Annotated in this window: 39 protein-coding genes and 1 riboswitch (1 of these 40 only partly in view); of the genes, 12 read left to right on the forward strand and 27 right to left on the reverse strand. The window is 72.1% G+C overall.

Features of this window, described 5'->3' with window-relative positions:
* Positions 1 to 10: the end of an IclR family transcriptional regulator gene (locus tag ACXJMZ_RS00925; protein ID WP_057239692.1), read on the forward strand. 785 nt of this gene lie to the left of the window's left edge; only the last 10 of its 795 coding nucleotides appear in the window; the start codon falls outside the window, past its left edge; its stop codon occupies positions 8 to 10.
* Positions 11 to 32: 22 nt separating this feature from the next.
* Here the strand turns inward: ACXJMZ_RS00925 and ACXJMZ_RS00930 are convergent, their stop codons facing one another.
* Positions 33 to 344: an antibiotic biosynthesis monooxygenase gene (locus tag ACXJMZ_RS00930; RefSeq protein WP_457028007.1), complete on the reverse strand. Its 312-nt coding sequence runs from the start codon at positions 342 to 344 to the stop codon at positions 33 to 35.
* An 82-nt stretch (positions 345 to 426) separates the two neighbouring features.
* Here ACXJMZ_RS00930 and ACXJMZ_RS00935 point away from each other — a divergent pair, with 82 nt between their 5' ends.
* On the forward strand, positions 427 to 885 hold the full coding sequence (locus ACXJMZ_RS00935) for a hypothetical protein (protein ID WP_457028008.1): 459 nt from the start codon (positions 427 to 429) through the stop codon (positions 883 to 885).
* A 9-nt stretch (positions 886 to 894) separates the two neighbouring features.
* Here the strand turns inward: ACXJMZ_RS00935 and ACXJMZ_RS00940 are convergent, their stop codons facing one another.
* Positions 895 to 2088, reverse strand: a complete 1194-nt coding sequence (locus ACXJMZ_RS00940) for a glycoside hydrolase family 16 protein (RefSeq protein ID WP_457028009.1) — start codon at positions 2086 to 2088, stop codon at positions 895 to 897.
* 2 nt (positions 2089 to 2090) lie between these two features.
* Positions 2091 to 2258, reverse strand: a riboswitch (cyclic di-AMP (ydaO/yuaA leader).
* A 138-nt stretch (positions 2259 to 2396) separates the two neighbouring features.
* Complete coding sequence (locus ACXJMZ_RS00945) at positions 2397 to 3635, reverse strand: esterase/lipase family protein (protein WP_457028010.1); 1239 nt, start codon at positions 3633 to 3635, stop codon at positions 2397 to 2399.
* Between the two features lie 193 nt (positions 3636 to 3828).
* Between ACXJMZ_RS00945 and ACXJMZ_RS00950 the strand changes: the two genes are divergently transcribed.
* The 3 genes from ACXJMZ_RS00950 to ACXJMZ_RS00960 all read left to right on the forward strand — a co-directional run bounded on the left by ACXJMZ_RS00950 (position 3829) and on the right by ACXJMZ_RS00960 (position 8111).
* The gene (locus ACXJMZ_RS00950) at positions 3829 to 4224 is read left to right on the forward strand and encodes a ribonuclease domain-containing protein (protein WP_457028011.1); all 396 of its coding nucleotides are present in this window, start codon (positions 3829 to 3831) and stop codon (positions 4222 to 4224) included.
* A gap of 139 nt (positions 4225 to 4363) precedes the next feature.
* On the forward strand, positions 4364 to 7687 hold the full coding sequence (locus ACXJMZ_RS00955) for a carbohydrate binding domain-containing protein (protein ID WP_457028012.1): 3324 nt from the start codon (positions 4364 to 4366) through the stop codon (positions 7685 to 7687).
* 94 nt (positions 7688 to 7781) lie between these two features.
* Positions 7782 to 8111, forward strand: a complete 330-nt coding sequence (locus ACXJMZ_RS00960; RefSeq protein ID WP_457028013.1) for a MoaF-related domain-containing protein — start codon at positions 7782 to 7784, stop codon at positions 8109 to 8111.
* Positions 8112 to 8127: 16 nt separating this feature from the next.
* On the opposite strand, the gene ACXJMZ_RS00965 is transcribed toward ACXJMZ_RS00960, so the two are convergent.
* From ACXJMZ_RS00965 to ACXJMZ_RS00985, 5 genes are read right to left on the reverse strand one after another with little or no spacing between them, the layout of a single operon-like run.
* Positions 8128 to 10449 (reverse strand): arylsulfatase, encoded by a 2322-nt coding sequence (locus ACXJMZ_RS00965; RefSeq protein WP_457028014.1) that lies wholly within the window; start codon positions 10447 to 10449, stop codon positions 8128 to 8130.
* The gene (locus ACXJMZ_RS00970) at positions 10446 to 12023 is read right to left on the reverse strand and encodes an ABC transporter ATP-binding protein (protein WP_457028015.1); all 1578 of its coding nucleotides are present in this window, start codon (positions 12021 to 12023) and stop codon (positions 10446 to 10448) included. The genes ACXJMZ_RS00965 and ACXJMZ_RS00970 overlap by 4 nt, the downstream gene beginning before the upstream one ends.
* Positions 12020 to 12859, reverse strand: a complete 840-nt coding sequence (locus tag ACXJMZ_RS00975; RefSeq protein ID WP_457028016.1) for an ABC transporter permease — start codon at positions 12857 to 12859, stop codon at positions 12020 to 12022. Before ACXJMZ_RS00975 ends, ACXJMZ_RS00970 begins: the two co-directional genes overlap by 4 nt.
* A 2-nt stretch (positions 12860 to 12861) precedes the next feature.
* Positions 12862 to 13806 carry an ABC transporter permease gene (locus ACXJMZ_RS00980; RefSeq protein WP_457028017.1) on the reverse strand — a complete coding sequence of 315 codons (945 nt, stop codon included), beginning with the start codon at positions 13804 to 13806 and terminating at the stop codon, positions 12862 to 12864.
* A gap of 3 nt (positions 13807 to 13809) precedes the next feature.
* Positions 13810 to 15369, reverse strand: a complete 1560-nt coding sequence (locus ACXJMZ_RS00985; RefSeq protein ID WP_457028018.1) for an ABC transporter substrate-binding protein — start codon at positions 15367 to 15369, stop codon at positions 13810 to 13812.
* A 437-nt stretch (positions 15370 to 15806) separates the two neighbouring features.
* Between ACXJMZ_RS00985 and ACXJMZ_RS00990 the strand changes: the two genes are divergently transcribed.
* From ACXJMZ_RS00990 to ACXJMZ_RS01005, 4 genes are read left to right on the forward strand one after another with little or no spacing between them, the layout of a single operon-like run.
* Positions 15807 to 17009 carry an ROK family protein gene (locus tag ACXJMZ_RS00990; RefSeq protein WP_457028019.1) on the forward strand — a complete coding sequence of 401 codons (1203 nt, stop codon included), beginning with the start codon at positions 15807 to 15809 and terminating at the stop codon, positions 17007 to 17009.
* Complete coding sequence (locus ACXJMZ_RS00995; protein WP_457028020.1) at positions 17006 to 18109, forward strand: enolase C-terminal domain-like protein; 1104 nt, start codon at positions 17006 to 17008, stop codon at positions 18107 to 18109. The genes ACXJMZ_RS00990 and ACXJMZ_RS00995 overlap by 4 nt, the downstream gene beginning before the upstream one ends.
* Positions 18106 to 18858, forward strand: coding sequence for an SDR family NAD(P)-dependent oxidoreductase (locus ACXJMZ_RS01000; protein WP_457028021.1), 753 nt, complete (start codon positions 18106 to 18108; stop codon positions 18856 to 18858). Before ACXJMZ_RS00995 ends, ACXJMZ_RS01000 begins: the two co-directional genes overlap by 4 nt.
* 49 nt (positions 18859 to 18907) lie before the next feature.
* Complete coding sequence (locus ACXJMZ_RS01005) at positions 18908 to 21019, forward strand: right-handed parallel beta-helix repeat-containing protein (RefSeq protein WP_457028022.1); 2112 nt, start codon at positions 18908 to 18910, stop codon at positions 21017 to 21019.
* Between the two features lie 35 nt (positions 21020 to 21054).
* Here the strand turns inward: ACXJMZ_RS01005 and ACXJMZ_RS01010 are convergent, their stop codons facing one another.
* Together ACXJMZ_RS01010 and ACXJMZ_RS01015 are read right to left on the reverse strand one after the other, a co-directional pair.
* Positions 21055 to 22239: an alpha/beta hydrolase gene (locus tag ACXJMZ_RS01010; RefSeq protein WP_457028023.1), complete on the reverse strand. Its 1185-nt coding sequence runs from the start codon at positions 22237 to 22239 to the stop codon at positions 21055 to 21057.
* Between the two features lie 106 nt (positions 22240 to 22345).
* A complete protein-coding gene (locus ACXJMZ_RS01015; protein ID WP_457028024.1) occupies positions 22346 to 23470 on the reverse strand; it encodes a baeRF3 domain-containing protein in 1125 nt (374 codons plus the stop codon).
* 154 nt (positions 23471 to 23624) lie between these two features.
* On the opposite strand from ACXJMZ_RS01015, the gene ACXJMZ_RS01020 reads away from it, so the two are divergent.
* Positions 23625 to 24725: a PP2C family protein-serine/threonine phosphatase gene (locus ACXJMZ_RS01020; protein ID WP_457028025.1), complete on the forward strand. Its 1101-nt coding sequence runs from the start codon at positions 23625 to 23627 to the stop codon at positions 24723 to 24725.
* On the opposite strand, the gene ACXJMZ_RS01025 is transcribed toward ACXJMZ_RS01020, so the two are convergent.
* The 4 genes from ACXJMZ_RS01025 to ACXJMZ_RS01040 all read right to left on the reverse strand — a co-directional run bounded on the left by ACXJMZ_RS01025 (position 24706) and on the right by ACXJMZ_RS01040 (position 27270).
* Positions 24706 to 25311: a hypothetical protein gene (locus ACXJMZ_RS01025; RefSeq protein ID WP_457028026.1), complete on the reverse strand. Its 606-nt coding sequence runs from the start codon at positions 25309 to 25311 to the stop codon at positions 24706 to 24708. The two genes, ACXJMZ_RS01020 and ACXJMZ_RS01025, sit on opposite strands and share 20 nt — an antisense overlap.
* Before the next feature lie 127 nt (positions 25312 to 25438).
* On the reverse strand, positions 25439 to 25747 hold the full coding sequence (locus ACXJMZ_RS01030; protein WP_457028027.1) for an alpha/beta-hydrolase N-terminal domain-containing protein: 309 nt from the start codon (positions 25745 to 25747) through the stop codon (positions 25439 to 25441).
* The gene (locus ACXJMZ_RS01035; RefSeq protein WP_457028028.1) at positions 25744 to 26379 is read right to left on the reverse strand and encodes a Pr6Pr family membrane protein; all 636 of its coding nucleotides are present in this window, start codon (positions 26377 to 26379) and stop codon (positions 25744 to 25746) included. The genes ACXJMZ_RS01030 and ACXJMZ_RS01035 overlap by 4 nt, the downstream gene beginning before the upstream one ends.
* An 87-nt stretch (positions 26380 to 26466) precedes the next feature.
* Complete coding sequence (locus ACXJMZ_RS01040; protein ID WP_457028029.1) at positions 26467 to 27270, reverse strand: SDR family NAD(P)-dependent oxidoreductase; 804 nt, start codon at positions 27268 to 27270, stop codon at positions 26467 to 26469.
* A gap of 108 nt (positions 27271 to 27378) precedes the next feature.
* Here ACXJMZ_RS01040 and ACXJMZ_RS01045 point away from each other — a divergent pair, with 108 nt between their 5' ends.
* Positions 27379 to 27996 carry a TetR family transcriptional regulator gene (locus tag ACXJMZ_RS01045; RefSeq protein ID WP_457028030.1) on the forward strand — a complete coding sequence of 206 codons (618 nt, stop codon included), beginning with the start codon at positions 27379 to 27381 and terminating at the stop codon, positions 27994 to 27996.
* A 22-nt stretch (positions 27997 to 28018) separates the two neighbouring features.
* On the opposite strand, the gene ACXJMZ_RS01050 is transcribed toward ACXJMZ_RS01045, so the two are convergent.
* From ACXJMZ_RS01050 to ACXJMZ_RS01085, 8 genes are all read right to left on the reverse strand, one after another.
* The gene (locus ACXJMZ_RS01050) at positions 28019 to 28882 is read right to left on the reverse strand and encodes a universal stress protein (protein WP_457028031.1); all 864 of its coding nucleotides are present in this window, start codon (positions 28880 to 28882) and stop codon (positions 28019 to 28021) included.
* A gap of 90 nt (positions 28883 to 28972) precedes the next feature.
* Positions 28973 to 30622 (reverse strand): bifunctional aspartate transaminase/aspartate 4-decarboxylase, encoded by a 1650-nt coding sequence (locus ACXJMZ_RS01055; protein WP_457028032.1) that lies wholly within the window; start codon positions 30620 to 30622, stop codon positions 28973 to 28975.
* Positions 30623 to 30644: 22 nt separating this feature from the next.
* A complete protein-coding gene (gene aspT, locus ACXJMZ_RS01060; RefSeq protein ID WP_457028033.1) occupies positions 30645 to 32345 on the reverse strand; it encodes an aspartate-alanine antiporter in 1701 nt (566 codons plus the stop codon).
* A gap of 33 nt (positions 32346 to 32378) precedes the next feature.
* Positions 32379 to 34055: an aspartate-alanine antiporter gene (aspT, locus tag ACXJMZ_RS01065; RefSeq protein WP_457028051.1), complete on the reverse strand. Its 1677-nt coding sequence runs from the start codon at positions 34053 to 34055 to the stop codon at positions 32379 to 32381.
* A 183-nt stretch (positions 34056 to 34238) separates the two neighbouring features.
* A complete protein-coding gene (locus ACXJMZ_RS01070) occupies positions 34239 to 36362 on the reverse strand; it encodes an MMPL family transporter (protein ID WP_457028034.1) in 2124 nt (707 codons plus the stop codon).
* 144 nt (positions 36363 to 36506) lie between these two features.
* The gene (locus ACXJMZ_RS01075; RefSeq protein ID WP_457028035.1) at positions 36507 to 39878 is read right to left on the reverse strand and encodes a BTAD domain-containing putative transcriptional regulator; all 3372 of its coding nucleotides are present in this window, start codon (positions 39876 to 39878) and stop codon (positions 36507 to 36509) included.
* A 112-nt stretch (positions 39879 to 39990) separates the two neighbouring features.
* Positions 39991 to 41055: a serine hydrolase domain-containing protein gene (locus tag ACXJMZ_RS01080; RefSeq protein ID WP_457028052.1), complete on the reverse strand. Its 1065-nt coding sequence runs from the start codon at positions 41053 to 41055 to the stop codon at positions 39991 to 39993.
* 238 nt (positions 41056 to 41293) lie between these two features.
* Entirely contained in the window at positions 41294 to 41725 is a 432-nt protein-coding gene (locus ACXJMZ_RS01085) for a group III truncated hemoglobin (protein WP_457028036.1), read from the reverse strand.
* Between the two features lie 106 nt (positions 41726 to 41831).
* Here ACXJMZ_RS01085 and ACXJMZ_RS01090 point away from each other — a divergent pair, with 106 nt between their 5' ends.
* Complete coding sequence (locus ACXJMZ_RS01090; protein WP_457028037.1) at positions 41832 to 42821, forward strand: aldo/keto reductase; 990 nt, start codon at positions 41832 to 41834, stop codon at positions 42819 to 42821.
* Between the two features lie 168 nt (positions 42822 to 42989).
* Here ACXJMZ_RS01090 and ACXJMZ_RS01095 read toward each other — a convergent pair whose 3' ends face one another.
* From ACXJMZ_RS01095 to ACXJMZ_RS01115, 5 genes are all read right to left on the reverse strand, one after another.
* On the reverse strand, positions 42990 to 43613 hold the full coding sequence (locus ACXJMZ_RS01095; protein WP_457028038.1) for a winged helix-turn-helix domain-containing protein: 624 nt from the start codon (positions 43611 to 43613) through the stop codon (positions 42990 to 42992).
* 247 nt (positions 43614 to 43860) lie between these two features.
* Positions 43861 to 43983 carry a hypothetical protein gene (locus tag ACXJMZ_RS01100; RefSeq protein ID WP_457028039.1) on the reverse strand — a complete coding sequence of 41 codons (123 nt, stop codon included), beginning with the start codon at positions 43981 to 43983 and terminating at the stop codon, positions 43861 to 43863.
* Between the two features lie 112 nt (positions 43984 to 44095).
* Positions 44096 to 44704: a GTP-binding protein gene (locus ACXJMZ_RS01105; RefSeq protein WP_457028040.1), complete on the reverse strand. Its 609-nt coding sequence runs from the start codon at positions 44702 to 44704 to the stop codon at positions 44096 to 44098.
* The gene (locus ACXJMZ_RS01110; protein WP_457028041.1) at positions 44685 to 45134 is read right to left on the reverse strand and encodes a DUF742 domain-containing protein; all 450 of its coding nucleotides are present in this window, start codon (positions 45132 to 45134) and stop codon (positions 44685 to 44687) included. Before ACXJMZ_RS01110 ends, ACXJMZ_RS01105 begins: the two co-directional genes overlap by 20 nt.
* 7 nt (positions 45135 to 45141) lie before the next feature.
* Positions 45142 to 45561, reverse strand: coding sequence for a roadblock/LC7 domain-containing protein (locus ACXJMZ_RS01115; protein ID WP_057239636.1), 420 nt, complete (start codon positions 45559 to 45561; stop codon positions 45142 to 45144).
* Positions 45562 to 45721: the final 160 nt, after the last annotated feature.

The raw sequence follows: 45721 nt of genomic DNA on the forward strand, positions 1-45721 counted from the left end.
GGCGCCCTGACTCCAGGTCAGTTGATGCTGGGTCAGTCCAGCATCAGCAGCCCGACCTGGGACGCCGTCAGCTGAAACACCGTGAGCTCCGGCTCGGCACCCACCTGGGTGAAGAGCCGGGGCGCGGCGACCAGCTTCGGATTGGCCCGGACCGCTTCCAGCGCGGCCCGGTCCCGCCACAGGCTCTGCACCCGCCAGCGCCCACCGGGACCGCGCAGCAGCTCGGTCCTGATCAGCCCGTCCGGCAGCGGACCGGCCACCAACTCGCGGTACGACGTCACCAACTCGGCCTCGCGGTCCGGGCCCACCACCGCGCTGACCTCACTCAAAACCTGTCCGGACACTGTCCTCACCTCCGTACGGATCCACGCTACGCCGAATACAGTGCGTACCGGTGCGACCACGTTCGGCAGACAGGTGATGACGGTGACCAGATGGGTGATGGCGGGACTGGCCGCTGCCACGGCGCTGATGCTCGGTGCCACGACGGCGAGCGCGGTGCCCTCGAACTCCGACCTCGAGGTGGTCCGGCTGGACCCGGATCCGGCCCCGCCGGGCGGGACCACCACCGTGCACGGCTTCGTCGCCAACCTCGGCCCGCAGCGCACGGCCTCCGCTTTCACGGTGCTGATCGACCTGCCGGCCGGGTTCAGCGCCGTGGGGCCGTACTTCCCGGCGAACTGCAGATCCCTGTTCGGACAGGTGGTGAGCTGCACCTTCCCCGCCGGGCTGCCCACCCTGCGGACCGCGACCGCGCTGGTGCCGGTCCGGGTGAACGCCGACGTGCCCCACGGCACGGTGGCCGAGGGGCACGTCAGGGTGGTGAGTGTGGACGATCACAGTCCCGCGAACGACAGCACGCCGTTCACGCTGACCGTCAGCTGAGCCGCTGCGTCAGCGGTACACGCGGACGTAGTCCGAGGCGAAGCTGATCGGCGCGGTACCGGAGGGTGCCGGGTGGTACTGCCCGGCACCCACCGAGAGGTTGAGGATCAGGTAGGCCGACCAGTCCGCACCGACACCGGTGCCGTCGGAGAAGACCTTGGTCCCGTTCACGTACCAGTCAACGGAGTTGGCGCCGTAGTAGGTGCCGACGGTGACCCACTTGTCGTGGCCGATCGCGTTCGCGTCGGTGTAGTACTTCAAGCCGGACTTGACGTGGTTGGTCAGCTCCAGCAGCCCGGCGTTGTCGGGGTGGTACTCGAAGCTGTCGATCTCGCCGTTGCCGTTCTTCCAGGTCCACAGCGCGGGCCAGGCCCCGGAGCCGGCCGGCAGCTTGACCCGGGTCTCGGCGTAGTCGCCGGTCTTCACCTGGAAGCCCTGCGAGGAGTACTCGGTGGTCAGCAGCCCGGTGTCCCAGGCCTGCTTGCCGCTCTCCAGGGTGTGGCTGGACGGCTTGGCGGTGAAGGTGGCCACCCCGCCGGAGACCGAGACGCCGCTGGTGGTCAGCCAGTCCAGCTTGTTGTCGTCCGGGTTGTGGTTGCCGTAGCGGTACGCGCTGCTACGGTCGCCGACCCACTTGGAGCCCCAGGCGATCGAGCTGTCGAACTCCTCCGACCAGGTCAACGCCTTGCCGGGGATCGGCGAGGTGCTCGGGGCCGGGCTGGGGGTCGGCGTGGGGGTGGGAGTCGGCGTGGGCGTGGGAGTCGGGGTCGGGGTGGGCGTGGGGGTCGGCGTGACCGTGCTGCCGACGGTCAGCTTCTGCGAGGGCAGGTTGTGCCAGCTCCCGCCCAGGTCCTGCCAGAAGCCGAACTGGGTGTACGTCCCGGCGGGCAGCGTCCGGGCCGCGCTGGTGAAGTTCACGCCGCTCGGGCAGATCTGGACGTTGCTCGCGTTACCGGGGAAGTCGAGGTTCCGGCCGGCCGCGTCACGGACGCCGACGCCGAGCGTCTTGGCCGTGAAGCAGGCGCTGGAGTGGACGGTCAGGCCGGCCTTGGTCGCGGTGTTCGCGGCCATCGAGGTGGGGGTCAGCCGGTCCTGGGTCACCGAGGTGGCGGCCTGGGCCTGACCGGCCAGGCCGGTGGCGATCAGCGGTACGGCGACCAGGGCGGCCGCGCCGAGGCGTGCGGGGGTAAGGGCGATGCGCATGGGCAGGTCCTCTGCGACGCCTACGAGGTGAGCTGTCGGGTTCGGGCGAGAGGAATCGCCCGGCCGCGGTGGGCGCGGCTTCACCCCGAGCGGCCCCCGCACCGGAGCAGGGGGGACCGCAGACTGACCTGGTTCCCCCGCTCCTGCCCATGTTTCGGTGATCGAGTTCCCGACACCGGGTGGGCAGGACTCGGCGTCCCGGCGGCGGGGTCCGCGCAGATGCGGACAGCTCCATGCAGGCTAGGCAGGTCGTCCGTCCATCGACAACGAGACCTCGCTCACACGACGTTTAACCGGCCTCGGACCGGTCAGGCCAGCCAGGCCGTGATCTGGGTGGCGGCGGCCGGGGTCCAGCCGAGTTCGAGGTGGTTGAGGCCGGTGACCAGCTTGGTGGCGGCGACGGTCCCGATGCCGGTGGTGTCGAGGGCGCTGGCGGTGAAGACCAGGCCGTCGCTGGGCCCGCGGTTCTCGTTCAGCAGGCCGGGAAGGTCCGCGGAGCCGCCCGCCAGCAGGTAGGTGGGGACGCTCGCCGGGATGCCCGCCTGCTGCAGCGGCCTGATCAGCGAGCCCGCGTCGATGGCGGCCTGGATGCCCTGGCCGGAGGTGTAGAAGCCCTGGCCACCGTAGTAGGTGGTCCACCAGTCCTGGGCGAGCTGGTCGACACCGTACAACCCGTCCCAGCGGGCCAGGAGTTGGCGCTGACCGGGGTAGCAGTCGTAGCCGCCGGTGGGCAGCACGCCGAGGCAGGGCTGTGCGGTGTAGCTGCCGTAGCAGGTCATGTACAGGTGCGGGGACGGTGCGTTGGCGGTGCCGCCGCAGGCGGGCCAGGTGGCCAGCGAGAAGCTCCAGCCGTGGGCGTAGACGTAGTCGAGACCGCCGTGCGGGCCGCCGAGGGTGACCAGGCGGCGGACGTCACCGGCGTAGCCGCGGCCCCAGGACGGGCGGATCGAGGAGACGTAACTGCGGGCCGCCACCTCGCCCTTGCTCCAGGCCACCACGTCCGCCTGGGCCACCCCGAGCCGGTCCCGGATCAACGCCAGTGCGTCGCCCACCACTTGGGCCTGCATCAGGTTGTCGCCGTGCTTGTGGGCGAAGTTGACCGCGAAGACCCGGTGCCCGGCGGCGGCCAGCTGCTGCGCCAACCCGGTCGAAGGGCAGTTGGACGCACCGCAGTTGCCGCTCTCGGCGGGGTTGGCCCAGGCCCGGTCGGCGTTGTCGTTGGCGCCGTGCACGAGCAGCACGGCGGAACCGGTGCCGCTGTTCCAGCCGGCCGCGGAGTAGAGCAGGAAGCGGGCCGAGGAAGGGCGCTTGACGCCGCCGAAGTACGTCAGCCGGGCGCCGTCCTGGTCACCCCGGCCGTCGGTCGGGTACTGCTCGGTGCGGAAGCCGGGGGTGGAGTCGTAGTAACGCTCCACCTTGGCCCAGCCGTTGCCGGGCTGGCCGAAAGTGGCCTCCAGTTGGAGGTACGAGGGCGGTGCGGCGACCGCCGGGCCGATCCCGAGAGCGAGCGCGGCAATGGTGATCAGGACGACCAGCAGGCGTTTCATGACGACTCCAGGGGTGCGGGTCCGGCCACCGTAGGAGCGGGGGCCCGATCCCCCCATGTCACGGACACACATCCGGCACTTCCGGCACATGGCGGTCGTCCACAAGTTACCTGGATGCCAAGGGAGTTACGCGCCGGTGAAGTGTTGCCGGGGCACTTCCGCAGGGACCTGACATGCCCTCACACTGACTGCCATGCGAATCAATCTACGCGCGTTGAAGACCCGCGCCGCCTCCGTCGCTGTCGTCGGCCTGGTCACCCTGGCCCCCACCGCCGTGTTCGCCACCGACGCCTCTGCCACGGTCAGCGGCAACATCTGTTACACCGCTCTGCCGAGCCAGGGCCGGGACACCATCCGCCTGATCGACGCGGGCGGCCCGTTCCCGTACAGCCAGGACGGCATCGTCTTCCAGAACCGGGAGAGCGTGCTGCCCGCCAAGTCGCTGGGCTACTACCACGAGTACACCGTCAAGACGCCGAACGTCTCGACCCGGGGCGCCCGACGGATCGTCACCGGTGCGGTCTACCACGAGGACTACTACACCGCAGACCACTACGCGACCTTCTACAAGGTCAACTTCGGCTGCTGACCACTCCCCCACGGCCGCCCGCCCCCTCTCCCCGGGGGTCAACTCCCGGTCGGTGGCGTGCGCCGCAGTGCCCTCCCCAGGCCCTGTGCTGTCGCCGGGTGCTCTCTCCCCCACCCACCAGGCCCCGAGGAGTCCATCCGTGGACCGTAAAGCCGCACGCCACCGCCCACACCCCCGGCACCGAAATCCGCTGCTCGCCGTCCTGGCGATCGTCGCCGGGCTGGTCGCCACCCTGCTGCCGGCGATCACCGCCCAGGCCGCCACCACCGCCACCGTCTACTACAAGCCCACCGCCACCTGGGCGGCCGTCAACCTGCACTGGGCTCCCACCGGCGGCAGTTGGACCACCTCGCCCGGCACCGCGATGGACGCGGCCTGCTCCGGCTGGTTCAGCCAGACCATCGACCTGGGCTCCGCCGCCACCTGGCAGGCGACCTTCAACAACGGCTCCGGCACCTGGGACAACAACGGCGGCGCCAACTACCAACTGGGCAGCGGGATCAGCGCCGTCACCGGCGGCCAGGTCAGCACCACCGACCCGTGCGCGGCCGCCACCCCCACCTCCGCCACGGTCTTCTACTGGACCGCGAGCAAGAACTGGTCGGCGTACTACCTGCACTGGGCTGCCACCGGCGGCAGTTGGACCACCGCGCCCGGCACCCGGCTCGCCGCCGCCTGCACCGGCTGGGTCAAGCTGACCGTCGACCTGGGCACCGCCGCCACCTGGCAGGCGACCTTCAACAACGGCTCCGGCACCTGGGACAACAACGGCGGTGCCAACTACCAGTTGGGCACCGGAGCGGTCACCGTCAAGGACGGCGTGGTGGCCCACAGCGACCCGTGCGGCAGCACCACCCCGGACCCCTCTCCGACCCCCACGCCAACGCCGACCCCAACTCCCCAGCCCACCACGGCCGCCACCGTCTGGTACGCCACCAGCACGGTCGGCTGGTCCACCGTCAACCTGCACTGGGCGCCCACCGGCGGCAGCTGGACCACCAGCCCCGGCGTCGGAATGGAGCCCGCCTGCACCGGCTGGGTGAAGAAGACCGTCAGCCTGGGCAGCGCCACCACCTGGCAGGCGACCTTCAACAACGGCAACGGCGTCTGGGACAACAACAACGGCACCAACTACCAACTGGGCGGCGGCAACAGCACCGTCAAGGACAAGACCGTGACGGCGGCCGCCACCGACCCGTGCGCCGCCGTCGTTCCGGACACCACCGCGCCGACCGCCCCGACCGGCCTGGTCGCCACCGCCTCCGGCACCGGCACCGTGCTGACCTGGAACCCGGCCACCGACAACACCGGAGTGACGGGCTACCAGATCACCCGTACCGGCGGCACCAAGGGCAGCTCGGTCGTCGACACCGGCTCCACGGTGTACTCGCAGAGCGGTCTGGAGGCGACCACCGCCTACTGCTGGACCGTCAGGGCCCGGGACGCGGCGGGCAACCTCTCCGCCGCCTCGGCCGAGTCCTGCGCCACCACCGGCACGGCCGAGCCCGCCCCGGCGGGCGGTACGCCGCTGGGCGGCGACCCGCGCAAGGACCCGATCTACTTCGTGCTCACCGCCCGTTTCAACGACGGTGACAGCAGCAACAACCGGGGCGGCAGCCAGGACGTGAAGTCCGGCAACGCGGCCAACAACGACCCGATGTTCCGGGGCGACTTCAAGGGCCTGGTGCAGAAGCTCGACTACGTCAAGGGCCTCGGCTTCTCGGCGATCTGGATCACCCCGGTGGTGCTCAACCGCTCCGACTACGACTTCCACGGCTACCACGGGTACGACTTCTACAAGGTCGACCCACGCCTCGAGTCGGCCGGCGCCTCGTACCAGGACCTGATCAACGCGGCGCACGCCAAGGGCATCAAGATCTACCAGGACGTGGTCTACAACCACAGCTCCCGCTGGGGCGCAAAGGGCCTGTTCACCCCGACCGTCTACGGCGTCCGGGACACCCAGTGGAGCTGGTACTACGACGCCCCGAACGCGGGCTTCGAGTACGACGGCCTCACCGTCGACCCGGTCTCCGGCAAGTCGTACTACAACGGCGACCTCTGGTCGACCGCCGAGCCGAGCGGCAACACCTGCCTCAACTGGGGGAAGCCGACCGGTGCGAAGAGCCCCGAGGGCTACACCATCTACAACTGCCAGTGGCCCGGTGCCACCACCGGTATGTTCCCCAAGGCGCTCTACCACCAGTGCTGGATCGGCAACTGGGAGGGCGAGGACTCCCGTTCCTGCTGGCTGCACGAGGACCTGGCCGACTTCAACACCGAGAGCCCGGTGGTCCAGCAGTACCTGATCGGCGCGTACAACAAGTACATCGACATGGGCGTGGACGGCTTCCGGATCGACACCGCCGTGCACATCCCCCGGGTCACCTGGAACCGCCGTTTCCTGCCCGCGATCTACGAGGAGGTCAGCCGGAAGTTCGGCACCGCGAAGGCGGCGGACTTCTTCGTCTTCGGTGAGGTCGGCGCCTTCGTCAACGACCGGTGGAACCGAGGGTCCGTCAACCACTCCGCCCAGTTCTTCACCTGGAAGGAGCGCCGGGAGTACACCTCCGACGACGTGCAGGCCGCACTCGACCAGTTCAATTACGAGAACACCATGGGCACCGGCAACCAGCCCGTCTCCAACAACGCCTTCCTGAACGGGAACGCCTACCACGCCCCGGACAAGAGCCAGTTCAGCGGCATGAACATCATCGACATGCGCATGCACATGAACTTCGGTGACGCCTCGAACGCCTTCAACAACGGCAAGGACTCCGACGACTCCACCAACGACCCGACGTACAACGTGGTCTACGTGGACAGCCACGACTTCGGCCCGAACAAGTCCAGCACCCGGTACGCCGGAGGCACCGACGCCTGGGCCGAGAACATGGCGCTGATGTGGACCTTCCGGGGCATCCCGACGCTGTACTACGGCTCGGAGATCGAGTTCCAGGCCGGAAAGCAGATCGACTGCGGCCCGACCTGCCCGCTGGCCGGCACCGGCCGCGCGTACTACGGCGACAAGGTGGCCGGTGAGGTGACGGCCGGTGACTTCTCGGTGGTCTCCTCGGCCTCCGGCGCGGTCGCGACCACGCTCCAGCAGCCGCTGGTCAAGCAGCTCCAGCGGCTGAACCAGATCCGCCGCGCCGTCCCGGCGCTCCAGCTCGGCCAGTACTCCACCCAGGGGGTGAGCGGCGACATGGCCTTCAAGCGCCGCTACACGGCGGGCGGCGTGGACAGCTTCGCGCTGGTCGCGGTCACCAACGCGGCCAGCTACACCGGGATTCCGAACGGCACCTACAAGGACGCCGTCACCGGTGACGTGAAGGTGGTATCCAACGGCACCCTCTCGGTGGCCGCCGCGGGCAAGGGCAACCTGCGGGTCTACGTCCTCGACCTCGGCGGCAGCAACGCCGCCCCGGGCAAGGTCGGCACGGACGGCCCGTACCTGAAGTAAGCCGGTCAACGGACGGACGGTCCGATAGGTTGGGTGGGTGCGGTCACGGCGACCGCACCCACCTGTCGCTCCGCCCAGACGAGGACTGCCCGAGATGACCGCGCCCCTGCCAGCCTTCGCCGGCCACACCTACCTGTTCCAGGTCGACAACGGCGCGGCCTTCCGCAACACCTACTCGGCGGACGGCCTCCGGCTGCGCTGGGACGGCCTCGGCGAATCGGCCGGGCAGTGGGAGGACGTCCCGCTGCACGTGGCCCAGGTCGCCCCGCACATCTACTTCGTCAGCTGGACGGAGAAGAGCGGAATCACCGTCAGCCATGTGATGGACCTGACCGCGATGACCGTCCGCGCCTTCTGGACGTACGAGGGCGAGGGCGGCCGGGTCGGCGAGCTGCACACCGGCACGCTGAAGGCGGAGGCCTGACCCGCCCCCGGCCGGATCACTCGAAGGCGGCCGCCGCCTCCCGCAGGGCCGCCGCCACCGTCTCCGGATCGTACGGAGCGGGCTCGCCCGGTACGTACGTCACCGCGCGCAGGCCGCCGGTGTAGCGGAAGCTCCGGTGCCGCTCGTACACCGGCCAGGAGACCGGGGACTTGCGGTCGACCCCGACGCTGATGCCCTGGAACGGTGCCATCCCGATCAGTTGGTGCACCGGGCCGAGCCGCCCGGTCACCGCGCCGTCGACCAGCAGCTCGAACTCCCACTTCAGGTCGGCCACCGCCGTGGCCCGCAGCCCGACCGCCCGGACGCCCGGTGCCAGCGGCCCGCCGTCCGCCTCGAACAGCTCGCCGTACTGGTTGTAGGCGAACCGGAGCCGCCCGTCCTCGACGTAGAGGCTGTAGCCGCCGCCCTGGTCGCCGTGCGAGACCAGCACACCCTGGTCCGCCGCGCCGTGCTCGGCCAGATCCACCAGGACGTCGAAGGAGCGGAACGAGATCAGCCGGGAGGAGCGGTAGCGCTCCAGCTCCGGCGTACCGGCGAGCAGGGTGAGCGGCGCGCGCAGCCGGGCGTCCTCGGGGTGGCGCAGGGCCAGCGCACCGGAGTGGTCGGCCAGCGGGAAGACCCCGTTCCGCCAGGCGGCGTCCTCCCAGGCCTCGGCCAACTCCTTGACCACCTCCGGGAATTCGGCCGCGACATCGTCGATCTCGGTCGGGTCGGTGCGCAGGTCGTACAGCGCCCACTCGCCATCGTCGTACGGGGTGCCGGGGCGGTGCAGGGTGACCAGCTTCCAGCCGTTGCGGTAGTAGCTGCGGTTGCCGGTCATCTCGCAGTACTGCTCGGCGTGCGTGGACTCCGCCTCCGGCGCCCGCAGCACCGAGGCGAAGCTGACGCCGTCCAGCTCCTGGACGGGCTGCCGCGCACGCTCCACCGGCCGTTCCAGGCCCGCCAGTTCGAGCAGGGTGGGCAGGATGTCGGTGACGTACTGGTACTGCCCGCGCACCCCGGAGTCGCCCTCGGCACGCGGCAGTCCGGCCGGCCAGGAGAGCACGAAGGGGACCCGCACCCCGCCCGCGTAGGTCTGGCCCTTGTAGAGCCGGAACGGGGTGTTCGAGGCCATCCCCCAGCCGCGCGGGTAGTGCACCAGGCTCTGCGGGCCGCCGATCAGGTCGATCTCGCGCTCGACGTCCGGATTCCAGTCGGCGGGGAGCCTGGGGTGGTGGACGAAGCGACTGAAGTAGCTGCGGGTGCCCTCCGCGCCGCCCTCGCCGGTGCCGCCGTTGTCGGAGGTGAACAGGATGATGGTGTTGTCGAGTTCGCCGAGCGCGGCCAGGGTGTCGGTGAGCCGCCCGAGGTTCTGGTCGACGTTGTCGACCATCGCCGCGTAGACCTCCATGTAGCGGGCGTACAACTTCCGTTCCACCTCGGAGAGTTCGGCCCAGGGGCGGACGTCGTGCCCGGCCTCGCCGTTGCGCTCGGGCAGCCGGGTGCCGGGCGGGAAGTGCCCGGCGGCCAGCTGGCGGGCGAAGCGGGCGGCGCGCAGCTCGTCCCAGCCCTGGTCGTAGCGGCCCCGGTGCCTGGCCAGGTCCTCGGGCTTGGCCTGGAGCGGGCCGTGCACGGCGTTGTGGGCCAGGTAGAGGAAGAACGGCTTCTCGGCGTCGTGCGCGCGCAGCGACTTGACCATCGCGATTGCCTGGTCGGTGATGTCGTCGGTGTAGTAGTAGTCGTCGGGCAGCTCGTCGATGTCCAGCGGGCTGTTGTCCCGGACCAGTTGGTGCGGGTGGAACAGGCTGGTCAGGCCCTCCAGCACGCCGTAGTACTGGTCGAAGCCCTTCTGCAGCGGCCAGTTGGCCCGGTTGTCGGCGGCGTTCGAGGCGGAGTCCCGGGTCAGGTGCCACTTGCCGACGGCGTAGGTGGCGTAGCCGCTGTCGTGCAGCAGCTCGGCCAGGGTCGGGATGTCCCCGGCCACCTCCATCCCGTAGCCGGGGAAGCCGGGGTCAGCGTTGGCCACGAAGGAGTAGCCCACCCGGTGCGGGTTGAGGCCGGTGAGCAGAGCGGCCCGGGCCGGGGAGCAGAGCGGCATGGTGTGGTAGTTGGCCAGCCGGACACCGTTGTCCGCCAGCCGGTCCAGGGTCGGGGTGGGGATCTCCGAGCCGAACGGGCCGATGTCGCTGTAGCCCATGTCGTCGATCAGCACCACCACGACGTTGGGCGCGCCGGTCCGGGCCCGGTCACGGGCGGGCCAGGCGGCCGCCGAGTCGCGGAAGGTGCGGCCGACGGTGCCGGGGAAGCCGGCGTAGGGGTCGCGGCGGGGGCTGGTCATACGGGGCTCCGGTGGTTCAGTTGCGGTACGGCGGCCAGCAGTTCGGCCGTGTAGGGGTCCTGCGGGTCGGTGACGACCTGGTCGGCGGGGCCGGTCTCGACGATCCGCCCCCGGTGCATGACGGCGATCCGGTGGCTGACCTGGCGCACCACGGCCAGGTCGTGGGCGATGAACAGGATCGCCAGCCCGAGCTCCCGTTGCAGGCCGGAGAGCAGGTCGAGCACCTGGGCCTGGACCGAGACGTCCAGGGCGGAGACCGGCTCGTCGCAGATCAGCACGCTCGGCCGGGGCGCCAACGCCCGGGCGATGCCGATCCGTTGGCGCTGACCACCGGAGAAGGCGCGCGGGTGCCGGGCGGCCGCATCCGGCTCCAGGCCGACCTGGGCGAGCAGTTCGCCCACCCGCTCGGCCCGCTCGGCGGCGTCGCCGAGGCGGTGCGCGATCAGCGGTTCGGCCAGGATCTGACCGACCGTCATCCGGGGGTTGAGTGAGGAGTACGGGTCCTGGAAGACCAGCTGGATCTCCCGCCGGGCGGCCCGGGACCGGGTCAGCGGCTCGCCCCGGTACCGGATCTCGCCCGCCGAGGGAGCGTGCGCCTGGACCAGCGCACGCGCCAGCGTGGACTTCCCGGAGCCGGACTCGCCGACCAGCCCGAGGGTCTCCCCCGGGTGCAGTACCAGGTCGACACCGCCCAGCGCGGTGACCGGGCGGCGGCGCGGGCCGTAGGCCTTGGCCAGGCCGGTGACGGTGAGCAGCGGTTCCGGGCCCGGGGTGGAGTTGGCGGCGGCCGTGGAGGGCTCGGCCAGTCGGGGCACGGCGGCCAGCAGCCGCTTGGTGTAGGGGTGTTCGGGCCGGTCCAGGACGTCCTCGGTGCGGCCGTGCTCGACCACCTGGCCCTGGTGCATCACCAGCACCCGGCGGCAGGTCCGGGCGATCACCCCGAGGTCGTGGCTGATCAACACCAGGGCGGTGCCGCGCTCGCGGTTGATCCGCTCCAGCAGCCGGAGGATCTGCTGCTGGACGGTCGGGTCGAGCGCGGTGGTGGGTTCGTCGGCGACCAGCACCTCCGGATCCCCGGCCAGTGCCAGCGCGATCATGATGCGCTGACGCTGGCCGCCGGAGAACTGGTGCGGGTGGTCGCGCAGCCGCCGGGCGGCATCAGGAATACCCACCAGATCGAGCAACTCGACGGCGCGGGAGCCACGTTCGGCCTTGTTCGCGGTGCCGTGCGCCCGCAGGGCCTCGTCCAGCTGACGCCCGACGGTGAGCACCGGGTTGAGCGAGGACATCGGGTCCTGGAAGATCATCGCGATCCGGCGGCCCCGGACCTGGCGCAGCGCCGGCTCCGGCAGTGCGGCCAGGTCCTGGCCGTCCAGCTCGACCGAGCCGCCGGAGATCCGGCCCCCGGCGGGCAGCATCCGCAGCAGCGCGAGCGCGGTGGTGGACTTGCCGGAGCCGGACTCACCGACGATCCCCAGCGTCTCCCCCGCCGCCAGCTCGAAGCCGACCCCGGCCACTGCCTCGACCCCGTCGAACTCGACCTTGAGGTCCCGTACTCGGAGCACCGCACTCATCGGCGGATCCCTTCGTTCAGTGCCTCGGCGATCAGCGTCAGGCCGAGCACCAGGGCGGTCACCACCAGCAGCGGGGCGGCGGCGTAGCCGGGATGGGTGGAGAGGTAGGCCATCGACTGGCTGAGGATGCCGCCGAGCGAGGGCTCCGGGGGGCGGACGCCGACGCCGAGGAAGCTCATCGCACCCTCGATGAAGACGGCCAGCGAGAAGGCGATCGCGCCCTGCACGATCAGCGGGTCGACGGCGTTCGGGAGCACGTGCCGCAGCAGCACCCGGGCTCGGGAGGCGCCGCCGACCCGGGCCGCCAGGGCGTACTCGCGCTCGCGCTGGACCAGGATGCCGGCCCGCAACTGGCGCCCGAAGCCGGGGATCTCGGCCAGCGCGATGACGATCACCACCGGCCAGCGGCCGGGGCCGAGCACCGCCGTGACGGCGAGCGCCAGGATCAGGCCGGGGAAGGCCAGCAGCAGGTCGAAGATCCGCTGTACGGCCACGTCGGCCCAGCGCGAGGTGGCCGCGAGCAGCGCCAGCGCGCAGCCCAGCACCGCACCCACCGGCACGGCGGTGACGCTGATCAGCAGGTCGGTACGGATGCCGTGCAGGACCCGGCTGAACAGGTCCCGGCCGAGGTCGTCGGTGCCGAACGGATGGGCACCGCTCGGCCCGGCCAGGGCCAGCCCGCTCTGGGCCAGCGGGTCGGCGTCGGTGAGCAGCGGGGCGAGCAGCCCGGCCAGCACCACCACGCCCACCAGCAGGAGCCCGGCGGTACCCCGGAGGGTGTGCAGACCGGCCGGGAGGAGACGGCGTCGGCGCAGGCCGACAGCGAGGGTGGTCATGGTCACTCCCACCTGATCCGGGGGTCCAGCCAGGTGTACACCAGGTCGGTGACCAGCTGGACCACGACGTAGACGGCGACGAGCAGCAGGAGCAGGTCCTGCACCACCGGGTAGTCCCGGCGCAGCACGCCCTGCTCGGCCAGTTGGCCGAGGCCGGGCCAGGCGAAGATGGCCTCCACCAGCACGGCCCCGCCGAGGAGTTGGCCGACCTGCAGGCCGAGCACGGTGACCGCGGGCGGCAGCGCGTTGGGCAGCGCGTGCCGCAGCACGATCCGGCGCCGGGAGACGCCGAGCGCGGTCGCGGTGCGGACGTAGTCCTCGGCCAGTGCGCGTTCCAGACCGTCCTTGAGGTAGCGGCCGAGGATCGCGGCGCTGGGCAGCGCCAGGCAGAGGGCGGGCAGCAACAGGTACTGCACGCCCAGGTCCGGCTGGTCGAGGATCGACTCGTGCCCGCCGGCGGGCAGCAGGCCGAGCGTCACCGCGAAGACAAGCACCAGCACCACGCCGGTGACGAACGGCGGGATCGCCAGCACCGTGGTGGTCAGCGCCCGGACGGCGACCGCCACCGGGCCGCGTCGCACGGTCGCGCCGAGCACCCCGAGCGGCAGGCCCAGCAGGATCACCAACAGCAGCGCGCCGACGGTGAGTTCGATGGTGGCGCCGAGGCTGTCGCCGATCAGGTCGGCCACCTCGCCGCCGATCGCGTAGCTCGGGCCGAGCCGGCCGGTGGCCAGGTCGCCGAGCCAGCCGAGGTACTGACCGAGCAGTGGCCGGTCCAGTCCGAGCCGGGCCCGGATGGCCGCGACCGCCTCGGGCCCGGCGTCCGGACCGGCCAGGCTGGTGGCCGGGTCGCCCGGTATCAGCCGGAGGATCAGGAAGATCAGGAAGGAGGCGGCCAATAGCACCAGCAGCCCGGAGGGCAGCCGCCTGAGCAGGAAGGTACGCATCCGTCAGACCGTCAGGTAGGCGTCGTCGAGGTTGAGGTAGTTGAACTTGTTGAGGGTCGCGCCGTGCACCTTGGTCCCGGCCACCTCGATCTGGCCGCCGATCGCGAGGTCGATCACGAACGCCTCGTCCAGCAGCGTGTCGGTGACCTGCTGGTAGAGCGCCTTGGCCTCGGCACTGTCGCTGTCCGGGCGCTTCCAGGCGCGCTGGACGATGTCGGTGTAGGCCGGCGAGGAGAAGTGCGAGCTGTTCTTCGCCTCGTTGAACGGGTAGGCGCTGACCGCCAGGGTGGCCGGGTGCAGTTGGGCGAAGCCGTGGCTGAGCGTCCAGAGCGCCGGCATGGTCTGCGAGATGAGCTGCTTCTGCATGGTCGGCGAGTCGGTCGGCTGCAGCTCGGTCTCGATCCCGACCTGCTTCAGGTCGTGCTGGAGGATCTGCGCGATCGCGGTGCCGTCCGGGGTGTTGGAGTGGGCGAACGGCAGGGTGAGACCGGAGACGCCGGCCTCCTTGAGCAACTCCCGTGCCTTGGCCGGGTCGTGGCGGTAGTGGGTGGCGTTGGCGTCGGTGTACGCGGGCGAGGACTTCGGCCACGGCGCGGCGGAGGGCAGGCCGTAGCCGCCGAGCGCCTGCTGCACCAGCCGCTCCCGGTCGACCGCCCAGGAGATCGCCTGCCGGACCCGCTTGTCCTTGACCTGCTCGGCGCTGACGTTGACGCCGATGTAGTAGGCGCCGGAGCCGGTGTCGTACGGGCGGAGCTGGAACTGCCCGCTTCCCTTCAGCCCGGCCAGGTCCTTGCCGGGCACGTGGTAGGAGAGGTGGCTCTGACCGGTCTTCAGCGAGGAGACCAGCGAGTCGGCCTGCGGGATCACCCGGATCTCCACGCCGTCCAGGTAGGGGCGGCCCGGGTTCCAGTACTTCTCGTTCCGGGTGAAGGTGATCGAGGAGCCCGGGGTGCGCTTGCCGTACCGGAACGGCCCGGTGCCGATCAGCTGCTTTCCCGCGACCGCGTCCTCGACGGTGGCCGAGTCCGTGATGATCATGAACTCGAAGAGGTCGAACAGGTTGCTGACCGGGTGCGCCAGCTCCAGCGTCAGCTCGTGGTCGCCGTTCTTCCGGAACTCCGTGACGGTGGCCGCGGTCGACCGCAACTGGGCGGACCGGACCGGGTTCTGGAGGTTCTTCACCGCGAAGATCACGTCGTCCGCGGTGAACCTGCGGCCGTCGTGGAACAGCACGTCGTCCCGGAGCTTGAAGGTGATGCTGCGGCCGTCGGCCGCCAACTGCCAGGAGGTGGCCAGCTCCGGCTGCGGGCGGAGCTGGTCGTCGTACCTGGTCAGGGTGTTGAAGACCAGCCGCTGGACCAAGGTGTTGGCACTCTGCGCGAACAGCAGGCTCGGCGTGTAGTCGATGGTGGTGGCCAGGCTGAGCGTGCCGCCCCGGCGCGGGCCCGCCGACGCGGCGGCACCGTCACCGCTCTCGGCCGCCGAGCGGCAGGCCGCCAGGCTGAGCAGGCCGGCCGCGGCGACGGAGCCGCGCAGGAGGGAGCGGCGGGAGAGCGAGGTCATGGTGCTTCCTTCGGAGGGGAGGTGCCCGGTTTGTTTCGGAGCGAAAGTAACGAGGGGATGCGACGGCCGGCCCGGCGGCGGGGAGAGCGGACGACGGAGCGTCAGGAGGAGGAGCAGCGGCAGCGACAGGAGGGGGACGCGGCACGGCACATGGCGGTCATCGCCCCTCCTTCGAATCGTCAGCTGCGGCTGGTGCCGTGCCCTGCCGGGCACGGCACCAGGTCCTGGGCACATCGTGGTGACCGGGAGCCGCCCTGTCAAACACCATCTCGCCTGCTGGGAGCGGGCATTGCAAGAATGTTGCGCGGCATTGCGGCCGATGACGATCCACCGCCCGGGGTTGTCCCGACCTGCCCTCGCTACTAACTTTCACCATGAAATTAACCAGCCCGGCGCCTGCCGCCGGACCCTGCGCCACCCGATCGGAGCGCCACCCGATGACGCCCTCCTCCACCCGCGCGGTGCCTGCGGAAGCCGCCCGTCGCAACGCCGCGACCGTGGTCAGGACCGTCCTCGCGCACGGCCCGCTCCCCCGGCTGCGGATCGCCGAACTCACCGGGATCTCCGCCGGCACCGTCTCCCGCCTGACCGCCCGGCTGGCCGCCGCCGGCCAGCTGGTCGAGCTGCCCGCCGTACCCGGACCGACCGAGACCGGCCGCCCCCGGGTGCCGCTCGACCTGCCGCTGGCCACCACCGCCGTGGCCGGGGTGCACATCGGCCTGCTGCGCACCACCCTCGGCCTGGTCGACCTGCGCGGCGAGGTGCTGGCTCAGCTGGTGCTCCCCCGCGGCTCGACCGAACCCGACCACGTGGTCGCCGAACTGACTGACGCGATCAGTACTTTGACGACTGCTCAGCCGACCCGCCGACTGCTCGGCGTCGGGGTCAGCACCGGTGGCTGGGTGGACACCGAGGCGGGCACCGTGGTCGAGCACGGCCCGCTCGGCTGGCGGGACGTACCGCTGCAGGCGCAGCTGGCTGCCCGGCTGGACCCACCGGTCCGGCTGGACGGCCTGGTCCGGGCCCTCGCCCTGGCGGAGGGCTGGTACGGGGCGGGGCAGCGGGCCGACAGCCTGCTGGAACTGTTCGTCGGCAACGTGGTCGGCGCCGCCTTCACGGTGGCCCGGCAGATCCACCACGGCCCGCGGTCCGCCGCCGGGGGCATCACCCACCTGCGGCTGTCCGGGCTGCGCGGGGCACCCTGCGACTGCGGCCACCACGACTGCCTGCAGGCCACGCTGACGGACCACTCGGTGCTCCGACTCGCCGTGCAGCAGGGCCTGCTGAGCCCCGACGACCCGTACGAGGAGCTGGTCCGGCGGGCCCAGAACGGCGAGCCCGGGGCTGTGCTGCTGCTCCGTACCCGGGCCCGCTGGATCGGACGCGCCGTGGCCACCCTGCTCGACCTGGTGAACCCCGAACTGGTGGTGCTGGCGGGCGGTCCGCTGCTCACTCCCGAATACCTGCCCGACACCCGCGCCGAGTTGGTGCGGCACAGCGCCCTCGGCCCGGCCGCCGCCGCCCGGCTGGTCCCGTCCGGGCTGGGCGAGCACTCCCTGGTGCTCTCCGCCGCCGCCGTCTTCCTGGACGCCTGGTTCTCGGACCCGCTGGCCCACTCCGGCGGCGGTGGTTCCCGGTGATCGCCGTCGAGTTGGCCACCGCCCGGGTCTCCGGGCGGACCCGGTGGGACGTGGTGCGGCTACGGGACTCGGACGGCGCGGTCGGTCTCGGCGAGTACTCCGACGCCGGGGCCGGGGCGGCCCGGCTCTGGCCCGGCGTGGCGGCCCGGCTCGCGGACGGGGTGGAAATCGGCGTGGTACTGGCCGAGTTGGACCTGCTGGCGACCGGAGCCGACCGGTTCACCGTGCTGACCGTCCGGGGCGGCCTCGAGCAGGCCGCCACCGATCTGGCCGCGCGCCGGGCCGGGCAGCCGCTCTGGCGGTGGCTGGGCGGCGCGGCGGCCCGGCCGGTGCACCGGTACGCCAACCTCAACCGGGCGCTGCGGCACCGTACGCCCGAGGAGTTCGGCGAGGTCGCGGCGGCCGCCATGACCGCCGGGTACACCGCGCTCAAGTGCGCACCGTTCGACGGGCTGGCGCCCGGGGAGCGGCTGCGCGGCGGCCTGGACCGGGCCAGGGCCGTCCGGTCGGCGGCGCCCGGGGCGGAGCTGATGGTGGACGCCCACGGGCTGCTGACGGTGGACCAGGTGCTCGCCGTCGCCGGTGAGCTGGCCGAGCTCGGGCTGCGCTGGCTGGAGGACGCCGTGCCGCTGGACGACCCGGTCGGGCTGGCCGCCGTGCACGCGGCGGGGATCGCGCCGCTGGCGGGCGGGGAGTTCGCCGCCGAGCCCGAGCAGGTGCGACCCGCCCTGCGCAGTGGCCGGCTCGGCTGGCTGCTCCCGGACGTCAAGCACGCCGGGGGCCCGGCCGCCGCGCGGCGGCTCGCCGAGGAGGCCCTCGCGGCGGGCGTCGGGGTGTCGCTGCACAGCCCCTCGGGGCCGGTGGCGACCGCGGCCGGACTGCACCTGGCCGCCGCCCTGGGCCCTTCGGTGGAGACCGAGTTCGCCTTCGGCGAGGCCGACTGGCGCCCACAGTCGGTGCGCCCCGCCGAGCGCCCGGACGGCCCCTGGCTCACTCCTCCCGAGGGCCCGGGTCTCGGTCTGGATCTCGATCCCGCCCACTGGACGATCACTTCACCGACTCCCGCCGCCAGCAGAGACCTCGACCGGAGCAGACGATGAACCAGCCGCACCCCCTCGCCGACCGGGTCGCGATCGTCACCGGCGCCGCCCAGGGCATCGGTGCCGCCGTCGCCGCCGAGCTCGCGGCCCGTGGCGCCCGCGTCGTCGCGGTGGACCTGGCGCCCGTCCGGGCGGCGGCCGCGATCACGCCGGTACGCGGCGACGTCACCGACCCGGCCACCGTCCGGGCCGCGTTGGCCGCCGCCGAAGGTCTCGGCGGGCCTGCCACCGTCCTGGTCCAGGCTGCCTTCGCGGGCACCCCCGTCCCGCTGGACGAACTGGCCGACGACGCCTGGGACGCCATGCTCGGCACCGTCCTGACCGCCGCGCGCCGCTTCGACACCGCCTTCGTCCACGCCCTGCCGGACGGCACCCCCGCCTCGATCGTGCACCTCGCCTCGCCGCACGCCCTGGGCGCGGTCCCCGGCTTCGCCGCGTACGCCGCCGCCAAGGCGGGCCTGCTCGCGCTGACCCGGGCGGCGGCGGTCGAGTGGGGGCGGCGCGGCGTCCGCTGCAACGCGGTGGCACCCGGCTTCGTCCCGGTCGAACGCAACCGCCACGTCTGGACCGACCCGGAACTGAGCGCGGCGATGCTGCGGGCCGCGCCGCTCGGCCGGTTCGGCACCGTCGCCGAAGTCGCCCGCGCGGTGGCCTTCCTGGCGGGTGACGAGGCGTCGTTCGTCAACGGCACCTGCCTCGCCGTGGACGGCGGCATGACCGCCATGCTCCCCGAAGCGCTGCTGCGCTGAGGGTTTTCCCATCGAAGGAGAGACCCATGTCCGGTACCCAGGAGGGCGAATGTCCCTGCCCCGCACCGTGCGGCTGCTCACCGCCGCTGTCGCCGCCGCACTCCCGCTGACCCTGGCGGCCCCGGTGGCCGCAGCGCCCGCCACCAGCTATGTCGACTGCTCGGCCGCGACCAACGGGACCGGCAGCCAGGCAGCGCCGTACAACACCCTCACGGCCGTCAACTCCCTTGCCCTGGAGCCCGGTAGCGCGATCCGCCTGAAGCGCGGCAGCACCTGCCTGGGCACCCTGGCCCCGGTCGGCTCCGGCACCGCGGCCGCGCCGATCACCATCGACGCGTACGGCGCCGGGGCACTCCCTGCGGTGAACGCCAACGGCGCCGCCCAGGCCGTCCTGCTCGCCGACCAGGCGTACGTCGAGCTCCGCAATCTCGACCTCAGCGCGCCGGGCGACAACACCACCACCCGGCGCGGCGTGTACGTCCGGGCCGCCGACGCGGGCACCCTGCCCGGGATCGTGCTCCAGGGGTTGGACATCCACGACGTGCGCGGCAAGCTGCCCGCCGTCACCGGGGCGGGCGCCGGCACCGGCAAGTACGCGGACGCCTCCGGCGGCATCGTGATCGAGGCCCAGGGCTCCAGCACGCCAACGTCCTTCGCGGGACTGCAAGTTCTGGACAACCGGATCCACGCCGTCGACCGCCAGGGCATCTACACCTGGTCCAACTGGTGCCGCAACACCCGGCTGGCCGCGTTCTGGAACAGCCTCTGCTCCGCCGCCTGGGCTCCCTCCACCGACCTGGTGATCCGGGGCAACCGGCTGTGGGACATCGGCGGTGACGGGATCGCCCCGATGACCGGACAGCACACCCTGGTCGAGCGCAACCTGCTCCAGGGCTTCAACGTCCGCTCCGGATCCCCCAACGCCGGGATGTGGACGGCGAATTCGGTCGACGTCACGTTCCAGTACAACGACACCTCCGGCGGCCGCACCACCAGCGACGGCATGGCCTACGACGTGGACCACTCCACGGACGGCGTGCTGTTCCAGTACAACTACTCGCACGACAACGAGGGCGGCTTCTTCCTGCTCTGCCCGTACAACACCCCGACCAGCAACTTCACCATCCGGTACAACGTCTCGGTGAACGACCGGGCCCGCGGCTTCCAGATCTGCCCCGGCGCGCTGAAGAACGGTCAGATCCACAACAACACCATCTACCTGGCCGACGGCATCAGCCAACAGATCGTCACCGAGGGGACCACCGCCACGCTGGACGTCAGGTTCACCGACAACATCGTGGCCAGACACGGCAGTTCGGGCACCGTGGGCTGGACGCTCAGCGACCCGGCGTTCAAGATCGACCGCAATGTGCTCTACGCCGTGCCGACCCCGGCCGGCGCGACCAACACCCTCACCGGTGCCCCGCTGCTCTCCGGCCGCGAGCTCGCCGACCCGTGGGGCTACCGCCTCGCGGCCGGCTCCTCGGCGCTCGGCACCGGCACGGCGGTGGCCGGCAACGGCGGCCTGGACTGGTTCGGCAACCCCGTCCCGGCCACCGGAGCCGTCAACATCGGTGCGTACCAGGGCCCGGCGGTCACCGCGCCGAGCCTGGCCGACACGTTCAACACCGCCACCGCCGGTACGGCGCCCGCCGGCTGGACCGTCACCGGACCGGCCGCCGGGGCCCTGGTCGGCGCCGACCCGTCCGGCGGCTACGGCTCGGCCCTGCTGCTGACCCGGCAGAGCTCGGCCGAGGTCACCGCCGCCCGGTCCTTCGCCGCCGCCACCGGGGAGACCCGGGTGGACCTCCGGATACGGGCCGGGCAGACCACCGCGCCGCTCGGCGTGCACCTGCTGGACGCGGCCGGGGCCCCGGCCGCGCAGTTCAGCCTGGCGGCGAACGGCAGCGCGGCCTTCACCGACAACGGCAGCTGGGCCGACGCCCAGCTCGCCTACCCGCCGGGCGTCTGGCTGCGGGTGACGCTGCTCCTGCATCCGGCCGCCGGGACCTACGACGTCCTGCTGGACGACGTGAAGCTGGCCACCGCCCGGCTGACCTCCGGTGCGGGCGCGGCGAGCCAACTCCGGCTCCGGGTCCAACCCGGTTCCACCGCCGCCACGTTCGCCGTGGACGACCCGCTGGTCCAGCCGCTCGGCTGACCGTCCCGGCAGCTGGCGCCCGGGCCGACGGTCGGTCAGGGCGCCAGGTGCTGGGAGAGAAACTCCAGCGCGGGCGGCAGCAGCCTGGTCCAGGTCTGGAAGTTGTGGCCGCCGGTGGGCACCGAGGCGGTGGCAACGGTCATCGGCGGGCGGACCGCCGCCTCGAAGGCGTCGGTGTCGCGCTGGTAGTCGCCGTCCCCCTCCCGACTGCCGGCCAGCATCACCGCGACCGCGGGCCCCGGGAGCGACTTCAGCCGCCACATCAGGTCGGCCTCGTTCCGGCGCTGCTCGCTGCCCTTGAACAGGTCACCGGTGGAGACGTCCTCGGCGGCCCGGTAGTAGCCCGAGATGGAGACCCCCACCGGGAAGACCTCGGGGTGGCGCATGGTCAGCTTGAGCGCGCAGTACCCGCCGGTCGAGTTGCCCACCATGCCCCAGGCCTTCGGGCCGGTGGAGATCCGGTACGAGGCGGCGAGCACCCGGGGGACGTCCTTGGCGAAGTACGTCTCCGACCGCACGCCGCCCGGGATGTCCTCGCACTCGCTGTCGGCGGGCAGCGCCGGGGACGGCCGCATCAGCACCAGGACGGTCGGCTGCATCCGGCCACTGGTCATCAACTGCAGTGCTGTTCCCGGGTAGTTGAGCCGGGTGATCAGGTTCTTGGCGTCGCCGGGGAAGCCGGTCAGCACGATCAGAGCGGGGAACTTCCGTTCGGCGTGCTCGGCCTGGAAGTACTGCGGCGGCAGGTAGACGTAGCCGTCGGTGCTCAGGCCGGTGGACGGCCCCGGAATGCGGATCTCCTGGATCTCGCCGACCCGGGCCGGCTCGCGGCCCCGGCCACCGCTGTCCACGTCGGCCCGGCCGAGCCGCTGCACCGGCTGCACCGGCGGCTCTGCAGTCGCGACCGCAGTCGCGACCGCTGTCGCGCCGGAACTCGCAACGGGACCCGGCTCGCCCTGCTGCCCTGCCACGCTCACCGCGCCACGATCCCCCGTTCCCAGCAGGTCGTCCCAACTGCTGTAGAAGGCGAAGTAGTTGTTGGCCAGCAGACCGAGCGTGCAGAGCACCGCGAGCTGGGTGGCGAGCAGCGCCCCGATCCGGCCGAGCACCGCACGCCAGGTCCGCGCGGCGAACCGAGGCCAGTACCAGACCGTGCCGACCATCAGCAGCAGGGCCGTGACCGCAGCCAGGATCAGCACGCCGTGGCTTGTCAGCCCCATGTCCCGTGACTCCCGTGGGTTCGCTGTGGCCGGGGTTCCAGTATGCCCGCCCGGCACACGCCACGGCCCCGGCCACACCGTAGGGTGACCGGGGCCGGACGGGTGGTCAGTAGCGCAGCACCGCCGCGATCTGCTCGTGGTCGGCCAGCGCCTCGTCGGGCAGGAAGACCACTTCGGCGCCCTGGTCCAGCGCCGCCTCGACCAGCTCGTCGACGATGTCCTCGCGCACACCGCGCTCCCAGCTGCCCGGCTCGGCCACCGCCTCGGCGCCCACCGCCGCGAGATGACCCTCGGTCAGCCGGACGGTCTGCTGGTAGTGCTCCTCGACCGCGACCAGGCTGACCCGGCCCTCCCGGACCACTTCCCAGACCTCGTCCAGACCGGCAGCGAAGGTCTTCCGGCCGCGCGCCTCGTCCAGCAGGCCGGCCACCCGCTCGGCCTCCTGCCCGGCGTACGCGGCCCGGGCCGGGCGGAGCTCCTCGCGCAGCACCCGGTCGGGACCGTTCACCAGCCCGCCGCTGAGCACCCGGCCGGCCGCTCCCTTGGTGGCCGAGCCGACCTCCTCGAGCAGCCCGACCGCCTGCGGCAGGCCGACCAGGTAGAGCGGGCGGGAGTCGGTGCCGAGCAGGTCGCCGAGGGCGACGTCGACCGTGCGCAGGAAGCGCCGGGTCTCCTCGTCCTGGAAGGTGCTGGGCCGGTCGCCGACCCGCTCCTCGTGCTGGACGTCCCACTCCAGCGCCTCGGGTTCGGCCGGGAAGCCGTCCGCCCGGTGCTCGGTGAGCGACTCGCCCACGCCGCTCCAGAGCGTCGCGCGGTCGCCCGCCAACACCAGCACCCAGTACGGCCGGAACTGGGCCTTGGCGGCGACCAGGTTGCGGGTCAGGAAGGTGTCGCTGAGCACGACCCGCTCCGGGACCTCGCGGGGCAGCGTCCAGACCCGGTGGTCGGCGGTGGTCGCGAAGAGCACCAGTCCCTCCTCGGTGTGCCGCAGGTCGACCTCGGCAGCGGCCTTGGCCAGCCGGGCCTTGAGGTCGATCCTGGCCTGCCGGGCGATGTCCGGGTCGGCGTCGATCCGGCGCTCGGCCTCGGCCAGCACGTTGCGCAGCCGGACCGGGTCCTGCGCGTTGTCCGGCTCCCGGCGGTGCGTCGGCAGGGTGAGCGAGACCACCGGGTAGGGCCGGGGAGCCCGGAGTTCACGCAGGGCCTCGGGTGTCAGGTCGTCGGCTTCCATCGTCCTCTTCTCCTAAGGCCGTGCGGGCAGGGGTCCGGGCGGGCCGGACCGAGGCACCGTCAGGCAATGGCACGTGTGCCCACCGTCGCACGAGAACCGGCGCCTCGTGCGGACAAACCGGGGTGTTTCGGTCACCTGTCGATAGCCTGGAGACATGCGGACATTCTCTGGACTGCAGCTGGTGGGCTCTCCCCGCGCGATCGTCCGCTCGGCCCCCCTGGTGCTCATCGCCATGACGGTGCTGCTCGACGTCCTGACGCCGGGTCAGCAGCGCTTCGACCGGTTCCTCGCCGCCGCGCCCGCGCTGGCGGCCGTCAGCTGGAGTGTCGCGGGTACCGCCGCGATCGGGCTGCTCGCGGTGGCGGCGGAGTTCGGGCTCTCGCTCGACCGGGGCTCGCCGTTCACCACCACGGCGCTCACCGCCGTGGCGGTGATCGCCACCGTGACGCTGGCCGCCTGCTACGCCAACCACGTCCGGCAGCGCCGCGAGCAGGACCTCCTCGAGGTGCGTGCGGTGGCGGACGCCGCGCAGCGGGTCCTGCTGCGCCCGCTGCCGCCCTGGCTGGCCGGGGTCCAGCTCGACCTGCTGTACGCGGGGGCGGCGGCGCAGGCCCGGATCGGCGGCGACTTCTACGAGGCACTGCGGACCCCGCACGGCCTCCGGGTGATCGTCGGCGACGTCCAGGGCAAGGGTCTGCCGGCGGTGGAGCTGGCCTCGGTCCTGCTGGGCTCGTTCCGCGAGGCCGCCTACGACGCGCCCGACCTGCCCGCCGTGGTGGAGCGGCTGGAGCGGAGCATGGTGCGCTACAGCGAGCAGGTGCCCAGCTCGGACGCCGCCGAGCGGTTCGCCACCGCCGTGCTGGTGGAGATCCCGGCAGACGGCCGGACCGCGCGGGTGGTCAACTGCGGCCATCCGGCGCCGCTGCTGCTGCGCGGCACCGAGGTGCTGGAGGTGGAGCCGTCCTCCCCCGCGCTGCCGCTGAACCTGGGCGCGCTGCTGAGCGACCCACCGCCGGTGGACAGCGTCTCGTTCTCGGCCGGCGACCGGCTGATGGTCTTCACGGACGGGGTGAGCGAGACCAGGGACGGGGCCGGGGAGTTCTACCCCCTGCCGGACCGGCTGCGCGGCTGGACCGAGCACGGCTCGGCCCGGCTGCTGGACCTGCTCCACACCGACCTGCTCGCGTACGGCACCAGCGCCGATGACGACGTCGCCGTGCTGATCGCCGGGCGGGTCAGTACCGCTGCGCCTTGACCACCACCGGTGTCAGCTGGTCGGCGGCGGGCCGTCGGCTGAACGAGACCGGACTGGCCGACTGCCCGGCGGCGACGTTCTCCGCGCCGACCACGGTGCTCACCACGGCCTGGCCCGAGGTGTCCCGCCAGTCCACCTGGACGGCGTACGAGGCGGGTGCCGACGTGCTGTTGACGATGTTCACCACCGCCGCCTGGATCCCGCCGGAGGTGGCCAGTGGCACCCCGGTCAGCGTCACGTCGGAGACCGCGTTGCCAGTGCCCTCGACACCCTTGAGGGCCGCCACGGCCCGGGCCTGGTGCTGCGCCGCGTAGGCCGACACCGAAGCCTCGAAGGAGGCCGCGGCGGCCGAGGCGGAGGCGGACGCCGCCGAGATCGAGGCCGCGGCAGAGGCGAAGGCGGACCGCGGCGAGCCGGAGAAGGAGGACGGGTTGGGCGGCACCGACAGGCTGGCGCCGGTCGACGGCGAGCCCCCGGACGAGTCGCTGCCGCACGCCCCCAGCAGCGCGACCGCCGCACCCGCCGCGGCCAGCGCGGCGATCCCGCGTTCCCGGGCCGTTCCGTACCCTCGTGCTGCTCTGGTCACGACTGCCTCCTGATCGGTGCTGCTCCGCCCCTCATGATTCGCAGGGTCGGCGACGGCGGCGACACGGGTGCGGCATCCGAGTGACGGTCAATTGGTGGCGTGTCGACCGGAGTTGACGCAGCGACAGTCATGGCCCGGACCGCAGCCGGGCGTCCAGCCGCGCGCTGTCCGCGTCCGTCCAGCCGAGTGGCGGCGCGATCCTGGCCCAACGGCGCACCTCCACCGGGACCTCGGCCCCGCACCGCCGCAGCAGCCACTGCAGGAAGGCGCCGATCCCGTAGCCGAACGCGGCGGTGATCGCCCCGGCGGCGGCCTGCAGCCACCAGACCCTGGGGATCAGCGAGGGGGTGAAGGACAGGCAGTAGCAGATCACCACACCGGCCAACGCTCCCCAGGACGGCAGCCGGAGCAACGCGCTGAGCCGACGGAGCGTCACCCGCCGACTGCTTCCCGGCCCTCACCCAGCCGGTTCCCCGCCCACCTCAGGACGGCGCCGACCCCGACGAAGGCCAGCGTGACCAGCGTGCAGGCCACCACGACCCGGCCGTAGCCGCCGGAGTGCCGGGGGTCGAGGAAGGGGTACGGGTACCAGTCGGTGACCTCACCCCGGATCAGCGTGTACGGCAGGTAGAGCAGCGGGAACAGCAGCCAGGACAGCGCGCGCTGACGGCTGATCGGACGGCGGGGCGGGTCGGCCAGCCAGTCGGCCAGCAGGACCAGCGGCATCAGCCGGTGCACCACGGTGTTCACCCACGGCAGCAGCGGGCCGAGGTCGTAGTCGGACAGCGCGACCAGGTAGACCAGTCCGGTGATGGTCAGGTAGAGCACCACCGCACCCCGCACCAGGTCCGGCACCCGGCCCCGGCCGAGCAGCCCGAGCGTGCCGCCGACCAGCAGCACCACGACTCCGGCCATGTTGCTCAGGTTGGTGAAGTAGCTGAAGAAGTTGGCCATCGACAGGTCCAGGGTCACGCTCCGGTGCGCCTGGACCCCGAGCGCGACGGCAGCCAGCAGGCCGAAGCCGAGTCGCAGCACGTTCAGCACCCGGTCCCGCCCCGAATCCCGCACGGGCCACCGCCTTCACCTCGTCCGACCGTTGCGATCATCATGACGGCGAAGGGGCGGACCGGCCCTGTTACCACCCGGCGTGTCGGGTCAGGCGTGCGTTCCGCCGTCGATCCGGATCTCGGTGCCGGTGACGAACGCGCCGTCGTCCGAGGCCAGCATCGCGACCACGGCCGCCACCGCCTCGGGGCCGGCGAAGCCGTACCCGTTGCCGGACTGCAGGGCCGGGCTGAGCTTGGCGAACAGCGACATGTCGGCGTCCGCCGGGATGCCCGGGCCGCGGTTCTGACCGCTGGTGCCGGAGGCGTCGGTCATGCCGCTGCTGATCGAGCCGGGCGCGACCGAGACCGCGCGCAGGCCCTGCTTGGCGTACTCGACCGCCAGAGTGTGGGTGAAGGACTGCACGCCGCCCTTGCTCGCCGCGTACGCCGCCATGTACGGGTGGGCGAAACTCGCCGAGGTGGAGCTGAAGTTGACCACCACGCCGTGGCCGGAGGCGAGCAGCTCGGGCAGCGCCTCACGGGTCATCAGGAACGTACCCGTCAGGTTGACCCGAAGGATGGTGTTCCACAGCTCCAGGCTGGTGCGGTCGGTGTGCTCCGAGCGCAGGATGCCGGCCGCGTTGACCAGCACGTCGAGGCCGCCCAGCAGGCCGACCGCCTGGGCCACGCCGGCCACCACCGAGGCCTCGTCGCCGATGTCGACGGTGAGCGTGCTGAGCCGGTCCGCGGTGCCGTCGGCGGCGGCCAGCTCGCGGGTGGCGGCCAGGCCGTTCTCCGCCACGTCGGCGCCGACGACCCGGCCGCCCTCGGCCAGGATGCGACGGACGGTGGCCTGGCCGATGCCGGAGCCCGCGCCGGTGATCAGTACGCGGCGGCCCTCGAAGCGGTTCATGGTGCTCTCCTGCTGGGTGGTCTGAAGTGGTCCGCGCTTCACGTTACGCCTAAATGGCACGTTGTGCCATCAGCGCACTCCGTGCCCATCCGGCACTAGACTCACCCTGTGTCCGACCAACGCCCCTCCCTCACCGAGCGCCGCAAGGCCACCACCCAGCAGGAGATCGCGCTCTCCGCCGCCCGGCTGTTCGCCGAGCACGGCGCGGCCGGCTGCACCGCCGAGGCGATCGCCCGCTCGGCCGGGGTCTCGCTGCGCACCTTCTACCGGTACTTCCGCACCAAGGAGGACGCGGTCGCGCCGCTGTTCTCCGGCGGGGTCAGACACTGGGTCACCGAGCTGGCCCTCAGCCCGCCCGAGCTCTCCGTCCCCGAGGCGCTGGAGCACTCCGCCCGGATCGCGCTGACCCCCTCGGCCGAGTACCCGGCCGCCACCTTCGACTGGGTCCGCGGCCTGCTCCGGATCACCCCCGCCGAGCCCGACCTGCTCGCGGTCTGGCACCGGGTGCACCACGAGTCCGAACTCGCCCTCTCGCCCGTGCTCAGCACGCTGGCCGGGCCCGGCGCCGACCCGCTGGAGCTGCGGCTGGCCGCCGCGGCCGCCAACACCGCGATGCGGGTCGCGCTGGAGACCTGGGCGGAGACCGAGGAGCCGCCGGAGCGGATCGCCGAGTTGGGCGCCCGGTGCATCCGGGAGCTGACGGCCGGTCTGCACCTCTGGGCCTGACCGGGCGTCAGGTATCAGGTGTTCAGAGCGGGACCACCGCCACCGGGCAGTGCGCGTGGTGCAGCACCGCGTGCACGGCGGTGCCCAGCCGCAGGCCGAAGTGCGGGGCCGGCTCGTGCCGCGCGATCACCAGCAGGGCCGCCTCCTTGGAGGCCTCCACCAGGGTGGCCGCGGTCGGGCCGCTGTAGTCCTCGGCCTCGATCTCCAGCTCCGGGTACTCCTCCCGGACCGGGTCGACGGTGCGGCTCAGCAGCTGCGCGTGCAGCTTCGCCTCCTCGCCCAGCTCGTCCAGCATCGGGGCCGCGTGGGCGACGTCCGCGACCACCGGCGACCAGGTGTGCAGCGCTCGCAGCGGCAGCCCGGCCAGCGCGGCCTGCTTGGCCCCGAACCGCAGCGCCACGGCGTCCCGCTCCTCCCGGATCGCCACCAGGACGTGCTTGCCCTGCTCCGGGGCGACCCGGACCACCACCACCGGGCAGATCGCGTGCGCGCAGACCCGCAGGCTGACCGAGCCCAGCAGCAGCGAGGCGAAGCCGCCGTGGCCCCGGGTCCCGACCACGGCCAGTTCCGCGTGCTCGGCGGCGGTCAGCACGGCGGCGGCCGCGTCGCGCGGCACCACGTCGCCGGTGGGCCGCAGGGTCGGGTGGGCGGCGCTCACCAGGTCGAGCGCCTCGTCCAGGACGGCCTGCGCGTTCTTCAGGATCAGGTCCGTCACCGCGGCGCCGGAGCGGGGCGAGAGGGTGACCGTGCCGGTGTTGACGGCGTGCACCAGGTGCAGCCCGCAGCCGCGCCGTTCGGCCTCCTGGGCAGCCCAGTCGGCCGCCACCGTGGCATGGGGAGAGCCGTCCACGCCGACCACCACACCTGCGGGGGATCGGATGTCCATGATCGCCTCCGGAGCGTCGATGCCTCTCTCCAGCATGCGCCTCGGGGCAACCGAAAGGGGCCCCACGAAGGGGACCCCTTTCGCTGGGAGTCAGGCCTTGGACTGCTCCCACTCGGTGCGGTAGTCCAGGAAGATCTGCCGCAGGTGGTGGCCGATCTTCAGGTAGTCCAGATCGTCCAGGTTGGCCAGCGAGACCCGGACCGACCACTCGGGGCCGTCGAAGCCACCGCCGTTGAGCAGCACCACCCCGGTCTGCTCGGCCAGCCGGAACAGCGGCTCGGTCGGCTCGTAGGTCTTCAGCAGGTACTCGGCGAAATCAGGACCGGCCGTCCGCTCGGCCTCCGCCAGCAGGTCCAACTCGATGTAGTAGCCCGCCCGTTGCAGATCGTCCGCGATCTTCATCTCGGACCCCTCCAGCAGCAGCGCCAGCCGCTGGTGCACGATCTCCTGCACCTTGGCCTTGTACGCCTTGCCCTCGGGCAGCAGCGCGAACAGCGAGAACAGCATCATCTGCACCTGCTGCGGCAGGCTCAGCCCGGCGGTGTGGTTGAGCGCCACCTGCCGGGAGTCGGCCACCAGCCGGTCGATGAAGCGGATCTTCTCCGGCTCCAGGCTGAGGGTGCCGTACCGCCTGTTCAGCCGGGCCTTCTCCTCGGCCGGCAGCTTCGCCAGCATCTCGTCCAGCACGTTGTCCCTGTGCAGGCCGATCACGCCCAGGCGGTGACCGGTGCAGCCGTAGTGCTTGGAGTAGGAGTACACCAGCAGGCTGTTGCGCGGCAGGTCGGCGGCGATCGTCCGGAAGCCGTTCACGAAGGTCCCGTACACGTCGTCGGTGACCACGATCAGGTTCGGGTTCTTGGTCGCCACGATCTGCTTGATCTGGTCGCCGACCCGCTGGGAGAGCGCCAGCGACGGCGGGTTGGAGGGGTTCACCAGGCAGACCAGCTTGACCGCCGGGTCCTCCAGCTTGGCCACCTCCTCGGTCGGGTAGCGCCAGCCGCGCACCCCGGTCTCGGCGAAGTTGGACGCCTCGACCTTGACCACCTCGAAGTCGAAGGTGTCCAGCTCGGCGATCTCGATGTACGGGGTGAAGACCGGCACCATCAGGGCGATCTTGTCGCCCTTGTGCAGGATGCCGTTCTTCATCAGCGAGTCGAAGATGTAGCACATCGCGGCGGTGCCGCCCTCGGTGGCGAACAGGTCGAGCTGGTCGGCCGGTGCCCTGCCGTCCATCAGCTCCTCGTGCAGGTAGCTCCGGACCACCTGCTCACCGTGCGTCAGCATCCGGTCCGGCACCGGGTAGTTGTCGCCGACGGTGGAGTCGGCCAGCTCGTGGATCCAGGCGTCCCGGTCGAAGCCGAACCGCTGCACGGCCAGTTCGATCGAGGCGGTCAGCAGCTCGATGCCGGGCATCTCGGGGTGCGAGCGGGTGAAGCGGTCGTACCGCTCGGAGATGCCCTGCTGCTCCGGCATGCCGCCCAGGTTGTCGGCGGTCCACACCCGGCGGCTCTCGGAGAGCGAGAAGTGACCGAGCGCCAGGAACGCCTCGCGCGGCCCGGTGGCGATCCAGTTCGGGTTGCCGCGCCCCGCGTTGAGCATGTGCGCGCTCGACTTGCCCTTCTGTCCGGGCTGGTCGGCCTGGTAGGTCTCGGCCAACTCCATGAACCGGCCCTTGAGTTCGAACGGGCTCAGCTGGGCCAGGCGGCGGATCTCTTCGCGGCTGATCGAAGGCTTGCTCATGAGGGTGACTCTCTCCTAGGCCCTAGCCGAGCAGGGCGACGATGATGGCGCCCCAGATGGTCAGCAGGACGTTGCCTGCCGCGTACGGGATGGTGTAACCGAGCGTCGGGATCTGGCTCTTGGCCTCTTCGTTGATCGCGCCGATCGCGGCGGTGGTGGTCTGCGACCCGGCCACCACGCCCATCAGGATCGGCGTCCTGATCCTGAAGACGAAGCGGCCGACCAGCAGGCCGACCAGCAACGGGATCACGGTGGCCACCGCACCCCACACCAGCAGGCCCCAACCCGCCTGGGAGAGACCGCTGCTGAAGCTCGGACCGGCGTTGATGCCGACGATGCCGACGAAGGCGCACAGACCGAAGGTGTCCATGAACCACTGCGCACCGGGCGGCACGTTGCCGTAGGTCGGGTACTTGCCGCGGATCCAGCCGAAGACCAGACCCATGATCAGCGCGCCGCCGGAGGTGGAGAGCGAGATCGGCACCCCGCCCGCGGTCAGCGACGGGATCCCGATGCAGCCGCCGAGGAAGATGCCCAGGCCGACCCAGATCATGTCGGTGGCGAAGCTGGTCGGCACCGGCTTGCCGAGCGCCTGGGTGGCCGGGTCGACCAGCCGCTTGGGGCCGGTCAGCACCAGGGTGTCGCCGCGCTCCAGCTCGGTGGAGAGCCGGTAGGGGAACTCCGCGCCGGAGCGGTAGACCTTGTCGATGAAGACGCCGACCATGAACGGCTCGCGGCGGACCTGCGCCACCGTCTTGCCCAGCTGCTCCTTGTTGGAGACCACCACGTGCAGGTTCTCGGTCTGGTAGCTGAGCAGCCCCGCGTCGTCCGACTCCGGGCCGATCTGCCGGGCCGGGTCGAAGTCCACCAGGTCGTGCCGGAGCGCGCTGACCGCGACCACGTCGCCCTGCTGGATCACGGTCTGCTGGGTGTGGTCCAGGATCTCGCCGGCCCGGCGGACCCGGGTCAGGTAGATCCGGCGGCCCTGCTCCCGTTGCTGCGACTCGATGTCGTCGATGGTCCGGCCGACCATGCCGTTGCCTGCCACGGTGAAGGCCCGCAGCACCACCTCGTAGTAGCCCTCGGCGAGGTCGGGGTCGACCTCCGGGGCGTCCAGCTCGATGGCCAGCGCCTTGGAGTCCTCCGCCAGGTTGCTCCTCAGCAACCGGGGCGCGATGTTGGCCAGCAGCACCGCGCACAGGATGGTGCCGAGCGGATAGGTGACCGCGTACGCGACCGGCACCAGGTTCTGCTGCTCGGTGATCTGATCCGGGCTCAGGCCCTGGATGTTGCCGATCGCGTCCTGCGCGACACCGATCACCGCGGACTGGGTGAGCGCACCGCCGAGCAGCCCGGCGCCGAGGCCCGGGCCGTAGTCGAGCATCTCGGCGAAGCCCCAGCAGACCAGCAGGCCGGTGACACAGACCACCGCGGCGACGGTGACCTGCGGCAGGCCGTCCTTCCTGAGGCCGCGGAAGAACTGCGGACCGACCTTGTAGCCGAGTGCGAACAGGAACATGATGAAGAACACCGACTTCACCGTGCCGTTGATGCTGACCTCGGTGACCCAGCCGGTGAACAGCCCGGCGACCAGACAGCCCGTCACCGCGCCGAGCCCGATCGCCTTGTAGCGGATCTTCCCGACCAGGAAGCCGATCGCGATGGTCAGGAAGATCAGTAGTTCCGGATATGGCTTGAAGACGTGATCGGTGATCCAGTCCATCGTGGTCCTTCAGGTGGGGTCAGCCGCCAGGGCTCAGAGGCCGATGATGCCGACCAGCACCGGGCCGGTCAGGGGCAGCAGGAAGTTCGAGATGGTGTACGTGATCGTGTAGCCGAGCATCGGCACGCTGCTCTGGGCGACGTTGCTGACGGCGGTGATGGCGGGGGTCGAGCACTGCTGGCCCGCGATGGCGCCGATCAGGATCGGCGGTTCGATCTTCAGCAGCTTCCGGCCGACGAACAGCGACAGGAAGGCCGGGATCACCACCATCAGCACACCGGCCGCCGGGAGCAGCACCGGGTACTGCTTGAGCAGCGGCCCGGCGTCCGGTCCGGCCGCCATACCGGTGACCGCGATGAAGATGGACAGCCCGAGGTCCTTGGCGGTCTGTGCGGCCACCGGCGGGTACGCCCCGAAGGTCGGGCGCTGGGCGCGCAGCCAGCCGAACACCAGACCGGCGATCAGGCAGCCGCCGCCGGTGCCGAGCGAGAGGTTCACCTCCCCGACGTGGAGGGTGACCATGCCGAGCAGCACACCCGCGCAGATGCCCAGGCTCAGGTAGATGTAGTCGGCGGTGTCCTGACGGACCGTCGCGCCGACCTTGGTGGCGAAACGTTCCACCTTGACCCGGGCACCGACCACGGTCAGCGTGTCGCCCTGGTGCAGCTCGGTCTCGCCGACCGCGGGCAGGTGCTGGTCGACCCGCTGGATGTCGGTCAGGTAGACCCCGCCGACCGTCTCCGGCTCGGCGGCCCGCAGCTCGGCGACGGTCCGGCCGCCGATCTCCTTGCGGGTGACCACCACCTGGCGGACCGCGAGCGGGCTGTCCAGCCCGGGCACGCCGGAGGTCTCCGGGCCGAGGTCGTGCCCGGTGGCCATCACGGCCGCCCGGCGGCCGACCACCAGGACCCGGTCGCCGCGCCGCAGTTGGAGCTCCGGCGCGACCGTGAGCACCTGGTCGCCGCGCTTGACGCCCTCGATCGAGACCAGCTGCCGCGACTCGGCCTCCAGCGTGCCGATCCGGCTGCCCTCGCCCTGCGAGACCAGGTACGTCCGGCCGACCAGCGCGGGCAGGGCGGCCTGTTCGCCCGACCCCGGGCCGCCCTCGCCGCCGCCGCGCATCTTCTCCCAGAGCGCACGGCTCGCCTCGGGCAGCTTGATCCGCATCAGCAGCGGGAAGATCTGACTGGTCAGCATGACGATGCTGACCAGGCCGAACAGGTAGCAGACCGAGTACGCGGTGGCCACGTGCGCCTGGAGCTGCTGGGACTGGTCCTGGGTGATGCCGCTGAGCTCGCTGATCGCCTCCTGCGCGGTGCCGACCACCGCCGACTCGGTGGCGGCGCCGGCCAGGATGCCGGCGGCCGTGCCCACGTCCAGGTCGAAGCCGGTGGCGAAGCCGAGCGCCAGCAGGATCACCACCACGGCTTCCAGCACCGAGAGCACGCCGAAGCGCAGGCCCTTGGCGTTCATGTTGGCGAAGAACTGCGGCCCCGCCATGTAGCCGAGCGAGAAGATGAAGAGCGCGAACGCCACGTTCTTGACGTCCGCGTTCACCGATACGTCCTGCGCACCGATCAGCATCGAGACGATCAACGTCCCGCAGATCCCGCCGAGCTGGATCGGACCGACCTTGAGCTTGCCGACCAGGTAGCCGAGTGCGAGGCAGGCGAACAGCGCCAGGACCGCGTTCTCCCGGAGCAGGCTCACCGGCAGCACCGCCGGGCTGACGGTGACTCAGGGCTGTGACCGACAGCGGGCCGAGAACTGATCATGCCTGCGATTACATCGCATATATAGGCTTATGCCCCTTTCAGACACTCCGTTGCAGCAACGTTTCAGCCCGGAAACCCTGGCCGGGTTTCCGGGCTGAGGTCTGTGGGGTTACCCCCGTCAGGCCGGGACGAGCTCCTTGGCCGGGGCGGACTCCTCGGGTTCGATCCGCAGCTCCGGGAGCAGCCGGTCCAGCCAGGCCGGCAGCCACCAGTTGGCCCGGCCGAGCAGCGTCATGGTGGCCGGCACCAGCAGCAGCCGGACGACCGTGGCGTCCACCAGCACGGCGGCGGCCATCCCGACGCCCATCATCTTCACCGTGATGTCCGGGTCCAGCGCGAAGCCGACGAAGACCGCGACCATGATGGCCGCCGCACTGCTGATCACCCGTCCGGTCGCCGACAGGCCGCGCACCACGCTGCCCCTGGCATCCTCGGTGGCCAGCCAGTCCTCCCGGACCCGGGCCAGCAGGAAGACCTCGTAGTCCATCGACAGCCCGAACAGCACGGTGAACATCAGGATCGGCACCCAGCTGGACACCGGCACCGAGTGCGGCAGCCCGAGCAGCTTCGCCCCCGTCTCGGACTGGAACACCGCCGTGGTCACCCCGTAGGCGGCCGCCACCGAGAGCAGGTTCATCGCCGCCGCCTTGACCGCCAGCACCGGTGCCCGGAACAGCACGGTGAGCAGGATCAGCGAGAGCGCCACCACGAACGGGACCACGATCCAGAGCCGCTCGCTCAGCCGGTCGGAGATGTCCGCGAAGACCGCGACCACACCGGTCGCCTCCGCACCGGCCGGCAGCAGGCCGCCGCGCAGCCGGTCCAGCAGCTCGGTGGTCCGCTCGTCCTGCGGTCCGGTGCTCGGGGTGACCGTGACCACCGCCGCGTCACCCGTCCGGTTCTGCACGGCGGGGGTGACCGCCGCCACGCCCGGGTCCGCCTTCAACCGCGCTACCAGGGCGGGGAGTTCGGCGGCGGGCAGGGTGTGCAGGTCGACCGCGATCAGCAGCGGGCCGTTCGCCCCCGGGCCGTACGCCTCGGCCACCAGGTCGTACGCCCTGCGGGTGGTGTTGCCCGACGCCTGGCTGCCCGCGTCCTGCGGCCAGGTCCGCATCCCGAGCATCGGCGCGGCCAGCGCGAGCAGCACCACCAGCGAGGCGAGCCCGGCGGCCAGCGGGCGCCGGCCGACCAGCCGGGCCCAACGCTCGGTCCTGGTCGGGCCCTCGGTCGCCCGCGCGGCCGGGGCGGCCCGCTCGGCGCGGCGCAGCAGGCGCGGTCCGGCCAGCGAGCACAGGGCGGGAACCAGGGTGAGCGAGGCCAGCATCACCGCACCGACCACGGCGAAGGTCGCATAGCCGAAGGAGGAGTAGGTGGGCAGGCCGACCAGCCGCAGCCCGAGCAGCGAGACCAGCACCGTGGCGCCCGCCACCACCACCGAGGACCCGGCCGTCGCGGTCGCCTCGGCGGCGGCCTGCTGCTTGGTCAGCCCCTTGCGCAGTCCCTCGACATGACGGCTCACCAGCAGCAGCGCATAGTCGATGCCCACCCCGAGACCGACCATGGTGGCCACCGTCGGGGCGGTCTCGCTGATCTCGGTGGCGGCAGCCAGCAGGGTGGTCAGCGCCGTCCCGAGCCCGAGCCCGGCCAGCGCCACCAGCAGCGGCAGACCCGCCGAGACCAGGGTGCCGAGCGCGAGCACCAGGATCACCAACGCGGCCACCACGCCGACCATTTCGGCCGTCCCGTCCGGGGCGGAGAAGTTCTCCGGCAGCTGACCGCCGAACTCCACCTGGAGGCCGGCCGCCTCGGCGGGCTTCCCCGCCTCGCGCAGGCCGTCCAGGCCCTCCGAGCCCTTGAAGTCGGTGACCGGGACCCGGTAACCGACCTGGAACAGCGCGGTGTCGCCCTTGGCGGAGAGCACCGGCTCCCCGACGGTGGCGACCTTCGGCAGCCCGGTCAGCCGCTGCCGCAGCTCGGCCAGCGCCGCCTCCGGAAGGCGGTCGCCCTCCCGGTCGTGCACGACCACCCGGGCGCCGGCCCCGGACATCTCCGGGAAGCGCTCGGCCAGCAGATCGCCACCGGCAGTCGAACGGGTGCCGGAGACCCGGTAGTTGTCGCGCGGCTCGCCACCGAGGGCGGCGGCCAGGCCGAAGGCCGCGACCAGGATCAGGAGCCAGGCGAGCAGGGTGCGCCAAGGTCTGGCAGCGGCAGCGCCGCCCAGACGGCCGAGGAACGAGGACATGAAGAGGCCTTCCGGCGAATTCCGTTGAGACTCCCTCAGCCTGCACACCCCCACTTGGAACCCACTTGGCACGCGGATGGGCCCGCTGCTCCGGCGACTACGGTCCAGGGGCTCGGGGAACTGCGAGGAGATCTGGCGTTCGGGTCACTGCGAAAGTGCCTGACCACCCACGGACGGATCACCTTGCAAGGGTCGGCGTCGCAGTTCCCCGAGCCCCTGGTGGTGCTCCGCCGTTGCCAGCCTGGCGAGTGCTTCGGCCTCCCAGTGCGGGGCGTTCCACCTGCGGGCCAGGGTCTCGGCGTGCCGGTAGTGCTCGGCCGCGTTCGGGTGGCCGAGGTAGACCGCCAGGTCGCCGAGGGTCAGGGCGACCGGGCGCAGCGCGATCGAGGTGCTCGCCACGCCGGCGACCATATGGCGCAGTGGCAGCAGCTCGGTGAACACGTCCTCCGCCTCGGCTTGTTCGTCCAGCGCGATCACGACCATCGCCCGGATCGCCAGGAAGAACGACCGGTAGTAGTCCGGCGGGATGATCCGCTTGGTCACCCGGACGGCCCGGGCCTCGGCCGGACGGCCCAGCTCGATCAGGACCATCGCGCGGACGTCCTCGGTGATCGCCCCGTACGCCGAGCCGGCCTGCTCGATCAGGGCCAACTCCGCTCCCAGCGTGCCCCGTTGGATCGCCATCGTGATCCGGTGCAGCGCCCCGAAGCCCGCCGCGTGCAGCGACTCCCGGGCGACCAGGCCGTCGAGCGCCTGCTGGTAGTGGGCGTCCGCCTCGGCCGGCCGGTTCTCGATCAGGGCCAGCATGCCGAGCTGGCAGCGGCCGACGTCGACCAGCTCCGGCAGGTGGTAGGTCTCCGCGATCTGCAGCCCGGCCCTGATGTGCTCGCGCAGCGCCACCGGGTCGCCCCGGACGGCGGCGGCCGTGGCGAACAGGTGCTCGGCCTGCCAGTGGTAGGCCGGGAGATCGTGCTCGGTGGCCACGGCGGCCAGTTCGGCGGCGATCTCGACTCGCAGCTCGATCTCCAACTCGTAGTCGTGCACCCGCGCCTGGGCCGCCAGCGCACGGGCGAGCAGCACCGGATCCCGCTCCGCGCGGGCGATGGCCACCGCCTCCTCCGCCGCCGCCCAGCCCTGCGGACTGGCGGAGCAGTCGAGTTCGTAGGTGAGCGCGTCGAGCAGGGCGCAGCGGGTGGCAGGCGTCAGGTCGGGCAGCTCGAGCAGGCCCGTCAGGGTCTCCACCGCACTCCGGTCGATCGTGCCGTAGGCGTGTGCCACCCAGGGGGTGGGTACCGTCCAGGACGTCCAGGCCGCGATCGCCAGGTCGTTCCGGCCGGTCTCCCTGGCCAGTTCGACGGCGGTGTGCCGGGTCGCCAGGGCCGCGGTGACGGCACCGGCCCTGACCTGGGCCCGGAGCAGGGCGCCGAGCAGTTCGATCCGGCGGGCCGGCCGGTCGTCGTCACCCGGCGGGACCAGTTCGAGGTTGCTGAGCGCCTGCTGCAGCAGTGCCGCGCAGGTCTCGTGGGCGTAGCGCCGCTCGGCCGCCTCGGCGGCCCGGACACAGTGCTGCACCGCCTGCGGTGCGGTGGCGGCGGATGCCGCCCGGGTGAAGTGGTGAGCCAGGGCCGAGAGTTGACCTGGCCTCAGGTCGGCCAGGGCGGCCCCGACCCGGCCGTGCAGCCGGGTCCGGCGCAGCCCGCTGAGGTCGCCGTACAGGGTGTCCCTGACCAGTGCGTGGGTGAACCGGACCACGCCGGGGCCCGGTTCGGTGAGCAGCCCACCGGACAGCGCCGTCTCCAGGGCGGCCAGCAACTGGTCCTCGGTCCGGTCGGAGGCCGCCAGCAGCAGGTCGACCTCGGCCTCCCGGCCGACCACGGCGGCCAGCCGGAGCACCTCGACGGTGTCGGGCGGCAGCACGCCGAACCGGCGGCGCAGCACGTCGCCGACCCCCTGCGGGACCTCGGTGACCGCGACCAGGGCGCCTCCGCCGGCCAACAGCCGGGCGCTCTCTCGCAGGTAGAACGGGTTGCCGCCGGTCCGCTCGGCCAGGGCGGCCACCGTCGCGCGGTCCACGGCCGTCGGGCAGACGGCCGCGATCAGCCGGCCCGCCTCGGCCTCGGCCAGGCCGGCCAGCGGCAGCCGCCGGGGCGAGAGCCGGGCCAACTGGGCCAGCGTGTCCGTGAGATCGCCCTCGCCGGGGCGGTGCGCCACGATCAGCAGCAGGCCGGGGACGGCGGGACCGGTGCTGAGTTCGGCGAGCAGTGCCCGGGTCTCCTGGTCGGCCGCGTGCAGGTCGTCCAGCACGACGGCCACCGGCCGGTCGGCGGCGGCCCGGCGGAGCCAGTCGGCCACCGCCCGGTGCAGCCGGAACCGGCCCGCGAGCGGGTCGCTGCCCCGCCGGGCGGCGTACTCCTCGGCCTCCAGCAGCGGTGCCAGCGCCTCGGCCTCGGCCGGACCGGGGCCGACCTGCCCGGCCAGTTCGCGCAGTGCCTCGGTCCACGCCCAGGCGGGCGGCGCGCCCTCGGTCTCCGGGCACCGGCCGGAGGCCACCAGCCAGCCGGTGGCGGCCAGTTCGTCCCGCAGCCGACGCAGCAGCGTGCTCTTCCCGGCTCCGGCCTCCCCGCTGATCAGCACCACCGCCCGCGCGCCGCCGACCGCCTCGGCCGCCGCCTCCCGCACCACCCGCAGCTCGTCCACCCGGCCGACGAACAGCTCCTGCGGTGGCGGCGGTACGGCTCCCGGCGCGGGAGTGCCGATCAGCTCGGTGCGCTGGTTCAGGATCGCCGACTCCAACTCGGCCAGCGCGGGCCCGAGATCGAGGCCCAGGTCGGTGGCCAGCAGGGACCGGGCCCGGCGCAGCGCGTCCAGCGCCTCGGCCTGCCGGTTCGCCGACCACAGCGCCAGTGCGAGCAGCCGCCACCCCTCCTCGCGGAACGGGTGCTCCTCGGTGAGCGCCAGCGCCTCGGGCACGGCAACGCCGAAGTCGCCCTGCTCGACCGTCAGGGCGACGGTCAACTCCCGCGCCGCGAGCCGGAGTTCGTTCAGCCGGGCGACCTCCCGCAAGGCCCAGGGCTGGTCCGCGAACTCCGCGTACGCCTCACCGTCCCAGAGCTCCAGCGCCTCCCGTACCGGTCCCGGCCGCCGCAGCTCCCTGGCCTGCGCCACCAACCGCTCGAAGTCCCGGGCGTCCAGCGCCCCGGCCTCGGGCAGCCGCAGCGCATAGCCGGGCACCTCGCTCACCAGCACCCTGGCCGGTTCCCGGGGACCTCGCGCGGGCTCCAGCACCCGCCGCAGATTGGAGACGTACGCCTGCAGCGAGGCCGCCGCCTTGGCCGGCGGCCGCCCGCCCCACAGCCCGTCGACCAACCGGTCCACGGCCACCACCGCCCCACCGGCCACCAGCAGTTGCCCGAGCACCCCGCGCTGCCTCGGCCCCCCGAGGCTCACCCGCGCCCCGTCCACCTCGGCCGCCAGCGCCCCGAGCACCCTGATCCGGACCGTGCCCACTCCCTGCACCAGCCCTCCCCCGAGCCCACTTCCGCACTGGCCACCGAGCCTATGCGATGGGGCCCCGCCGGCTCCAAGCGGACTCCAAGCGGACTCCAAGCGTGCGTGCACCCGACGTGGCTCAGCGGCACAGCGCGGTGTCGACGACGCTCTCGAGGTGCTCCGTGCCCGCCGCGTCGGTCGGGACGGCGGTCACCGTGACGTTGGCGGCGCGGCCGTCGTCGGTGACTCCGCCGCGGGTCTCGTAGCCCGCGATGTCACCGCCGTGGCCCCAGTAGACGCCGCCGCAGGACAGCGGCCTGCTGATGATCCCCAGCCCGTAGCCCGCGCCGCTGTCGCCGATCGGGACGGTGCTGCGCAGCTGGGCGAGTTGGGCCGTCGGCAGGAGGCGGCCGGCCAGGAGCGCGGTGAAGAACCGGTTGACCTCGGAGTTGGTCGAGATCATCTGCCCCGCCGCCCAGCCCGCGGACGGGTCCAGCTCGGTGAAGTCGCGCAGCGGGCCGTCCGGCGAATCCCTGCGGTAGCCGTGCGGGTGGGCTTCTCGGACGGTCCGGTCACCGGTGGCCGGAAAGTAGGTGTGGTGGAGTCCGAGGGGCTTGATGATGCGCCGGTCGATCTCCTCGGGGAGGGGGCGGTCGGTGACCCGCTGGACGAGCAGGCCGGCCAGCACGTAGTTCGTGCTGCTGTACTTGAACCCCTTCCCGGGGGCGAAGTCGGCCTTGTGCCGGAGCGCCAGGTCGAGCAGCTGGCGAGGTTCGAAGTACCGGTACCGGAGGGTGGACTCCTCGATCAGGCCCTCGTAGTCGGGGATCCCGCTGGTGTGCTGGAGGAGCTGACGGACCGTGATGTGGTTTCCGTCGATCCCGTCCCCGTGGACCAGGCCCGGAAGGTAGGTCTCGACGTGTTCGTCGAGGGCGACCTTCCCCTCACCGACCAGCTGCAGCACGACCACGGCGGTGAAGGTCTTGGTGTTGCTGCCGATCCGCACCTGACCGTCGGCCGGCACCTTCGCGCCGGTGGCCAGGTCGCCGACCCCGGCGGTGTAGGTACGGGTGCGGCCCGTGCGGTCCTGGACGCTCGCCAGCGCGGCGGGCAGGCCGTCGGAGCGCACCAGTGCGTTCAGCCCCTGCTGGACACTGTCCGGCCTGGCCGGGCCGGACGGCGCCGGGGCTGCGCCCACGGCCATCACCCCGGCGGCCACCACCGCCACGGCAGACCGGACCGCACCTCGACCGGAAGGAATTCGCTGCCAGATCCGCTCACGCACGGGTCAACTCCTGGGGAATCACCGGAGACCGGAGGAACTCCCCGGTCACGATGCGCCCAGTGTCGTCGGGCCGATCGCCGGTGACCTCCCCCGACCGGGGGAGCACTTTCTCCCGCTGCTCCGCGATGTGCGCGCCGCCCGGGCCGTGCCCTACGGGTCAACCGCTGCGCAGCAGGACGGCCGAGAGCGGGACGAAGCCGCCGGTGCCGCCACCGGTCTCGCCGTCGGTCAGGCGGCGGAGCATGGCCAGTGAGATCCGTTCGCCCTGGCTCTTGGCGCGCTCGGCCACCGGGCCGCTGTGCAGGCCGTCCACGGTGGCCGCCCAGAGCTGCAGCCAGCGGCCGAAGTGGCGGGCGCCGAGGGGCTGCTGGGTGTGCAGGACCGCGTGCGGGGCGAACAGGTCGCGGCGGTACTCGGCGGACCGCAGCAGCGCCCGCTCCCAGAAGTCCGCGATGTGCGGCAGGTGCCGCTCCAGCTCGGTGCCGGCGAAGAACGGGCCGATCACCGGGTCGGCGAAGGCCGCACCGTAGAACCGGCGCAGCAGCAGCTCCAGGTCGGCCCGGTCGGCGAGGTCGGGGCGGACGGACATCCGAGGGCTCCTCTCCCGAGGTGGTCGCGCCAGTCTAGGACTGCGGTACGTCGATCGGGCAGGGCCGTTCGTCCCGTCCGGGGCGCCGGACTGGCAGGATGCTGGCATGACGTACCTCGCTGCCGATGACCGTTACTCCTCGATGACCTACCGCCGGGCCGGCCGCAGCGGAGTGCTGCTGCCCGCGATCTCGCTCGGCCTCTGGCACAACTTCGGTGACACCCAGCCGCTGGAGGTGCAGCGCGCGGTACTGCGCCGGGCCTTCGACCGGGGCGTCACGCACTTCGACCTGGCCAACAACTACGGCCCGCCGTACGGCAGCGCCGAGAAGAACTTCGGCACGCTGTACGCGCAGGACTTCCGCCCGTACCGGGACGAGCTGTTCATCGCCTCCAAGGCCGGGTACGACATGTGGCCGGGCCCGTACGGGGACGGCGGCAGCCGAAAGTACCTGCTGGCCAGCCTGGACCAGTCGCTCGGCCGGATGGGCCTGGACTACGTCGACGTCTTCTACTCGCACCGCTACGACCCCACCACTCCGCTGGAGGAGACCATGGGGGCGCTCGACACCGCCGTCCGGTCGGGCCGGGCGCTGTACGCGGCGATCTCCAACTACCCGGCGGAGCAGCACCGCGAGGCGGTGGCGATCCTGCGCGAGCTGGGAACGCCGATGCTGCTGAACCAGTCGCGCTACTCGATCCTGGACCGGAGCGTGGAGGACGCCGTCCTGGACGCGGTCGGCGAGACCCAGACCAGCCTGATCGCGTACTCCCCGCTGGCCCAGGGCCTGCTGACCGACCGCTACCTCTCGGGCGACGTCCCCGTCGGCTCCCGGATGTCGGTCGGCCACTTCCTCAAGGAGGAGGCCCTGACCGGAGCCAAGCTGGACCAGTTGCGCGCTCTCGCCAAGGTCGCCGAGCGGCGTGGCCAGAGCCTGGCCCAGCTGGCCCTGAGCTGGGTGCTCCGCGACGACCGGGTGGTCTCGGTCATCATCGGCGCCAGCAGCGTGGCCCAGCTGGACCAGAACCTCGACGCCCTCGCCGCCGGCCCGCTGACGATCGAGGACCTCGCCGAGATCGACGCGCTCACGCGCTGACGCCTCGGCAGACGCCCAGGCTCTACGGTCCAGGGGCTCGGGGAACTGCGACGCCGACCTCGTGCAAGGTGATCCGTGCGTAGCTGGTCAGGCACTTTCGCCGGTGACCCGCACGCCAGATCTCCTCGCAGTTCCCCGAGCCCCTGGGTACTGCCTGGTTAGGCCCCGCTACTGGCTGACGGGCGCGTACTTGTAGCCGACCCGGCGGACCGTGACGATGCTGTCGCGGTAGGCCGCGCCGAGCTTGCGGCGGAGCCGGGCGACGTGGACGTCGACCGTGCGGCCGTCGCCGACGTGGCCGTAGCCCCAGACGGCGGAGACCAGGTGGTCGCGGGTGTGGACGCGCTGGGGGTGCTCGGTGAGGTGGGCGAGCAGTTCGAACTCGAGGTAGGTGAGGTCGAGCAGCCTGCCGTCGACGTGGGCGCTGCGGCGCTCGGTGTCGACGCTGATGCCGTGGGCCGAGGGCTTGCTCGCCGCCCGGACCGGCGTGGGGGCGGGAACGGCGGCCGGGACCTCGGCCGCCGGGACCAGGACCAGGTAGCCGACCAGCGGTCCGCCGCTCGCGTCGGTGGTGCCGAACTGGGCACCGTACTGCGCCAACAGGCCCTGCGGGATGGCGGACTGGGGCAGTGCGGCAACCACTGTGGCGCCTTCGGGCAGCGCCCCGAACAGTGCCTGCGGGGTGGCGGGGACGAAGTGCCGGCGGTCGACGGGGGCCGAGACGGATCGGACCGCCCGCAGGTGCGGGGTGGCGGAGGGGGCGGACAGGGTGGCGGTGGAGGAAGAAGACATGATGCCGCTCTTTCGCGCGTGACGGATGGTGGGTGTCGTCTGCGCGTCGACCTGGGCGGGGCACCGGTACTGACGGGTGGTCAGGCGGTGGGCCGGGACGCGCCGGGCGGGCCGGGGCACGACTGCTGAGACCGGTGCGACGGTCGGGACCTGGGGACTGTCCACGCCCGGCGGTTCGTTGCCCGGCGAAAGAAAGTGGCCGGGAGCTGAGCACCGATGACGGCAGGAGTGCGGGTCGGACCCGGGGTCAGCGACAGCAGGCGCTGGAGCAGAGCGCCTGGTCGATGTACCGACGCATGGTCAGGACCGGTGTCACCGGGGCGGACTGGGCCGTCGGGCGGAACCTCGGACGGACTGCTGCTGCGGCCATGCTGTGGTACCTCCCCCCGGCGCTGCGATGAACTGTCGCCAAGAGAGTTCCACGACCCGGGCCCCGGCGGCAAGCCGAATGCGCCAAATCGTCCAGCTGGCGAGACGGCGTCTCAGACCACGAGACCGCGCCGCTCCATCGCGTGCTCGGCCAGCCTGATCAGCAGTTCCTTGCCGTCCTCCCGGCGGCGGGCGTCGCACAGCAGCACCGGCACCCCGGGGTCGAGGTCGAGCGCGTCGCGGACGTCGCCTGGGGCGAACACCTCGGTGCCCTCGAAGCAGTTCACCGCGACCACGAACGGGATGCCGCGCCGCTCGAAGAAGTCCACCGAGGGGAAGCAGTCGGCGAGTCGACGGGTGTCGGCGAGGACCACCGCACCGAGCGCGCCCGCCGCCAGCTCGTCCCAGGCGAACCAGAACCGGTCCTGCCCGGGGGTGCCGAACAGGTAGAGCGCGAGGCCGGGGCGCAGGTCGATCCGGCCGAAGTCCATCGCCACCGTGGTGGTCCGCTTGGCCTCCACGCCGGAGGTGTCGTCCACCTCTTGCCCAGCCGTGGTGAGTTGCTCCTCGGTGCGCAGCGGGCGAATCTCGCTGACCGCCCCCACCAGGGTGGTCTTGCCCGCGCCGAAGCCGCCGGCGACCAGGATCTTGAGGGCCACCGCGCTCCAGGGCGAAGCCTGGCCGGGCTGGGCGGGCTGGGCGTCAGAGTGCGCGAAGGCCATTGATCACGTCTCGCAGCAGGCGCTCGTCCGGTAGTTGGGCGAGCGGAACGGGTCGGGTGACGGCAATAAGTTCCGCATCCAGCAGGTCGCCGAGCAGCACCCGGACCACACTCACCGGCAGATCGGTGTACGAGCCCAACTCGGCGACGCTGAGCGGCTCGTGACGGCAGAGCCCGAGGATGGCCCGGTGCTCCGGGTCGAGGTCGGGCTCCTCGCTCTCGTCCGGGTGGACGGCGGTGACCAGCGAGATGAGGTCGAACATCCCCTCCTCGACCGGCCTGGTCCGGCCCTTGGTCATCGAGAACAGCCGCACCATCGGCCCCGCGTCGTCGTCGAACCACTGGTCCTCGACGGGCGGGCGGGCGGGAAAGGCCGGCTGGGTCGGCTCTTCGGTCACGCTCGGCTCCGGTGCGGCGTCCTCGACGGTCATCGTTCGGTCATCTCCCCGGCGGAACGGACTCGGTGCGCGGGTCGGCGGACAGGTGCTCGCCGACCCGCTTGACCAGCAGAGCCATCTCGTACGCGATCTGGCCGACGTCGGACTCGGCCTCGCTCAGCACCGCCAGGCAACTGCCGTCGCCCGCCGCGGTGATGAACAGGAACGCCTCGTCCAGCTCGACCATGGTCTGCCGGACGCCGCCGACCTGGAAGTGCCGTCCGGCCCCCTTGGCCAGGCTGTGGAAGCCCGCCGCGACGGCGGCCAGGTGCTCGGCGTCCTCGCGCTCCAGGCCCTGGGAGGCACCGGTGGCCAGACCGTCACTGGAGAGGATGACCGCGTGCCGCAGCGCCGCGACCCGTCCCACCAGATCGTCCAGCAGCCAGTTGAGGTCTCCTGACGGCTGTGCCGTTGCGGTCATGATTCGGTTCCTTCCGTTGGTGCAGGCTGAGCAGGTGTCACAGGCTGAGCGGGCTGAGCGGGTGTCACGGATCGGGCCGGCCCGGCCGACAGGGCCTGGGGCCGGGGCGCCGGCAGGATCGCGGCCGGGCGCCGGGGGGCCGGCCGGACCGGTGCCGGCA

The organism is Kitasatospora sp. P5_F3 (genome assembly GCF_054049135.1).

Excerpts from the sequence above, each read along its gene's own strand:
- ACXJMZ_RS01085 (WP_457028036.1), bottom strand. The coding sequence starts at position 41,725 with ATGTCCGTCCGCCCCGACCTCGCCGACCGGGCCGACCTGGAGCTGCTG.
- ACXJMZ_RS00985 (WP_457028018.1), bottom strand. The coding sequence starts at position 15,369 with ATGACCTCGCTCTCCCGCCGCTCCCTCCTGCGCGGCTCCGTCGCCGCG.
- ACXJMZ_RS01070 (WP_457028034.1), bottom strand. The coding sequence starts at position 36,362 with ATGTCCTCGTTCCTCGGCCGTCTGGGCGGCGCTGCCGCTGCCAGACCT.
- ACXJMZ_RS01020 (WP_457028025.1), top strand. The coding sequence starts at position 23,625 with ATGCGGACATTCTCTGGACTGCAGCTGGTGGGCTCTCCCCGCGCGATC.
- ACXJMZ_RS01095 (WP_457028038.1), bottom strand. The coding sequence starts at position 43,613 with ATGTCTTCTTCCTCCACCGCCACCCTGTCCGCCCCCTCCGCCACCCCG.
- ACXJMZ_RS01090 (WP_457028037.1), top strand. The coding sequence starts at position 41,832 with ATGACGTACCTCGCTGCCGATGACCGTTACTCCTCGATGACCTACCGC.
- ACXJMZ_RS01040 (WP_457028029.1), bottom strand. The coding sequence starts at position 27,270 with ATGAACCGCTTCGAGGGCCGCCGCGTACTGATCACCGGCGCGGGCTCC.
- ACXJMZ_RS00950 (WP_457028011.1), top strand. The coding sequence starts at position 3,829 with ATGCGAATCAATCTACGCGCGTTGAAGACCCGCGCCGCCTCCGTCGCT.
- ACXJMZ_RS01100 (WP_457028039.1), bottom strand. The coding sequence starts at position 43,983 with ATGGCCGCAGCAGCAGTCCGTCCGAGGTTCCGCCCGACGGCCCAGTCC.
- aspT (WP_457028033.1), bottom strand. The coding sequence starts at position 32,345 with ATGGACTGGATCACCGATCACGTCTTCAAGCCATATCCGGAACTACTG.
- ACXJMZ_RS01105 (WP_457028040.1), bottom strand. The coding sequence starts at position 44,704 with ATGGCCTTCGCGCACTCTGACGCCCAGCCCGCCCAGCCCGGCCAGGCT.
- ACXJMZ_RS01055 (WP_457028032.1), bottom strand. The coding sequence starts at position 30,622 with ATGAGCAAGCCTTCGATCAGCCGCGAAGAGATCCGCCGCCTGGCCCAG.
- ACXJMZ_RS01005 (WP_457028022.1), top strand. The coding sequence starts at position 18,908 with ATGTCCCTGCCCCGCACCGTGCGGCTGCTCACCGCCGCTGTCGCCGCC.
- ACXJMZ_RS01110 (WP_457028041.1), bottom strand. The coding sequence starts at position 45,134 with ATGACCGTCGAGGACGCCGCACCGGAGCCGAGCGTGACCGAAGAGCCG.
- ACXJMZ_RS01050 (WP_457028031.1), bottom strand. The coding sequence starts at position 28,882 with ATGGACATCCGATCCCCCGCAGGTGTGGTGGTCGGCGTGGACGGCTCT.
- ACXJMZ_RS01080 (WP_457028052.1), bottom strand. The coding sequence starts at position 41,055 with ATGGCCGTGGGCGCAGCCCCGGCGCCGTCCGGCCCGGCCAGGCCGGAC.
- ACXJMZ_RS00990 (WP_457028019.1), top strand. The coding sequence starts at position 15,807 with ATGACGCCCTCCTCCACCCGCGCGGTGCCTGCGGAAGCCGCCCGTCGC.
- ACXJMZ_RS00970 (WP_457028015.1), bottom strand. The coding sequence starts at position 12,023 with ATGAGTGCGGTGCTCCGAGTACGGGACCTCAAGGTCGAGTTCGACGGG.
- ACXJMZ_RS00980 (WP_457028017.1), bottom strand. The coding sequence starts at position 13,806 with ATGCGTACCTTCCTGCTCAGGCGGCTGCCCTCCGGGCTGCTGGTGCTA.
- ACXJMZ_RS00960 (WP_457028013.1), top strand. The coding sequence starts at position 7,782 with ATGACCGCGCCCCTGCCAGCCTTCGCCGGCCACACCTACCTGTTCCAG.
- ACXJMZ_RS00940 (WP_457028009.1), bottom strand. The coding sequence starts at position 2,088 with ATGCGCATCGCCCTTACCCCCGCACGCCTCGGCGCGGCCGCCCTGGTC.
- ACXJMZ_RS00965 (WP_457028014.1), bottom strand. The coding sequence starts at position 10,449 with ATGACCAGCCCCCGCCGCGACCCCTACGCCGGCTTCCCCGGCACCGTC.
- ACXJMZ_RS01000 (WP_457028021.1), top strand. The coding sequence starts at position 18,106 with ATGAACCAGCCGCACCCCCTCGCCGACCGGGTCGCGATCGTCACCGGC.
- ACXJMZ_RS01010 (WP_457028023.1), bottom strand. The coding sequence starts at position 22,239 with ATGGGGCTGACAAGCCACGGCGTGCTGATCCTGGCTGCGGTCACGGCC.
- ACXJMZ_RS01015 (WP_457028024.1), bottom strand. The coding sequence starts at position 23,470 with ATGGAAGCCGACGACCTGACACCCGAGGCCCTGCGTGAACTCCGGGCT.
- ACXJMZ_RS00945 (WP_457028010.1), bottom strand. The coding sequence starts at position 3,635 with ATGAAACGCCTGCTGGTCGTCCTGATCACCATTGCCGCGCTCGCTCTC.
- ACXJMZ_RS00975 (WP_457028016.1), bottom strand. The coding sequence starts at position 12,859 with ATGACCACCCTCGCTGTCGGCCTGCGCCGACGCCGTCTCCTCCCGGCC.
- ACXJMZ_RS01115 (WP_057239636.1), bottom strand. The coding sequence starts at position 45,561 with ATGACCGCAACGGCACAGCCGTCAGGAGACCTCAACTGGCTGCTGGAC.